This is a genomic window from Nonomuraea purpurea, from assembly GCF_042650645.1.
Classification (GTDB): domain Bacteria; phylum Actinomycetota; class Actinomycetes; order Streptosporangiales; family Streptosporangiaceae; genus Nonomuraea; species Nonomuraea purpurea.
In genome coordinates this window covers 110,583-168,253 of the sequence record NZ_JBHSBI010000018.1, presented here as the reverse complement: position 1 = coordinate 168,253, position 57,671 = coordinate 110,583, and the positions used below count along the sequence as shown (strand labels likewise).

Annotated in this window: 50 protein-coding genes (2 of these 50 cut by a window edge); 23 read left to right on the top strand and 27 right to left on the bottom strand. The window is 70.0% G+C overall.

Features of this window, described 5'->3' with window-relative positions:
- A protein-coding gene (locus ACFOY2_RS32310) for an ATP-binding protein (RefSeq protein WP_379531879.1) crosses the window boundary here: on the top strand, positions 1-591 show its end. Its footprint begins 2,316 nt before the window's first position; the window shows 591 of its 2,907 coding nt (coding positions 2,317-2,907); the start codon falls outside the window, past its left edge; the stop codon is at positions 589-591.
- 16 nt (positions 592-607) lie between these two features.
- On the opposite strand, the gene ACFOY2_RS32305 is transcribed toward ACFOY2_RS32310, so the two are convergent.
- Together ACFOY2_RS32305 and ACFOY2_RS32300 are read right to left on the bottom strand one after the other, a co-directional pair.
- The gene (locus ACFOY2_RS32305) at positions 608-2,176 is read right to left on the bottom strand and encodes a M4 family metallopeptidase (RefSeq protein WP_379531878.1); all 1,569 of its coding nucleotides are present in this window, start codon (positions 2,174-2,176) and stop codon (positions 608-610) included.
- Positions 2,177-2,413: 237 nt separating this feature from the next.
- Positions 2,414-3,238 (bottom strand): SAM-dependent methyltransferase, encoded by an 825-nt coding sequence (locus tag ACFOY2_RS32300; RefSeq protein WP_379531877.1) that lies wholly within the window; start codon positions 3,236-3,238, stop codon positions 2,414-2,416.
- Between the two features lie 260 nt (positions 3,239-3,498).
- Here ACFOY2_RS32300 and ACFOY2_RS32295 point away from each other — a divergent pair, with 260 nt between their 5' ends.
- Entirely contained in the window at positions 3,499-3,684 is a 186-nt protein-coding gene (locus tag ACFOY2_RS32295; protein WP_357807050.1) for a hypothetical protein, read from the top strand.
- 22 nt (positions 3,685-3,706) lie between these two features.
- On the opposite strand, the gene ACFOY2_RS32290 is transcribed toward ACFOY2_RS32295, so the two are convergent.
- Positions 3,707-4,495, bottom strand: coding sequence for an N-acetylmuramoyl-L-alanine amidase (locus ACFOY2_RS32290; protein WP_379531876.1), 789 nt, complete (start codon positions 4,493-4,495; stop codon positions 3,707-3,709).
- Positions 4,496-4,607: 112 nt separating this feature from the next.
- Here ACFOY2_RS32290 and ACFOY2_RS32285 point away from each other — a divergent pair, with 112 nt between their 5' ends.
- The 8 genes from ACFOY2_RS32285 to ACFOY2_RS32250 are packed head-to-tail and all read left to right on the top strand — an operon-like array spanning position 4,608 to position 11,809.
- Positions 4,608-4,931, top strand: coding sequence for a PadR family transcriptional regulator (locus ACFOY2_RS32285; RefSeq protein ID WP_379531875.1), 324 nt, complete (start codon positions 4,608-4,610; stop codon positions 4,929-4,931).
- Positions 4,928-5,887 carry a hypothetical protein gene (locus ACFOY2_RS32280; RefSeq protein ID WP_379531874.1) on the top strand — a complete coding sequence of 320 codons (960 nt, stop codon included), beginning with the start codon at positions 4,928-4,930 and terminating at the stop codon, positions 5,885-5,887. The genes ACFOY2_RS32285 and ACFOY2_RS32280 overlap by 4 nt, the downstream gene beginning before the upstream one ends.
- 34 nt (positions 5,888-5,921) lie before the next feature.
- Positions 5,922-6,815 carry a hypothetical protein gene (locus ACFOY2_RS32275; RefSeq protein ID WP_379531873.1) on the top strand — a complete coding sequence of 298 codons (894 nt, stop codon included), beginning with the start codon at positions 5,922-5,924 and terminating at the stop codon, positions 6,813-6,815.
- A gap of 51 nt (positions 6,816-6,866) precedes the next feature.
- The gene (locus ACFOY2_RS32270; protein WP_379531872.1) at positions 6,867-7,766 is read left to right on the top strand and encodes a hypothetical protein; all 900 of its coding nucleotides are present in this window, start codon (positions 6,867-6,869) and stop codon (positions 7,764-7,766) included.
- 7 nt (positions 7,767-7,773) lie between these two features.
- Positions 7,774-9,513: a peptidoglycan-binding protein gene (locus tag ACFOY2_RS32265; RefSeq protein ID WP_379531871.1), complete on the top strand. Its 1,740-nt coding sequence runs from the start codon at positions 7,774-7,776 to the stop codon at positions 9,511-9,513.
- Entirely contained in the window at positions 9,506-10,180 is a 675-nt protein-coding gene (locus ACFOY2_RS32260; RefSeq protein WP_379531870.1) for an ABC transporter ATP-binding protein, read from the top strand. Before ACFOY2_RS32265 ends, ACFOY2_RS32260 begins: the two co-directional genes overlap by 8 nt.
- A complete protein-coding gene (locus tag ACFOY2_RS32255; RefSeq protein WP_379531869.1) occupies positions 10,180-11,358 on the top strand; it encodes an ABC transporter permease in 1,179 nt (392 codons plus the stop codon). Before ACFOY2_RS32260 ends, ACFOY2_RS32255 begins: the two co-directional genes overlap by 1 nt.
- Before the next feature lie 31 nt (positions 11,359-11,389).
- The gene (locus ACFOY2_RS32250) at positions 11,390-11,809 is read left to right on the top strand and encodes a hypothetical protein (protein WP_379531868.1); all 420 of its coding nucleotides are present in this window, start codon (positions 11,390-11,392) and stop codon (positions 11,807-11,809) included.
- A gap of 27 nt (positions 11,810-11,836) precedes the next feature.
- On the opposite strand, the gene ACFOY2_RS32245 is transcribed toward ACFOY2_RS32250, so the two are convergent.
- On the bottom strand, positions 11,837-12,151 hold the full coding sequence (locus ACFOY2_RS32245; protein ID WP_379531867.1) for a hypothetical protein: 315 nt from the start codon (positions 12,149-12,151) through the stop codon (positions 11,837-11,839).
- Positions 12,152-12,214: 63 nt separating this feature from the next.
- Between ACFOY2_RS32245 and ACFOY2_RS32240 the strand changes: the two genes are divergently transcribed.
- Positions 12,215-12,343 (top strand): hypothetical protein, encoded by a 129-nt coding sequence (locus ACFOY2_RS32240; protein ID WP_379531866.1) that lies wholly within the window; start codon positions 12,215-12,217, stop codon positions 12,341-12,343.
- 1 nt (position 12,344) lies between these two features.
- Here the strand turns inward: ACFOY2_RS32240 and ACFOY2_RS32235 are convergent, their stop codons facing one another.
- Both ACFOY2_RS32235 and ACFOY2_RS32230 read right to left on the bottom strand, forming a co-directional pair.
- A complete protein-coding gene (locus ACFOY2_RS32235; RefSeq protein WP_379531865.1) occupies positions 12,345-13,421 on the bottom strand; it encodes a sensor histidine kinase in 1,077 nt (358 codons plus the stop codon).
- Positions 13,422-13,607: 186 nt separating this feature from the next.
- Positions 13,608-15,572 (bottom strand): family 10 glycosylhydrolase, encoded by a 1,965-nt coding sequence (locus ACFOY2_RS32230; protein ID WP_379531864.1) that lies wholly within the window; start codon positions 15,570-15,572, stop codon positions 13,608-13,610.
- Positions 15,573-15,750: 178 nt separating this feature from the next.
- Between ACFOY2_RS32230 and ACFOY2_RS32225 the strand changes: the two genes are divergently transcribed.
- Positions 15,751-17,271: a golvesin C-terminal-like domain-containing protein gene (locus ACFOY2_RS32225; RefSeq protein WP_379531863.1), complete on the top strand. Its 1,521-nt coding sequence runs from the start codon at positions 15,751-15,753 to the stop codon at positions 17,269-17,271.
- Between the two features lie 61 nt (positions 17,272-17,332).
- Here the strand turns inward: ACFOY2_RS32225 and ACFOY2_RS32220 are convergent, their stop codons facing one another.
- Positions 17,333-20,593: a BTAD domain-containing putative transcriptional regulator gene (locus ACFOY2_RS32220; protein WP_379531862.1), complete on the bottom strand. Its 3,261-nt coding sequence runs from the start codon at positions 20,591-20,593 to the stop codon at positions 17,333-17,335.
- A gap of 63 nt (positions 20,594-20,656) precedes the next feature.
- Here ACFOY2_RS32220 and ACFOY2_RS32215 point away from each other — a divergent pair, with 63 nt between their 5' ends.
- Entirely contained in the window at positions 20,657-22,165 is a 1,509-nt protein-coding gene (locus ACFOY2_RS32215; RefSeq protein WP_379531861.1) for an MFS transporter, read from the top strand.
- Positions 22,166-22,202: 37 nt separating this feature from the next.
- Here the strand turns inward: ACFOY2_RS32215 and ACFOY2_RS32210 are convergent, their stop codons facing one another.
- Together ACFOY2_RS32210 and ACFOY2_RS32205 are read right to left on the bottom strand one after the other, a co-directional pair.
- Positions 22,203-22,427, bottom strand: coding sequence for a DUF397 domain-containing protein (locus tag ACFOY2_RS32210; protein WP_379531860.1), 225 nt, complete (start codon positions 22,425-22,427; stop codon positions 22,203-22,205).
- Entirely contained in the window at positions 22,411-23,214 is an 804-nt protein-coding gene (locus tag ACFOY2_RS32205) for a helix-turn-helix domain-containing protein (protein WP_379531859.1), read from the bottom strand. The genes ACFOY2_RS32210 and ACFOY2_RS32205 overlap by 17 nt, the downstream gene beginning before the upstream one ends.
- 179 nt (positions 23,215-23,393) lie before the next feature.
- On the opposite strand from ACFOY2_RS32205, the gene ACFOY2_RS32200 reads away from it, so the two are divergent.
- Positions 23,394-23,849 carry an ATP-binding protein gene (locus ACFOY2_RS32200; protein ID WP_379531858.1) on the top strand — a complete coding sequence of 152 codons (456 nt, stop codon included), beginning with the start codon at positions 23,394-23,396 and terminating at the stop codon, positions 23,847-23,849.
- Between the two features lie 166 nt (positions 23,850-24,015).
- On the opposite strand, the gene ACFOY2_RS32195 is transcribed toward ACFOY2_RS32200, so the two are convergent.
- The 7 genes from ACFOY2_RS32195 to ACFOY2_RS32165 form a co-directional block, all read right to left on the bottom strand.
- A complete protein-coding gene (locus ACFOY2_RS32195; protein ID WP_379531857.1) occupies positions 24,016-25,533 on the bottom strand; it encodes an AAA family ATPase in 1,518 nt (505 codons plus the stop codon).
- Between the two features lie 272 nt (positions 25,534-25,805).
- Positions 25,806-26,567, bottom strand: a complete 762-nt coding sequence (locus ACFOY2_RS32190) for an SDR family NAD(P)-dependent oxidoreductase (protein ID WP_379531856.1) — start codon at positions 26,565-26,567, stop codon at positions 25,806-25,808.
- Positions 26,568-26,580: 13 nt separating this feature from the next.
- Positions 26,581-27,165 (bottom strand): TetR/AcrR family transcriptional regulator, encoded by a 585-nt coding sequence (locus ACFOY2_RS32185; RefSeq protein ID WP_379531855.1) that lies wholly within the window; start codon positions 27,163-27,165, stop codon positions 26,581-26,583.
- Between the two features lie 41 nt (positions 27,166-27,206).
- On the bottom strand, positions 27,207-28,382 hold the full coding sequence (locus ACFOY2_RS32180; RefSeq protein WP_379531854.1) for a hypothetical protein: 1,176 nt from the start codon (positions 28,380-28,382) through the stop codon (positions 27,207-27,209).
- Positions 28,379-28,888, bottom strand: coding sequence for a SigE family RNA polymerase sigma factor (locus tag ACFOY2_RS32175; protein ID WP_379531853.1), 510 nt, complete (start codon positions 28,886-28,888; stop codon positions 28,379-28,381). The genes ACFOY2_RS32180 and ACFOY2_RS32175 overlap by 4 nt, the downstream gene beginning before the upstream one ends.
- Positions 28,889-28,941: 53 nt before the next feature.
- Positions 28,942-29,244: a hypothetical protein gene (locus tag ACFOY2_RS32170; protein ID WP_379531852.1), complete on the bottom strand. Its 303-nt coding sequence runs from the start codon at positions 29,242-29,244 to the stop codon at positions 28,942-28,944.
- 128 nt (positions 29,245-29,372) lie between these two features.
- Positions 29,373-30,209, bottom strand: a complete 837-nt coding sequence (locus tag ACFOY2_RS32165) for an alpha/beta fold hydrolase (protein WP_379531851.1) — start codon at positions 30,207-30,209, stop codon at positions 29,373-29,375.
- A gap of 159 nt (positions 30,210-30,368) precedes the next feature.
- Between ACFOY2_RS32165 and ACFOY2_RS32160 the strand changes: the two genes are divergently transcribed.
- Together ACFOY2_RS32160 and ACFOY2_RS32155 are read left to right on the top strand one after the other, a co-directional pair.
- On the top strand, positions 30,369-31,076 hold the full coding sequence (locus ACFOY2_RS32160) for an STAS domain-containing protein (RefSeq protein WP_379531906.1): 708 nt from the start codon (positions 30,369-30,371) through the stop codon (positions 31,074-31,076).
- A 17-nt stretch (positions 31,077-31,093) separates the two neighbouring features.
- Entirely contained in the window at positions 31,094-32,935 is a 1,842-nt protein-coding gene (locus ACFOY2_RS32155; protein ID WP_379531850.1) for a CheR family methyltransferase, read from the top strand.
- Here ACFOY2_RS32155 and ACFOY2_RS32150 read toward each other — a convergent pair.
- A complete protein-coding gene (locus tag ACFOY2_RS32150; protein WP_379531849.1) occupies positions 32,922-34,025 on the bottom strand; it encodes a sialidase family protein in 1,104 nt (367 codons plus the stop codon). The two genes, ACFOY2_RS32155 and ACFOY2_RS32150, sit on opposite strands and share 14 nt — an antisense overlap.
- Before the next feature lie 131 nt (positions 34,026-34,156).
- Between ACFOY2_RS32150 and ACFOY2_RS32145 the strand changes: the two genes are divergently transcribed.
- Entirely contained in the window at positions 34,157-35,563 is a 1,407-nt protein-coding gene (locus tag ACFOY2_RS32145; RefSeq protein ID WP_379531848.1) for a dihydrolipoyl dehydrogenase family protein, read from the top strand.
- Positions 35,564-35,587: 24 nt separating this feature from the next.
- On the opposite strand, the gene ACFOY2_RS32140 is transcribed toward ACFOY2_RS32145, so the two are convergent.
- The 3 genes from ACFOY2_RS32140 to ACFOY2_RS32130 all read right to left on the bottom strand — a co-directional run bounded on the left by ACFOY2_RS32140 (position 35,588) and on the right by ACFOY2_RS32130 (position 38,250).
- The gene (locus tag ACFOY2_RS32140; RefSeq protein ID WP_379531847.1) at positions 35,588-35,965 is read right to left on the bottom strand and encodes an STAS domain-containing protein; all 378 of its coding nucleotides are present in this window, start codon (positions 35,963-35,965) and stop codon (positions 35,588-35,590) included.
- Between the two features lie 117 nt (positions 35,966-36,082).
- Positions 36,083-37,081 (bottom strand): hypothetical protein, encoded by a 999-nt coding sequence (locus tag ACFOY2_RS32135; protein WP_379531846.1) that lies wholly within the window; start codon positions 37,079-37,081, stop codon positions 36,083-36,085.
- Positions 37,078-38,250, bottom strand: coding sequence for a hypothetical protein (locus ACFOY2_RS32130; RefSeq protein WP_379531845.1), 1,173 nt, complete (start codon positions 38,248-38,250; stop codon positions 37,078-37,080). The genes ACFOY2_RS32135 and ACFOY2_RS32130 overlap by 4 nt, the downstream gene beginning before the upstream one ends.
- 252 nt (positions 38,251-38,502) lie before the next feature.
- Here ACFOY2_RS32130 and ACFOY2_RS32125 point away from each other — a divergent pair, with 252 nt between their 5' ends.
- From ACFOY2_RS32125 to ACFOY2_RS32105, 5 genes are all read left to right on the top strand, one after another.
- Entirely contained in the window at positions 38,503-40,662 is a 2,160-nt protein-coding gene (locus tag ACFOY2_RS32125) for a transglycosylase domain-containing protein (RefSeq protein WP_379531844.1), read from the top strand.
- A 192-nt stretch (positions 40,663-40,854) separates the two neighbouring features.
- Positions 40,855-41,826 carry a LacI family DNA-binding transcriptional regulator gene (locus ACFOY2_RS32120; RefSeq protein ID WP_379531843.1) on the top strand — a complete coding sequence of 324 codons (972 nt, stop codon included), beginning with the start codon at positions 40,855-40,857 and terminating at the stop codon, positions 41,824-41,826.
- Positions 41,813-43,063: a serine/threonine-protein kinase gene (locus tag ACFOY2_RS32115; RefSeq protein WP_379531842.1), complete on the top strand. Its 1,251-nt coding sequence runs from the start codon at positions 41,813-41,815 to the stop codon at positions 43,061-43,063. The genes ACFOY2_RS32120 and ACFOY2_RS32115 overlap by 14 nt, the downstream gene beginning before the upstream one ends.
- A 230-nt stretch (positions 43,064-43,293) precedes the next feature.
- Positions 43,294-44,358, top strand: coding sequence for a lytic polysaccharide monooxygenase (locus ACFOY2_RS32110; RefSeq protein WP_379531841.1), 1,065 nt, complete (start codon positions 43,294-43,296; stop codon positions 44,356-44,358).
- Positions 44,355-44,885, top strand: a complete 531-nt coding sequence (locus ACFOY2_RS32105; protein ID WP_379531840.1) for a hypothetical protein — start codon at positions 44,355-44,357, stop codon at positions 44,883-44,885. Before ACFOY2_RS32110 ends, ACFOY2_RS32105 begins: the two co-directional genes overlap by 4 nt.
- Positions 44,886-45,000: 115 nt before the next feature.
- On the opposite strand, the gene ACFOY2_RS32100 is transcribed toward ACFOY2_RS32105, so the two are convergent.
- The 3 genes from ACFOY2_RS32100 to ACFOY2_RS32090 all read right to left on the bottom strand — a co-directional run bounded on the left by ACFOY2_RS32100 (position 45,001) and on the right by ACFOY2_RS32090 (position 52,105).
- The gene (locus tag ACFOY2_RS32100; protein WP_379531839.1) at positions 45,001-46,581 is read right to left on the bottom strand and encodes a cellulase family glycosylhydrolase; all 1,581 of its coding nucleotides are present in this window, start codon (positions 46,579-46,581) and stop codon (positions 45,001-45,003) included.
- Between the two features lie 65 nt (positions 46,582-46,646).
- The gene (locus tag ACFOY2_RS32095) at positions 46,647-49,271 is read right to left on the bottom strand and encodes a glycoside hydrolase family 9 protein (RefSeq protein WP_379531905.1); all 2,625 of its coding nucleotides are present in this window, start codon (positions 49,269-49,271) and stop codon (positions 46,647-46,649) included.
- Complete coding sequence (locus ACFOY2_RS32090; RefSeq protein ID WP_379531838.1) at positions 49,214-52,105, bottom strand: glycoside hydrolase family 48 protein; 2,892 nt, start codon at positions 52,103-52,105, stop codon at positions 49,214-49,216. The genes ACFOY2_RS32095 and ACFOY2_RS32090 overlap by 58 nt, the downstream gene beginning before the upstream one ends.
- A gap of 319 nt (positions 52,106-52,424) precedes the next feature.
- Here ACFOY2_RS32090 and ACFOY2_RS32085 point away from each other — a divergent pair, with 319 nt between their 5' ends.
- The gene (locus tag ACFOY2_RS32085; RefSeq protein ID WP_379531837.1) at positions 52,425-54,779 is read left to right on the top strand and encodes a glycoside hydrolase family 6 protein; all 2,355 of its coding nucleotides are present in this window, start codon (positions 52,425-52,427) and stop codon (positions 54,777-54,779) included.
- 125 nt (positions 54,780-54,904) lie between these two features.
- On the opposite strand, the gene ACFOY2_RS32080 is transcribed toward ACFOY2_RS32085, so the two are convergent.
- The 4 genes from ACFOY2_RS32080 to ACFOY2_RS32065 all read right to left on the bottom strand — a co-directional run.
- Positions 54,905-55,306 carry a DnaJ family domain-containing protein gene (locus ACFOY2_RS32080; protein ID WP_379531836.1) on the bottom strand — a complete coding sequence of 134 codons (402 nt, stop codon included), beginning with the start codon at positions 55,304-55,306 and terminating at the stop codon, positions 54,905-54,907.
- A 10-nt stretch (positions 55,307-55,316) separates the two neighbouring features.
- Positions 55,317-56,216, bottom strand: coding sequence for a dihydropteroate synthase (gene folP / locus ACFOY2_RS32075; RefSeq protein WP_379531835.1), 900 nt, complete (start codon positions 56,214-56,216; stop codon positions 55,317-55,319).
- Positions 56,217-56,278: 62 nt separating this feature from the next.
- On the bottom strand, positions 56,279-56,737 hold the full coding sequence (locus tag ACFOY2_RS32070; RefSeq protein WP_379531834.1) for an ATP-binding protein: 459 nt from the start codon (positions 56,735-56,737) through the stop codon (positions 56,279-56,281).
- Positions 56,738-56,946: 209 nt separating this feature from the next.
- On the bottom strand, positions 56,947-57,671 hold the 3' portion of the coding sequence (locus tag ACFOY2_RS32065; protein WP_379531833.1) for an NAD-dependent epimerase/dehydratase family protein. Its footprint extends 325 nt past the window's final position; only the last 725 of its 1,050 coding nucleotides appear in the window; the start codon falls outside the window, past its right edge; its stop codon occupies positions 56,947-56,949.

The window sequence follows — 57,671 nt, the reverse complement described above, 5'->3', positions numbered from 1 at the left end:
ATCGAGGGCAGGAACGCGCCGTCCGCGCACGCGGGGCTGCACACGGCCAGGGGCGCGCTGGCGGCGGACGCGGGCCGCTTCGACGAGTCGGCCGCCTGCCACGCCAGGGCGCGCGGGGCGTACGAGGCGATGCCCCGGCCGTACGGGGCGGCGCGGGCGGCGGAGTCGGAGGCGGGCGCGCGGCTCGCGCTCGGCGACCGGGACAGCGCCGCCGACCTGGTGGCCGAGGCGGGCGAACGGTACGCGGCGCTCGGCGCCACCCACGACGCGGCCCGCTGCCGGCGCCTGCTGCGCGAGATCGGGCCGGACCGGGGCAGGGCGGGCACGCCGCGCAGGGGCAGGAAGGGCGAGGGCGGCGTGTTGTCGCCGAGGGAGAGCGAGGTGGCCAGGCTGGTCGCGCTCGGGCGGACCAACCGCGAGATCGCCGAGGTGCTGTTCCTGTCGCCCAGGACGGTGGACACGCACGTGGCGCGGGTGCTGCACAAGCTGGGCGTGCGCACCAGGGCGGAGGTGCGCCGGCTGCTGCCGGAGCCCCGGCCGGATGACCGACCGGGGCCCCAGGTACCAGTTCGCGGATCAGGCGTGGTCTAACAGCGCGTGTGGGAGATCATGCGCACGCGGGCTCGTTCGACGCCGCCACCACGTTGATCCCGCTCCAGGCCGCCTTGGTGGAGCGGCACTGGGCGCTGTTGGCGCCGTACAGCTCGATCGCGGCCGCGACGGAGGCGGCGCGGACGTTGGTGTAACGCCAGGACGAGGTCTTGCGGTTGAGCGCGCCCATGAAGATCTTGGCGGCCGTCTGGATGCCGACGCCGGTCACCGACGAAGGGCCGCCGGAGCAGATCGGGCTGGACGGCTTGCCGCCGCCGGGGTTGTTGCCCTCGGCCAGCAGGTAGAACCAGTGGTTCAGCGGCCCTGCCGCCGCGTGCACCTCGGTGCTGGGGATCGAGGAGGACCAGCAGTTCGGGTCACCGAGTGCGCTCGGGTTGTACATGTTCCTGATCGGGCCCTGGCCGACCAGGTTGACCTCTTCCCCGACCAGGTAGTCCGCCGGGTCGTTGGAGTTGGCGGCGTATGCTTCGGTGATCGCGCCGAAGATGTCGCCGGTCGCCTCGTTGAGCCCGCCGTTCTCGTTGCCCGAGCCTGCGCCGCCAGGCGTGGTCTGGAAGATCGCGTGCCCGAACTCGTGGGCCACGACGTCGATCGGCGTCGCCTGCTGGGTGTTGGCCTGGTTGTGGCCGAAGTTGGTGTAGCTGCCGGTCCAGTAGGCGTTGACGGCGTTGAGTCCGACCCTGGCGGGGAAGCCGCGGCCGTTGCCGTTGATGCCGTTGCGGCCCAGCCAGTCGCGCAGCATGTCCCACTCGCGCTGAACGCTGTACAGGGCGTCCACGCAGGCGGTCTCCAGGTTGGTGCCGGAGCTGTTGCCCCACGTGTCATCGGTGCCGGTGTACGCGCTGCCGTTCTGGCCGCCGCACTGGATGCCGGGCCTGCTGGTGTCGGTCATCGAGTACGAGCTGCCAGAACCGCTGGTCCCGATGGTGACCTGGCCGTAGTAGTAGCTGTTGCCGGTGCCGGCGCGGACGAGGTCGTAGGAGTCGGCGATCTTCCCGGTGCCGGCGTCCACGAACACGTGCTGGATGCTCGGCCGGCCGTCCACGATGCCGCTGACCACGGCCTCCCAGGTCAGCACGGGCTGCTCGCCCCAGGCCAGCACGACCAGGCGCGGTGCTGCGGTGTCGTCCACCCGCGACAGCCTGGTCCTGGCCGTCTCGGTGGCCTGCTCGGCGCTGATCGTCGCCGTGGTCGCCACCCCGCGCGGGCTCGGGCCCGTCGCCGCGACGGTGTCCCTGACCTTCCCCGCGCCGTCGACGACCACGACGGCGTCGCCGCCGACCATGGGCAGGCCCTTGTACGTGCGCTCGTAGGAGACGTAGTACATCTCACTCGCGCCCGGCGTGACCGCCACCCGGTTGTAGGACTCGTCGGGGCCCCGGGTGAGCTCGTCGACCTGACTGGAGACGGCCTTGTCGGCGGCCGCCGCCGCTTGGGCGGGATCGCCGGCGGCGACCTGCTGGGGCCGTGCCGCGCCGGGAGGGGCGGCGTCCGCGGGTAACGCCAGGGTCGTCGTGGCCGTGGTGATGCCCACGACAGCCGCGAGTAAGGCTCTGAATTTCACGCCTGGTGCTCCTTTCGGCCTTTCCCTGTGCCGTCGGGCGCTTGTGAGCACGCGACGGCCGCCGCACGTCCCGGGATCGCCCGTGGTGCGGGGTTGTCAGGGAAATCGGGGGGATGGAGGTAGCGAGAAAGCGGGCGGAGAATTTCGCCTTGTTCGCTGCCAGACGTTAAGCGCTTTCCGGCGGACGGAAAATACGTAGGTGCATCGGTAGCCCATACCGATAATTGCATTCGCGGGTCAGGACGTGGCTGCCACGCGGCCCACGCCGCCCTCGATGAGCAGGCCGGGCGTCCCGTCCAGCAGGGGGATCTCGGCGTCGTCCTGGGCGAGGCTCCAGTCCTGGATCGGCACCAGCCCGGGGTCGATCAGCTCGAACCCGTCGAACAGCGCCAGCACCTCCGGCCGCGTACGGAACCTGGGCTGCGCGGACGTGCCCATCGTCGCCTTGGTGAGCTGGGCGATGACCTCCGGCGCGCTCTCGGCCATCCCGTGGGTCAGCACCAGGTGGCTGCCGGGCGCCATGCGCCGCCGGAAGGCCGCGATGATGCCGGCCGGGTCCTCCTCGTCCATCACGTAGTGCAGCACCCCGACCATCAGCACGCACAGCGGCCGGTCGAAGTCGATCAGATCGCCGACCCGCGGGTCGGCCAGCACCTCGGCGGGGCGGCGCAGGTCGGCGTGGATGCCGACGACGCCGGGCGAGTCGGCGAGCAGCACCTCGACGTGCAGGCGCACCACCGGATCGTTGTCCACGTAGACCACCCGGCAGGCGGGGTCGACCTCGCGGACGGTCCCGTGGATGCTCGGCGCGGTCGGGATGCCGGTGCCCAGGTCGATGAACTGGCGGACGCCCTGCTCGGCCAGATGACGTACGGCCGAGACCTGGAAACGCCGGTTGGCCCTGGCCACCAGGCGGGTGTCGGGGGCGACGGCGAGGAGCCTGTCGGCGACCTCGCGGTCGACGGCGACGTTGTCCTTACCGCCGAGCAGGTAATCGTATACCCGTGCCGAACTTGGCACGCTCGGGTCCACACCGGGCGGAACGCGTTCTAGCTCGGTCACCGGGGGCTGTCTCCTTCGCCACATTCAAATGTGGTCGTCATCCTACTCCGGCGGGGCCATTCCTTACTTTTACACATCCGAAAAGCACATTAGAACACGTTCTCATTCGACGACCTGCCGCCGCCGTGGCCGTCGTCCTTCCTGAGCAGGACAGGAAATACCACCGCATGACCGATGCGCCGGAGGCCGTCTCATGTGCATTCTGGTGAGAGCGGGTCCGGGGCCGGACCCGCCCGGGAGCGGAGAGGAGTCACGAGGGCATGGACAGAACGGCGACCCGCCCGACCGTGATCTTGGATAATGGCGTCGTCGGCAGGGTCATGCTGGCGCATCCGCCCAGGCGCGACCTCCTGCTCGTGCTCGGCATGGACGGCACCCTGCTCAGTTGCGACGTCGACGACATCGCCTGCGTGGTGGGCGGCAAGCCGCTGTGCCGCGACGGGTGAGCCCAGCGCGATTCCCGTTCGGTCAGTCCAGATACCTCCTGATCCCGGCGGCCAGCGCGACCGCCATGCGCTGGCGGAAGGCGGGATCGGACATCTTGGCGGCGTCGCCGGCGTTCGCCATGTTGCCGCACTCGATCATGACCACCGGCCGCTTCGACAGGTTCAGCCCGCCGAGGTCGGTGCGGCTCTGCAGCCCCTTCTCGCCGACGTAGTTGGCGTAAGGCAGGCCCGTCCCCTTCCTGTACGCGTCGCGGATCGCCAGCCCGAGCCGCCTGGACGGCTGGACGACGTCGTCGTTGTGGCCGGGCAGCAGCCCCGGCAGGATCACATGGAACCCGTGATCGCTCGTCCGCGCGCCGTCACCGTGGATGGACAGAACCGCGTCGGCCCCGGCCTCGTTGCCGATGGCGGCCCGCTCGGTCACGCAGGGTCCGACCCCCTTGTCATCGGGCCTGGTCAACACCACCTTGGCACCCATCCGCTGCAAAATGGGCCGGAGCCGGCCGGCGACGTCCCAGGTGAAAGCGTGCTCCGGGTAGCCGGAGGCGGTCTGCGTGCCCGTCGTGTTGCAGGCTTTGGTCCCGGTGATGATGTCGACCTTGCGGTTGATCTCCGCGGGGTGGGCGGCGTTGCCGCCGTTGTGCCCCGGGTCGATCACGACGGTCTTGCCGGACAACGCGCGCGGCGTGGGCGACTGCGCGGTCGCCGGGGCGGCGGGCACCGCCGCCTCCTTCGCGGCAGGCACGGCACCACCGCCGCACGCGGTGCACAGTGCGGCCAGCGCGACGAGTGCCATGGGGTAAGCGCGCATGATCCCGACCGTACCGGCCGTGGGGCCCCAATACCACTCTGACCTGCGATTTCGTGTCGCAGGTCAGCGTCGGGCGTTGCGGACGCTCCGTTGAACGGAATAATGTCTGCGCATGCCCAGGGGAACCTCAGAAGTCAGCGAGCCGATGTATTTCGTGCTCACCGCGCTACGCGCGGGCCCGCTGCACGGTCACGCGATCAGCAAGTCGATCAAGGAGTTGTCGGGCGGGCGGGTCCAGCCCTCCGTCGGCACCCTCTACGGAATCCTGGAACGGCTGAACGAGCGCGGCGTGATCGCCGTGGACCGTGAGGAGACGGTCAACGGCCGCAACAGGCGCTACTTCAGGATCACCGACGAAGGCCAGGCCCTCGTGGAGGCCGAGGCCAGACGGATGCAGGCGGCCGCCTCCCTCGTCCTGCGGCCGTCGAATACATGACGGCCGTCGGGAGGGCCCGTGCGACGAGGGCCGCGAAAGCGGCGCCCCCTTCCCCGACGCCCACGGGGCCGGCGACCGTGCTGGAGCGGCGCTATCGGCGGCTGATGCTGGCCTATCCCAGGCCGTACCGCACGGCGCACGGTGACGAGCTGATCGACGTCCTGCTGGAGTCGGCCGACCCGGGCAGGACGGTTCCCGTGCCGCGCGAGGCGTGGGGCCTGCTCCTGGGCGGGGTCCGCAGCCGCGTCGTCCATCAGGCGCGGGGCAATCCGTGGGCGGACGGCCTCCACCTGGCCGTCACCGCCGTCGCGGCGGCGAACCTGGCCACGCTGCTGCCGTACGCGGGCGCGTTGCCGCTCTGGACGCTGTTATCGGCGCTGGCGCTGCTGGCCATCCAGCGCGGACGGGTACGGGCGGCGCTCCCGCTCACTCTCCTCACCGGCGCCAAGGCGGTCGCGATCGCGTCCGGCCGGCTGCTCTTCGATCTCACCCTGGTGCCCGTCTACCCGTCGGCGCTGAGCGACCAGGCGCTGTTCGAGTTCAGTGACCCGCTCGTGGTGGCCTCCGGTTACCTGGTCACGCTGGCCGGCCTGCTCGCGTTGAGCACGCGGCCGTCACCGCGGCGGGCCAGGTCCTGGTGGTGGTGGGCGGCGGTGCCGGTCGCGGCGTGGGCCGGGCCCCACTGGCTGGCGGACGACTCGCAGTTGCCGCTCAGCCTGAGCCGCATGGCCGTCGAGATGGCGGTGTTCGGGCTGGCCGTGGCGTTCGCGGCTCTGGCCCGCGACCATCGGTGGGCGTTGGCGTCGGGCATCTATCTGGCGGTGACGTCCGGCTGGCTGATCAGCCGCGTCGAGAGCCTGACCGACCAGCACCTGGCCTATTGGGCGCTGCTCGCGCTGCTGGCCCTGGGAGCGGCTGCCGCGCCCTTCCGCCAGCGGCGACACTGTCTGGATTGACCATACTTCGTTTAACGGACTATGGTCAATCGCCATGAACCGAACGACGCTGCCCACCGCACTGCTGGCGCTGGTCGTCCTGAGCGGCTGCGGGGGCGCCGCCGAGAACGCCGCCACACCCTCGCCGAGCGGCAGTCCGACCGCGGCCAAGGACAAGAAGCATCAGTTCGAGGCCGCCAAGGCCGACTGCATGAAGCAGAAGGGATTCAAGTACGTCCCGTACGTAAAGCCGGACAGGCAACTGACCGAGGAACAGCGACAGGCCGAGTCGGGCGACTACCAAGCGATGCTGAAACATCGCAAAAAATACGGATTCGAGATCTTCGCCCAGTTCGTCTACCCCAAGGAACCGGGAAGCCCCGAGGCTCAAGCCGCCGCAGGCTCACCGAACCCCAACCTCGCGATCCGGGAAAAACTCTCCGACACTCAGCACACGGCCTACCTGAAAGTCATGGACTCCTGCATGAGCGCGGCGGGCAAGCAGGTGCTCGGCATCGAGATCAAGTCGGTCATGGACTGGTACAACCAGACGTTCACAGCCTCGAAGCAGACGATCAAGAGCGAGCTCGACAGCGACCCCAAGCTCATCGAGCTCGGCGGTGCCATGGCCACCTGCCTGAAGAGCAAGGGCTACACGGTCACGAACGCCGCGCCGACCGCACTGTCGGTCCGCGGCCGGGAAGAGTTCATGGCCCTGGAGGACAAACTGGGCAGGGAACAACGCGGCGACGTGCCGGACAAGCCGACGGGCGGAGGCGAGAAGGAGTACGCCAGAGCGGACCTCACCCCCGCGCAGGCCAAGCCTCACCTGGCCAAGGAGACCAAGTCAGCGGTCGACGACCTCGAGTGCGGCAAGGACTTCTACCTGGCCTACCTGCCGAGGGAGACGGCGATCAGGCAGCGGGTCCACGAGCGCTACGCGATGTGACGTCCGCGCCGGATTGACCATGCTTCGTTGAACAGAGTATTGTCTCCCGCCATGATCCCCTCATCCCGTCCGGCGCTTGCCGCGCTCTCCCTTCTCGGGGTGGCCGTCCTCAGTGGTTGCGGGGGCACCACCGAGAACGCCGCACCGGCGCCGGCGCAGAGCCGGGCCGCCGACAAGAAGCACCAGCTCGAAGCCGCCAAGGCGGACTGCATGAAGCAGAAGGGCTTCAAGTACGTCCCCTATGTGTCGCCCGAGAGGGAAGCCACCGACGACGAGCGCAGACGCGACTCCGGCGATTACCAAGCGATGCGGAAATATCGCGAAAAGTATGGGTTCGGGGTCTTCGCCATGCATGTCTACCCCAAGGAAATGGGCAATCCGGCGATCAAGCCCGACGATCCGGAGATCAATCCCAACATGAAGATCCAGTCTGATCTGTCCAAGCCGCAGATGCAGGCGTACAGGAAGGCCACGGACGCCTGCACGATCACGGCGGTCCAGCAGGTGCTCGGGCTGAAGGTGAAGTCCCAGAAGGATTACTACAACGAGCAGTACAGGGCCATGAAACGGGCTTCCACCGCCGAAGTCGACAGCGATCCGCAACTTGTGGAGCTGGCCACCGCCATGGCCACGTGCCTGAAGGGCAAGGGCTACGCGATCAGCAAGGCCGTACCGTCCGCCATGGATAACCGCGGTCAGACGGAGTTCCTGGTCCAGGAGGACAAGCTCGGCCGGCAGCAGCGAAACGTGCCCGACGCGCCGCCCGCCAAGGAGGACGGGCCCCCGATGATCTACACACCGACGCTCACCCCCGCGGAGGCCAGGCCGTACCTGGACAAGGAGATCAAGGCCGCGCTCGACGACATCGACTGCGGCAAGGACTTCTACCCCGCCTACTTCCCGAAATCATCGGCGGTCTCCCGGAAGATCAGCGAACAGTTCGGCATGTGACCCCCCGATGAAGAAGTCACCGCGCAAACTCCTCACCGGCGTCATCGCCGGCGTCGTGCTCGTCGCCGGCGCCGGCTGGGCGGTGAGCACCCGGCTGCGTTCGCCCGCCGACGAGGCGGCCCGCCGGGCGGCCCCGAAGGCCTCGCTCATCACCGCCGCCGTCGAACGCCGCAAGCTCACCAGCACGGTCGTGCTCAGCGGCACCCTGGAGTACGGCTCGCCGCTGCCCATCAGCCTCGCCGGCGCCGTCGGCGGGGCCGCCGAACTGCAGCGTGTCACCCGGCCGCCGCGCAAGGGCCGGATCAAGGAGGGCGCGGTGCTGATGGAGGTGAACGGCCGCCCGGTGTTCGCGCTGCGCGGGTCCGTGCCGATGCACCGCACGATCGCCCCCGGCACCAAGGGCGACGACGTCGAGCAGTTGCAGCGGGCGCTGCGCAGGCTCGGGTACGGCGGCCCGACGTCGGGCGTGTTCGACCGGGCCACGATCGCCGCCGTCACCAGGATGTACGCCAAGAAGGGCTATGAGGCCCAGCAGCCGACCCTGACCGACAAGCAGGCGCACGACACGTTGCGCAAGGCCGTACAGACCGCGCAGGAGACGCTCGCGACCGAGAAGCAGGCCCTCGACCAGGGCAGGGACGTGCGGCCCCTGAAGATCAAGCTCGACAACGCCAAGGTGGAGCTGAAGACGGCCAAGCGCGCGCTGCAGTCCGCCCAGTCGCGGGAGCTCACCTCCGAGGACGAGGGCAAGCTGGCGACGGCCGACGCGGCCGTGCGCGCGGCGCAGGAGAAACTGCTGGAGGCCCAGCAGGCGCTCCAGGCGGCCAGGAACCCGCCGGCGAGCCCGCCGACAAGCACCGCCACGCCCGCCCCGACACCCGCCCCCGCGCCCTCCGCGCCCGACACCTCGCTGCTGGAGATGCGGGTGGCCAACGCCGAGGCGGACCTGACGCAGGCGTACGAGGCCCGCGACCGGGCCTTGGCGGAGGCGGGCGAGTCCAAGGACGCCAAGGTGGAGGAGCTGCGCAAGGCCGTACGAACCGCGCAGGACGCGCTGGCCACGGCCGAGCAGGCGCTACGCCAGGCCAGGCAGCTCTCCCCCACCAGGCTCAAGGTGTCCAACGCCGAGAAGGACGTGGCGGCGGCCAGGTCGATGCTGGCCGAGTTCGCGCGTACGTACGGCGCGTCCGTCCCGCCCGGCGAGGTGGTGTTCCTGCCGAAGTTACCGGCCCGGGTGCAGAAGACGGAGACGAAGGCAGGCCAGCAGATCAAGGACGAGGTCGCCACGGTGACGAGCTCCACGTTCGCGGTGACGGGCTCCGTCGAGGCGGCCGAGGCCGACCTGGTGCGCAAGGGCATGGAGGCGACCATCGAGCTCGACTCGGGCAAGTCGTCCCCGGCGCGGCTCACAGCGGTCGGCGAGGCGGCCAGGCTGCCCGGTTCGGAACCGCCCGCGGACGGGGCGCAGCCGGTCCTGCTCACGCCGGACACGATGAAGGGGCTCAAGGGCCTGGCGGGCAACGCGGTGACGGTGCGGGTGACGGTCGGCGCGACCAAGGATCCCGTCCTGGTCGTGCCCGTGGCCGCGGTCATCACCGCGGCGGACGGCAGGCCGCGCGTGCAGGTCGAGTACGCCACCGACCAGACCAAGGAGGTCGAGGTCCGCACGGGCCTGACCGCCGACGGGAACGTCGAGGTCACCGGCGCGCTCAAGGAGGGCGACCGGGTGGTGGTCAGCGGTGCCTGAGCCGGTCATCGAGCTCGACGGGATCTGCAGGGACTTCCCCTCGCAGCCGCCGGTGCGGGCGCTGGACACGGTCTCCCTGCGCGTGGGCCGGGGCGACTACCTGGCGATCATCGGGCCGTCGGGCTCGGGCAAGTCGACCCTGCTCAACGTGCTGGGCCTGCTGGACCGGCCCACCTCCGGCGGCTACCGTCTGGACGGCATCGACACGACCACGATGCGTGACGGGGCCAGGACCAGGCTGCGCGGCGACCGGATCGGCTTCGTCTTCCAGTCCTTCCACCTGCTCTCCCACCGCAGCGTGGTCGAGAACGTCATGCTCGCCGAGATCTACGGCAGGCAGAGCCGCAAGGGCAGGCGCGAACGGGCGCTGGCGGCGCTCGAACGCGTCGGCCTGGCACACCGGACGGAGTTCCCGCCCGACCGGCTGTCAGGCGGCGAACGCCAGCGCGCGGCCATCGCCAGGGCGCTGCTGGGCGAGCCGTCCCTGCTGCTGTGCGACGAGCCCACGGGCAACCTGGACAGCCGCAACACCGAAGCGGTCCTCGACCTGTTCGACGAGCTGCGCGAACAGGGGCTGACGATCGTCGTGATCACACACGAGCAGGAGGTCAGCGCACGGGCGGGACGCCGGGTCAGGATCACCGACGGCGCGCTGACGGAGCTGTGATGCACATACGTGACCTGATCGGCGAGTCCGTCGCCGGCATGCTCGCCAGGCCGGTGCGCTCGGCCCTGACCACGCTCGGCACCGTGCTCGGCATCACCACCCTGGTCGTCACACTCGGCGTGGCCGCGACCGCGGGCAACCAGATCGTCGGCCGATTCGACGAGTTGGTGGCCACGGCCATCACGGTCGAGGTGCCCGAGTCGCCGAACAAGCCGCTGGTGACCTGGGACGCGGTCGACCGCCTGACCCGGCTGCGCGGCGTGGAGTCGGCCGCCGCCGTGGCCGAGTCGAAGGAGAGCACGAACCTGTCCGTGCGTTCCAACGACATCGTCGACCCCACCCGGGTCACCACGCAGAACCTGTCCGTGCTGGCCACGACTCCGGGGTTGCCCGAGGCGGCGCGCGGCCGCATCGTCCAGGGCCGGTTCTTCGACACCGGCCACATCCAGCGGGGCGACCGGGTCGCGGTGATCGGCGACCAGGCGGCCAAGATGCTCGGCGTCACCCGGCTCGACAGGGCGCCGGCGATCTTCATCGGCAAGCACGCGTACACGGTCATCGGCATCCTCGGCGACCTGCGCCGCGAGCGGAACCTGAGCACCGCCGTGCTCGTGCCGCCCACCGTGGGCAGCCAGTTCGGGCTGCGCGACGTCACCAGAGTGCTGGTCAACACCACCCTGGGCGCCGCAGGGCTGATCGCCGGCCAGGCCCCGACCGCGCTCAGCCCAGGCAACGCCGACATGCTGCAGGTCGTCTCCCCGCCCAGCCCCACCAGGGCGCGGGACCAGGCGCAGGACGACGTCAACGCGCTCTTCCTGATCCTCGGCCTGGTCTCGCTCGTCGTCGGCGCCATCGGCATCGCGAACGTCACGCTCGTCACCGTGATGGAGCGCGTGCCCGAGATCGGCCTGCGGCGCGCGCTCGGCGCGGCCAGGCGGCACATCGCCGCCCAGTTCCTGCTGGAGTCGACGCTGATCGGGCTGACCGGCGGGGTGATCGGCGCCAGCGTGGGCTTGGTCGTGGTCGTCGCCGTCTCGGCCGCCAAACAGTGGACGCCGCTCCTGGACGCGCGCCTGGCCATCGCGGCCCCCGTCGCGGGGGCCGTGGTCGGGCTGCTGGCGGGGCTCTACCCGGCGCTGCGGGCGGCCAGGATGGAACCGGTGGACGCGCTCAGGTGAGCCGTTTCCGCCTCCGCTGCGTCATAGAGGTATGAGGAATTGGCGAATCGTGCTCCTGCCGGCGCTGCTGCTGGCCACGACCGCGTCCATGCCGCCGGCCCAGGCCGACGCGGCGTCCAGGAAGGTCCTGGTCGACTTCCGCAAGGAGGGCGGGTTCGCGGGGCTCAATGACCGGGTGCTCGTCTACGGCAACGGTTGCGTCCGGCTCAGCCGGCGTACGGGGCCGGCCGTGGACAAGTGCCTGACGGCCAAGGAGAACCGCACGCTCAGGACGTACCTGAAGAAACTGCGGATCGGCGGGTCGGAGCCTCGGCCGCAGGGGGCCGACTTCATCAAGTACACGCTCGCCTACGACCAGCGGCGGGCCAGCCGCTACACGCTGCCGGACGGCTGGCAGCCGGTGGTGCGGCACCTGGAGAAGATCATGGAGAAGTACTGGGCGCCCGACTGAGCGATCGGCCCCGCTGCCGGGTGCTCATCAGTTCCTCTTGTTGGGGTTCGGCGGGATGTTCCGCCGGCCACCGTGGGCACCGGCGTTCTCGTGCTTGTCCTTGGTGGAGCTGCTCTCGCTCGAGGTGTGCTCTTTCCTGTTCTTCTGGTTGAGCCCCCAGTCATCGTCCTCGTTGTTGTTGCCCCTCTTCCTGCCCAAGAACATCGTCAGGGGGCCGCCGGGGGTGGTGGGCTGCGACGGCACGCGCGCGCCGCCGGCGCCGACCGGCAGCGGACGGTTCAGGTTCTGCGCGATCTGGCGGAGCGGGGCGTTGACCCGGCTGCTCAGCGCGGGCGCCAGCACCTTGCCGACGCCCTGCCCGGCTACGACCCCGTCGAGGCCGACGCCCAGCTCACTGGCCTGACTGTGCCCCGGTCGGCTTCGGCGCGACCGGGCACCGCCGCACCGGGCAGGCCCGTACGCGAGAGTGAGCGGATGCCGGCCCAGATGGAGGTGGTCGCCGACCTCCAGCGCGTCCCCGACGACTGGCGCTGACTCACGACGTGGGCAGGGTGGCCTCCACGAGGAAACCGCCGTCGTCGTCCTCGCGTGTCTCCAGGGTGCCGCCGGCGACCTCCACCCGCTGCCGCAGGTCGAGCAGGCCCATGCCCGGGGCGGTGGCGGCGACCCAGGCGTCCGGCAGGCCGGGGCTGTTGTGGATGCCGATCCGCACGACGCCGCGAAGGTAGCGGACCCGCACCCGCACGTCGGCTCCCGGCGCGTGCTTGCGCACGTTGGTGAGGGTCTCCTGGACGACCAGGTACGCGGTCCGCCCGACGACCCCCGACATCGGCACAGGCGTGCCGATCACCACCAGCTCGGCGGGAACGCCCGCGCGGGCCGACTCGGTGATCAGCGGACGCAGGTCGGGCAGCGGCAGCCCCAGGTCGAACCCCTCCCCTGTGCCGCGTCGCAGCAGCGCCACCATGTGACGCAGTTCGTCCAGCGCCTCGCATCCCGTCGCGCGTAACTCCTCGGCCGCGGCCCTGGCGCGTTCGTCGCCCGCGGCCCCTGCCAGCACCCCTGCCTGGAGCACCATCCGGCTCACCCGGTGGGTGACCACGTCGTGCATCTCGCCCGCCAGCCGTTCGCGCTCGACCCGCTCCGACCGTTCGTCGAGCTCGCGCCGGAGGCGGTCGCGGACGGCCGTGTATCTGCCGTACAGGGCCGCGAACGCGATGGCCGTCTCGGTGCGCAGAACCAGCGGCAGCCAGTCGGCGAGGAACAGCGCGGCCAGGGCCAGGACGATCACCGGCAGCCATTGGAGCACCCCGCGCTCGGCCGCGAACGCCATCGCGCCGTAGGCGGCGAAGGCGCAGGTGGGCGGCCAGACGAGCACGTCGCTCGGGAGCGGGACCACCGTAGGGGCGAGCACGTACAGCACCAGCATCAGGATGGCCGTGCCTGCGCTGATCCAGGCGACGGCGAGCGGTGCCCTGCGCATCCAGAGCACCGGCAGCGCGGCCGCCAGCAGGATCACCAGGACCGGGCCAGAGTAGCCGGTCGCCAGCGTCAAGCCTCCCGCGACCAGGACCGCAACCGCGTCAACCGGTCGCGGACGGACACCGTCCACACACTCATCGTACGATCACCCGACCGGCCTGCCCAGCCTCCGCCGGCCGGGTTCAGCACCGCGAAACCCGCCCGGCGCCGACGACGCCGGACGGGTTCAGACCTTCGTGACGCGCATGGCGCAGGCCGCCGGGGTTCAGACCTTCGTGATGCGCACGATGCCGACGACGCGGGCCGCCGGGGTGGTTCAGATCTTTGTGATGCGCACGGCGTCGGCGATGACGTAGCCGGTCGCGGAGGTCCAGCGGCTCACGCCGACCACGTTGTACGTCCCGGCGGCCAGCGTGTACGTGCCCAGCACCCGCCACTGCCCGCCGCCGGTCCGCTGGTCGACCGCGACGGTCTGGTTGCCGCCCGAGGCCGCCACGATGTACGGCGTCGCGCTGTTGTAACCGGCGTTGGCCGGATACCAGACCTCGACCCGGTAGTCGCCCGCGCTCGGGATGGCCGCCCGATACCAGGCGGGGTCGCTGGCGGCGACCGGGTCGGCGAAGCGGTAGTCGGTGCCGTGGAGCTGGGTGGAGTAGGTGGAGGTGCCCCAGGCCGAGCCGGCGGTGAAGCCGGCTTCGGCGTTGTCGACCACGACGCTGAACGGCCCGCCGCCGCCCGAGCCGACGGCCTTGCCCGCGCTCGGCGCGCTCTCCTGGTGGGTCCTGTTGAGCGCGCTCACGTAGTAGGTGTAGGCGGATCCGGTGGCCGTCGTGTCGGTGAACGTCTTCTGCGTGGTCGTCTTGACCAGGTTGCGGGCGTCGGCGAAGAAGCACGGGTCGGCGGCCTGCGGTGTGCCGTCCACCCGGTAGACCGCGTACGACGTGGCCGAGCCCGTCCAGGCGAGCTGCACGCCGTTCGCGCCCTTGGTGGCCGAGGTGATCGCGGGGGCGGCGGGCGCGCTCGCGGAGCCGCGGGCGGGCAGGAGCGCGGGCTTGGTGTAGTGGGTGTTGACGAGCCTGGTCATGGCGCCGATCCGGTCGGCTTTGACGTCCTTGGCGCTGAAGAACACGTCCCCGACGACTTCGGGATGTTTCCTGTTGTCGGTCAGGTGGTCGCTGAGCTCGGCCGGGTCCTGCCAGGCCGCCTCCTGCCCCGAGGCGCCGGCGCGGTAGGCGGCCTGCCCGACGACGAGTTGTACGTCGGTGCCGCTGACCGCGTCGGACCACCAGGCGGTGAGCACCTCGTAGGCGGCGGTGGAGAACCCGATGTGCCAGTAGATCTGCGGCGCCAGGTAGTCGACCCAGCCCTGTTTCACCCACTTGCGGCTGTCGGCGTAGATCGCGTCGTACGACTGCAGCCCCGAGGTGCGCGAGCCGAGCGGGTCGGTGCCGGAGTTGCGCCAGATGCCGAACGGGCTGATGCCGAACGACACGTGCGGCTTGGCCGCGTGGATGCGCTGGTCCAGCTCGCGGACGAGCAGGTTGACGTTCTCGCGCCGCCAGTCGGCGACGTTGCCGAACGAGCCCCCGTACTTGGCGTAGGCGGCCGAGTCGGGGATGGACTGGCCGCTGACCGGATAGGGGTAGAAGTAGTCGTCGAGGTGCACGCCGTCCACGTCGTAGCGGGAGACGGCGTCCATGATCGCGTCCTCGATGAAGGCGCGGACCTCGGGGATGCCCGGGTTGTAGTAGAGCTTGCCGCCGTAGGCGAAGCGCCAGTCGGGGTTCTTGCGCGCGGGATGCGTGGAGACCAGCTTGGACGGGTCGTCGTGGTTGGCGATCCGGTACGGGTTGAACCAGGCGTGGAACTCCAGGTTGCGGGCGTGGGCCTCGCTGACCATGAACGCCAGCGGGTCGTACCCGGGGTTGCCGCCCTGGGTGCCGGTCAGCCACTGTGACCACGGCTCGTACGGCGAGGGCCAGAACGCGTCGGCTGTCGGCCTGACCTGCACGATCACGGCGTTCATGCGCTTGGCCACGGCCAGGTCCAGCCACGCGCGGAACTCGGCCTGCTGCGCCGAGACGCTCAGCCCCGTGCGGCTCGGCCAGTCGATGTTGGCCACTGAGGAGATCCACATGGCCCTGAGCTGGCGCTTGGGGGTGGCGGGGTTGGTCGTGCAGGCGAGTGAGGCGGTTTCGGCGGCTGAGGCGGGTGCCGGGGCCACGATGCCGACGAGTGCGGCGGTGAGCACGGCCAGGGCAGTACGCAGGAGCGCGGTCACGAAGGAAATCTTCAGCGAACGGCGAAAAAAGCGCAATGCTTTTCAGGGGCCCAATCTTTGCACCCGGTCAGCGAGGGCGAAAAGTTTCCTTCAACTCGGGAGTAATGTCAATTATCGACATATGTCAGGGCTTTCAGTACGGTGCACCCTGTCCCCTTGTGAACGAGGAGCACCCCTGATGACTCTCGCCCGCACGCGATTAGTAGCCCTCGCCACCCCTGTCCTCGCCGCCCTCCTCATCGCCGCAGGCCAACCGGCCACGGCAGAGGTCAAGGACGCGCCCCTCGCCACCGCCTTCGACAAGGCCGCGGCAGAGCAGGACGTACCCCGTGACCTGCTGGTCGCGCTCGCCTACTCCGAGACCCACCTCGACGGCCACAGCGGCGAGCCCAGCGCCAGCAACGGCTACGGCGTGATGCACCTGGTCAGCAACCCCACCAACCACTCGCTGGAGAAGGCCGCCGAGCTCACCAAGCTCCCGGTCGACAAGCTCCGCAAGGACGACGACGCCAACATCCTCGGCGGCGCCGCCGTACTGCGCTCCCACGCCGACGCCCTGGGCCTCGACGAGGCCGCCAGGGACGACACGGGACGCTGGTACCAGGCCGTGGCCAAGTACTCCGCCGCCGCCTCGCCCGAGACCGCCCGCCTGTACGCCGACGCGGTGTACGAGCAGCTCGGCCTCGGCCTCGACACCCGCGGCGTGCAGGTCAAGCCACAGGAGGTCACCGCCGACCGCGGCTCATACGCCAAGGTCCGCGACCTGAACGAGCGCGCCGTCGAGGCCGCCAGCCCCGACTACCCGCCGGCCGCCTGGGTCGCCGCCAGCTCCAGCAACTACCGGGTCTCCAACCGTGAGACCAGCTACAACATCGACCGCATCGTCATCCACGTGACCCAGGGCTCGTACGCGGGCACCATCTCCTGGTTCCAGAACCCCGCCGCGCAGGTCTCGGCCCACTACGTGGTCAAGTCCTCCAACGGCGCCATCACCCAGATGGTGCGCGACAAGGACGTCGCCTGGCACGCGGGGAACTCCTCCTTCAACAACCGGTCCATCGGGATCGAGCACGAGGGCTTCGTCAACGACGCCTCCTGGTTCACCGACGCCATGTACCGGTCATCGGCGGCACTGACCCGCGCCCTGGCCGACAAGTACGGCATCCCCAAGAACCGGACCGGCATCGTCGGGCACAACGAGGTTCCCGGCGCGACCCACACCGACCCGGGGTCGAACTGGAACTGGACCACGTACATGAACTACGTGACCGGTGGCACCACCCCCCCGTCGTGGACGACGACCGTCGACAACACCACGTCCGGCCAGTTCAGCGCCAGCGCCAACTGGGGCACCTCCACCTACTCCACCCAGCGCTACGGGGCCGACTACCGCTTCGCCGACCCGGTCGCATCCAGCGACCCGGCGTGGTACTCGGCCGCGATCCCGAGCGCGGGGACGTACCGGGTCGAGGTCTGGTATCCGGACGATCCCGGATACAACAGCTCGGCTCCGTACATCGTGGCGACCTCGGGCGGCAACCAGACCGTCTACGTCGACCAACGCTCCGGCGGCGGAGTGTGGAAGAGCATCGGCACGTTCTCGCTCAACGCCGGCACGTACAACGTGGTCGGTGTGAGCCGGTGGACGTCCGGCACGGGCCTCGTCATCGCCGACGCCGTGCGCATCAGCCGAGTCTGAGCAACCCCTGTACAGCCCGCTCCCGCTCCGGCGGGGGCGGGCCGTACGCCCTCCTCGGCCCTCAACCCGACACCCGCCGTACGACCTCCTCTGCCGTCAACCGGGCACCACGCCGGAATGCCGCCGCGAATTCCGCCTCCCCCAGCCCACGCAGCGCCGCACCCTCGATGCGATCGACATCCCCGCGCTCGCCCGCCGGCAGCGGGGCCCCGACCGTGCGACGGGCGGCGTCGGCCGCGCCGAGCAGCAGGGCCGCCCCCGTCCCATCGCCCTCCAAGGCGCGCGCCCCGGCCAGCCCCTCCAGCGCGAACGCGTACGCACGGGGATCGCCGAACGTGTGCGCCGCCGAAAACCCCTCCAAATGGAGCTTCCCGGCCAAGGCGGCGTCACCCCGCAACTCGGCCACGAACCCGAGCTCGCCCAGCACCAGCGCGACCGCCCCGCAGTTGCCCCATTCCCTGAACCGGTCGAGCACCTCACGCAGGTGCCGTTCGGCCTCGTCGAGGCGGCCCTGCCTGCGGGCGCCGAGGCCGAGCCCGATCATCGCGAACCACTGACCCGGCAGGAACGCCTGCTCGGCGGCGACCCGCGCGGCCCGCTCGTGCAGGGCCCGCCCGCCCTCGAAGTCGCCCCGCAGCAGGGCGAGCCTGCCCAGGGCCACCGTACGATCCACGACCGCCTGCCACAGACACAACTCCTCGGCCATGCGCAGACCGCCGCTCAGCAGCCTGGCGGCCTCCTCGTAGTCGCCGCGGATCTCGGCGAGGGCAGCCAGCGCGAAGATCGTCTCCGATTCGCCCCAGCGGTCGCCCAGCTCACGGAAGATCGCCGCGCTCCGCTCGGCCCGCTCGGCCGCCAGCCGGAGGTCGCCGTGGCCGAGCGCGGTGTTGGCCAGCGCGAACAGCGCCGCCGCCCGTCCCCAGCGATCATCCTCCGCCTCGGATCCGGCCAGGGCGTGCTCCAAGAGGACCTCGCTCGCCTCCAACTCGGCCACGCCGTACATCGCGAAGCCGAGGAACCAGCGGGCCCGCGCCATCACCTGGGGGTTCGTGGTGGCGGGATAGGCGTCGACGGCCGCCCGCACCCTCGCGACGGAATCGTGCCCCATGCCCTGAAGCAACTCCACCCCGGTCTGCAACATCCCCGCCTCCGCCACCAGCCCGACCGGCACACCCGCTTCACCACCCGCCGCGGTCTCCCGGGCTCGGGCCAGGGCGCGTCTGGCCTCGTCGAGTCGGCCGCGCAGGACCCAGTACCAGGTCAGCGCCGTAACAAGGGTGAGGGCGCGGTGGCCGGAGGCGTGGTCGAGGGCGCGGCGCAGGTTCGCGGCCTCGGCGTCCAGGCGGTCCAGCCAGTGGCGCTGGTCGTGGCCGCGTAGCCGCGCCTGCTCCACCAGGCGGGTGTAGTAACGGGCGTGACGAGTCCGTACGAGGTCCGTCTCCCCGGCCTCCCGCAGCCGCTCGGCGCTGTATTCCGCGACGGACTCCAGCAACCGGTAGCGAGGCCCCTCGGTGACCACGGCCAGCGACTGGTCGACCAGGCGGCCGAGGGCGTCGAGCACGTCGATCCCGTCACCGCCGCACACCTGCTCGGCCGCCTCCAGGGTGCAGCCGCCGGCGTGGACGGACAGGCGGCGCAGGACCGTACGTCCTGGTTCGTCCAGCAACTCCCAGCTCCAGTCGATCACCGCCTTGAGCGTGCGCTGCCGGGCGGGCACTCCACGCTGCCCGGCTCCCAGCAGCCGGAACCGGTCGTCCAGCCGGGCCGCCAGCTCCCGCACACCCAGCGCACGCACCCGGGTAGCGGCCAGCTCCAACGCCAGCGGCAACCCGTCCAGCCTGCGGCAGATCTCCACAACGGCGGGCAACTCCACCGGACCGGCCACGAACCCGGGCACCGCATCCGCCACCCGCGCCAAGAACAACCGCACCGCCCCCGCCTCCAGAACCCCGCCACCCGCCTGCGATGCCCCGTCCGGCAGTTCGGACGCGAGTGTCGAGGCCGTGGCGGGCAGCGGGGCATTGGGGTGCGGGGGCAGGGAGGACGGCACGGGGAGGGGCTCGACGGGGAGGAGGACCTCGCCGGGCAGGCCCAGTCGTTCCCGGCTGGTGGTCAGCAGGCGCAGCTCGGGAGCCGACCGCAGCAGCCGCGCCACCAGCTCGGCCACGTCCGCCACCAGGTGCTCGCAGTTGTCGAGCACCAGCAGCATCCGCCTGGGAGCCAACGCGGCGGCAAGCCGCTCACCCTGGTCAAGCGCCCGCGCCCGACCCTGAACGGCGTCGCGGATGCCGAGAACCGTCATGACGTGCTCGGCCACCGCCGGTCCCGAGCTGCCCCGATCGAGCGTCCCCAACTCCACCAGCCACACCCCGTCGGCGAAGTCGTCGGAGAGCAGGGTCGCGGTCTCGATGGCGAGCCGGGTCTTGCCCACCCCTCCCGGCCCGGTAAACGTGACCAGCCGGTGAGCGGCCAGCGACGACCGGGCCGCAGCCAGCTCCGCCTCCCGCCCCACGAGCGGCGTCACCTGAGCAGGCAGCGCGGCCCGCAGCGGCACGTCGACAGCAGCAGTGGCGGCGGAAGTGGCGGCGGTGAGGTTGGGGTTTTGGCGGAGGATGGCCTGGTGGAGGGCCATCAGTTCGGGGCCGGGGTCGGCCCCGAGGTCCCGTGCCAGCCGTTCCCGCAGGTCCTGGTAGCTCGCCAGGGCCTCGCCCTGGCGTCCGGCCCGGTAGAGGGCGCGCAGGTGGACGGCGCGCAGGCGTTCGCGTAGCGGGTGGCGTTCGACGAGTTCGGCCAGTTCCACGGCCAGGGGTCCGTGTTCGCCGAGTTCGATCCTGGCCAGCGCGTGTTCCTCCAGCGCCAGCAGCCGTTCCTCTTCCAGTCTGGACGCCGCCGCAAGCGCGAACGGCTCTTCGGCGAACTCCTCGAATGCCGCCCCGCGCCAGAGCGCGAGCGCCTCGCCGAGCAGCGCCGCGCGTCCCCGGGGATCGGGGTTCTGCCTGGCGCGGGCCGCCATCGCGGCGAACCGGCCGGCGTCCACCGCCTCGGTCTCGACCCGCAGCAGGTAGCCGGACGAGCGCCGGACGACCAGTTCCGCCGAGCCCAGCGCCCCGCGCAGCCGCGACACCTTCGTCTGGAGCGCGGAGGCGGGGTTGGCGGGCAGTTCCGCGCCCCACAGCGCGTCCACCAGCCGATGGACGGGCACGGGGGTGCCGGGGTGCGCGAGCAGGTCGGCGAGCAGGGTGCGGACCTTGGCCTCGCCGATCGGAACCGGCTCTCCCTCCTCGGTCCACACCCGTAGCGGGCCGAGCACCCCGAAACGCATGCCGCCACGTTACCGACAGCCGACCGACCGTGAACCGAAAGCCCGCCCCCGCAAGATCGCCCTATGACGACTGTGGAGAACACCGCGCGAGCGGGCATGCGGGAATGGGCCGGGCTGGCCGTCCTCGCGCTGCCCACCGTTCTGCTCGCCCTCGATATCAGCGTTTTGCACCTGGCGGTCCCGCACCTGGCGGCGGAGCTGGCGCCGAGCGGCACCCAGCTTCTGTGGATCATGGACGTGTACGGCTTCATGATCGCCGGCTTCCTGGTCACCATGGGCTCGATCGGCGACCGGATCGGCCGCCGCAGGTTGCTGATGATCGGGGCGGCCGCGTTCGGCCTGGCCTCGGTGCTGGCGGCCTACTCCACCAGCCCCGCCATGTTGATCGTCACCAGGGCGCTGCTCGGCGTCGCGGGGGCCACGCTGATGCCGTCCACGCTGGCGCTGCTGGGCACCATGTTCAAGGATCCGCGTCAGCGAGCTGTCGCGATAAGCGTGTGGATGACGGCGTTCACGGGCGGCACCGCCATCGGGCCGCTGGTCGGCGGGGTGCTGCTGGAGCGGTTCTGGTGGGGTTCGGCGTTCCTGATCGGGGTGCCGGTGATGGTGGTGCTGCTGGTGGTGGCTCCCGTGCTGCTGCCCGAGTCCAAGGACCCTCGGCCCGGCCGGGTCGACCTGGTGAGCGTTGCGCTGTCACTGGCCACGGTGCTTCCCGTGGTCTACGGGGTCAAGGAGCTGGCCAAGAACGGCCTGTCGGTGCCGCCCCTGCTCGTGATGGCCGTGGGGGCCGCGATCGGGGTCTGGTTCGTCCGGCGCCAGCGCACGCTCGCGGTGCCCCTGGTGGACCTGCGCCTGTTCCGGGAGCGCGGATTCACGGCGGCGCTGATGATCATGATGCTGGCGGTCACCACGTCGGGCGGCATGCTGATGATGGCCGCCCAGTACCTGCAGCTCGTCAGCGGGCTGTCCCCCCTGACGAGCGGGCTCTGGCTGCTGCCGCCCACGCTGGCGATGATCGTCGGAACCCTGCTCACCCCCGTGCTGGCCCGCTGGATGCCGCCCGGCCACCTGATCGGCGCCGGGCTGGTGCTGGCGGCGGCGGGCTACGTGTCGCTGATGGCGGCCGACGGGACGCCGATGGTCGCGGTCGTGGGGCTCGGGATGGGCTTCCTCGGCCTGGCGCCGATGATGGTGCTCGGCACCGACCTGGTCATCGGACTGGCGCCGCCCGAGCGGGCGGGGTCCGCCTCCGCCATGACGGAGACCAGCGGCGAGTTGGGCAACGCGCTGGGCATCGCGCTGTTCGGCAGCCTCGGTACGGCCATCTACCAGGCGTTCGCCACCGTTCCCGAGGCAACACCCGGCCCGGCCGCCGCCGCGGCCACCGAATCCCTGCCCGCCGCCGCGGCCGCCGCGCAAACGCTGCCGGGGCAGGCGGGCGCGGAGTTGCTGGAGGCGGCCAGGCAGGCGTTCATGACCGGGTTCAGCGTGGCGGGGGCGGTCGGGGCGGGTATCGCGCTGGCGCTGGCAGCACTGGCCTTCACCGCGTTGCGGCACCTGACCAGGCAGTAAAGATCCCGCCCCTCCCCCATGTCTTCGTGGACGACGCTCAGAAGTCGAATTCACCGAGCTTCGCGCCGCCCACGAAGGCACGGAAGACGCCGCCTCGCAGGATGATCGGCGGGACGTCGGGCTGCTCGGAGTCTCGAACCGCGTATCTGTCACCGCTCAACTTGGCCGCGTAGAGGCAGTCCCCTCCGTCCGGGCCGGAGAGCGTCGACTTCGTCCACTGTGCCGTCTCTAGTTCAGCTCGCAACTCATCGCCGATCTTCATACCGTGCCGCCACCTCACGTACTAGACGCTGGCTTACATGTGTGGGATGTGCCCATTTGTGAATTGCGTCATATATGACGTTAGCGCGTCGTACCGTGTCCTCGCGAGCGGATATGGAACCATGCGCAGCGGAATCGACACTGACATGGTCCGGCATACCGTCGCCCTGAGCGATGGAGAAGCCTCCGAGCACACCTGCTGTGGCACCCACCTCCAGCGGCACGATCTGGAACGAGATGTTGGGCCGCTCGACCATCCGCAGCAGATGCTCAAGCTGCTCGCACATGACGTCCTCCCCGCCAACCGGCCGGAGGAGGACGCATTCGTCGAACAGCGCCCAGTACAGGGGCGGATCCTCACGCTCGAATATCTCCTGCCGCCGACGACGCGTCTCGACGGCATCTTCGACCCACCGCTCGGTGGCCCAGGGTGCGACAGAGAGGAGGGCCCGCGCATAGCGAACCGTCTGGAGGAGTCCCGGGACCACGAGTGGTTGCCAGGTCCGGATGGTGTGCGCCCTTTCTTCCGCTTTCGGCCACTCGCTGAACCACTTCGGCACCGACATGACCGTTGTATTGGGCAGCAGTTCGAGGAGATCCCCGTAAAGGCCCAAGACTGCTTCGGCCATGAGCGTGAACTTCTTGGTCGGTCTGCGCTTTCCGCGCTCAATCAGCCCGACCAGGCTCTCACTGCATGAAAGCAGCTCCCCGAGCGCCGTTTGCGACAGGCCCGTCGCGTTGCGGGCCTTCTTCAACACTTCGCCGTATGTCCGCGTGTCATCGGTCATGGATATCCACGCCCTTCCGAAGCACTCCGACAGCACCGCCACATCCGTCTGGATACAGACGGTGACATGACGATTACAAAATAGCGAGGAAGCGCCACTCTGGTAAGTGCCTCCGGACGCTGAGTTACGCCTCTTGTCTGGATCAAATGACGGCACAACACACCAAAGTCGGTGATTCTATGCGTGCGGCAACCACACCAGAGGTCGCTCTATGGCGGGATACGACCCTGCGCCGGAACGACAAAACGTCGTGGCAGGCGCGGCAGGCGACCGGGCTGTGGCTGGCGGACAGCCATCCCGTGGTCCGGGCCGACGCCCTCCAGATCGTCGCCGAACTGGTGGCGAACGTCATCCAGCACGTGCCGGGAGGGCCGCAGCGCAACTGGGTCGCGCTACGACTGGGCTTCGGCGACGAATTCATCCGCCTGGAAGTGACCGACCCGGGCACTCACGACACAGAGCCTCGTTTCGCCGCCCTCCAGGTGGAATCCGAGGAGGAGTCAGGCCGTGGACTCGGCATCGTGGCGGCACTGAGCATCCGGTACGGGACAGCCGTCGGCGCGAACGGTCACCGTGTCGTATGGGCCGACCTCGCGCACACTCACGACGGCGCGCCGGGGACGAGCTCGCTGTGACCGTGACCAGGAGGTATCCGGGTTGGCAGATCATGGAAGGCGCCGGGGGCGGCTACATCGCGTTCCGTAAGGAAGTCGCGCTTTCGTGTGCCGGTCAGCGTCGATCCCGCCCCGGTCGGCCACCAGGATCGGGCCCTGGCGCCCCCGTGAGTCACGCGACCCCGGCTCATGTCAGGCCGTGGATGGGTCCGTCACCGTACAGCGCGGCGACGTCGACCAGGAGGACATCGCGGCGGTGTCCGGCGGCGTCGATGACATCGGGATGGAAACCGTGCAGAGAGAACAGGGCGAGGGTCGCGTCATCGGGCCGGTGCCCCTGGTCGGCGAGCAGGGTCCGGATACGCTCGAGGCGCTCGAGGTCCTTGAGTCCTCGGGGCTGGACGGTGGCCTTGGCCTCACCGATCAGAGCGATGGCGGCTCGGGGATTTTGAGGGCGCTCGCCAGGGGCCATGGCGAGCAGATCGACCTCGTGCTTGGTCCGGGCGGTCGGGTCGGCGATCTCCGCCGTACCCACCGCGCCGAGCGACAGCCCCGTCTCGTCGATGGCGAAGGAGCGGACCCATTCGCGCGCGGTCTCCTCGAAATGCGGGCCAAGGATCTTCGAGTGGTACGTCGGTCGGGAAGACTGCCACACCTGTGCACCGCGCCGCCGTTCCACCAGGTCCACCATGGGCAGTGTGATCAGCTGGTTGAAGCGGATCACCGGGTCCGTCACGGTGATGGCAGGGTGCCGCGCCTTGAGCAGGTCCTGCTCCTTGCGCACGTAGCCGGTGGACTCGAGCAACTCCAGCGGGGCAACCATGGCGGAGCGGGACCGTTCCAGCATCGAGCCGACCTTCGCCGGGGTCGAGGCGCCCCGGGCGACCGCGGACAGTACGTCGTAGTACAGCGTGCGGTGGGTGATCCGCGGGTCCTCGCGCAGCAGGAATTCCGCCTCCACCCGGGAGTAGAGGGCCCGTCCCGGGTCCAGCAGGGTGCGTTCCACCCAGGGTGCGAACTCGGCCTCACTCTGCGGGGCCCGCCCCGCGGCCAGCGGCCGATAGCCGGGGGCGCCGCCCAGCACGGAGTCGACCTGCAGTGCTACTGCCGGGTCTGCGATTCCCCAGTGGGTGCGGGCGGTGCGGTAGTCGAAGGCAGGCAGGCGCAAGTCCAGAACGGCTCGGCCGCGTAGCGGCTTGGTCCCGGACAGCAATTCGGACATCACGCTCATCGCCGAGCCGCACAGCACGATTCGGCCGCCGGGCGCCTTGCCAGACTGCGACTGGTCGTACAGCAGTTGCAGAAACCCGGGAATCTCCGGGGAGTGCTGCAGCAGGTACGGCAACTCGTCGATGACGATCAGTGGCGCCCCGGAGGCCCGGTTCACCACCTCCAGCGCGGCGCTGAGCGCATCCCGCCAGTCGTCCAGCCGCATCGCCCCGGGGCGCACACCCGCGTGTGCGGCGATCGTCTCGGTGAACCGGTGCAGTGCGGGCACCCGGCCTTCCTCCTGTACAGCGGTCAGGTACAGCCCGCCCACTGCTTCGGTGAGTGGCTCCAGCAGGAACGACTTCCCGTTTCTCCGGCGCCCCGAGACAATGGCCAGCCGCAGCTCGGTGGCGGGATCGGCGAGAAAATCGTTCAGGAGGGCCCACTCGTGATCGCGGTCCAGCAGCCGCCCCGGCTTGTCGACCTGTCCAGCCACAGCTTCCCCGATTCTGTTTAGGTACACCTATACAAGAACGGTACGGGCTGAGTTTACTCTTAAACCCGCCGACAGTGCCATGCTGCATCGAGAGGCGCTGGCCTGCCGCCTGCCGCCGAGACCGGAGTGCCGCTGGCGCGCTGGTCCTGCCCAGAACTGGCCGCCGAACTGGCCTTGCCGCCACGCCGTTCTGACCGGTCGCTGCGCACGTCGGACGCGCCTACAGTCGGTGGCCTTGGGCATGCGGCTGGGTGGGACGCCGGGGTAACTGGTCAGGCGGTTGCGCCGCCGTCGATCACGTGGTCCGTTCCGACGACGAAGCTCGACTCCGGTGACGACAACCACAGCACCGCCGCGGCCACCTCCTCGGGTGTGGCGACCCGGCCGATCGGCAGCGCGTCCTTCATTCGGGTGTCGCGGTCCTCGCGCGTCTCACCGGGCCGCGTCGACATCGGCGAGTCGATGGGGCCGGGGCTGACGGAGTTGATCCGCACATTGTCGGCGATGTGGTCGCGGGCGGCGTTGCGGGTCAGGAAGCTCACACCCGCTTTGGAGGCCGCGTACGCGCCCGCTCCGGCCAGCCGCCAGTGCGCCCCCAGGTTGGAGGAGACGTTGACGATGACACCGCCCCCGTGGGCCCGCATGTGGGCGATCTCGTGCTTCATCGACAGGAACACGCCCTTGAGGTTCACGGCGAGCACGTCGTCCCATACGTCCTCGTCGTAGTCGGCCAGCGGCGCGATGGTGCCGAAGATCCCGGCCGCGTTGCAGGCGACATGGAGCCCGCCGTACCGGGAGACGGCGGCCTCGACCATGGCGGCGACCTGCGCGGAGTCGGTGAGGTCGGCGGCGAACGCGCCGGCCCGCCCGCCTTCCTCCTCGATCGACTTGACCACCTCGGCGAGCTTGGCGGCGTCACGTCCGGCCACCAGCACGGCCGCGCCCTCCTTGGCGTACGCGAGCGCCACGGCCCGCCCCAGCACCCCGGTCGCGCCGGTGACGAGGGCGACCTTTCCCGCAAAACGACCCGTCATAATTCCATACCAATCATTCTTGAATTTCGATGGTTTTCATGGCCTGATCGACCGCGTCACGCAACCGGCGCGGATCGGGGTCGGCCCTGCCGAGCACCCTGACGCCCTGCAGCAGCACGAGCAGGAACCTGGCCAGCGCGTACGGGTCCTTGCCCGCCGGGATCTCCCCCTGGGCACGCGCCCTGACGAGCGCGCCGGCCAGCACGGCCTCCAGCCCGGCCCAGCTCTCGGCGACCTTCCTGGCCACGGCCGCGTCGCGCATCCCGAACTCCACGGCCGTGTTGACCACCATGCAGCCACGCCGCAGCTCGTCGGCCAGGCATTCGGCCACGTAGGACTCGAGGAAGGTCCGGATGGCGGGCAGCGCGGGCCCCGGCTGGGCCAGCGGCTCGACCACGTTGCGGTCGGCCACGTAGAGCTCCAGCGCCTTCAGGTAGAGCTCGCGCTTGCCGCCGAAGGTGCCGTAGATGCTCGCCCGCGCGACGCCGAGGCGGGCCACGAGGTCGGCCATCGAGGTCGCCTCGTAGCCGCGCTCCCAGAACAGCTCCAGCGCCTCGCGCAACGCGACGTCAGGATCGAACTCCTTGCTCCTTGCCACACCGGGACGCTAACATATTCAAGAACGATCAGTCTAATTAGTCACCTGGGGGTCAGTACCGCCCGCCAGTCGCCCGTCCTGGTGTTGCGATTGGCCGCGAGCTGCGTCATCCGCTTGCCGTCCACGCTCACGAGCACCAGCCCGTTGGTGAACTCGTCATCGCACTTGCCCGCGCAGCCCAGCGCGATGACGTTGTCGTCGTCGGCCCAGGCGTGCAGTTGCAGCACCCGCTGCCGACCGGCGATCTGCCCCGTCTGGACATCAGTGATCTCCGTCGGCAGCCCGTCCGGGCCCAGGAGCAGCCGACCGTTGGGCGATACGGCCGAGAGCGGCGAGTAGCCGACGTACCGCTGGTCCGCCGGGGCGTCACGCCGCCGGCCGTCGAGGCTGTAGAAGACGCGGTCCGGCCTGGTGTTGGTGGGCGCCCAGAGCATGGTGCCATCCAGGGACCAGCCAAGGTCCTGCCGGCTGTTGCCGTTGGAGATCGGCTCCCCGGTGATCCCGTCAGGCAGCGGGGCCAGCTCATGGTGCTCGGCCTCGCCCGTCCGGGCGTCCACGATGTAGTAGCCGGTCCGCGGGCTGGGCTGCTCCGCCCGGTCCCTCTGTACGACGTCCGGTCTGCTGGAGTAGGTGGTGGCGAGGATCTTCGTGCCGTCGGGGGACCAGGCGACGGAGGCCGCCGGATGCTCCAGCTCGATCCACGACAGGATCTGGCGGGTGTTCATGTCCAGGATCCCGAGCCGCCTGCCGATCAGGTCGCCTTCGAGCACGGCCGCCACCTGCAGCCCCGGGGCCACGTCCACCCAGGCCCAGGAGGTCCGCTCGTAGCCGCCCGTGCGCGGGTCGTACAGCGACCATGTCCGCCGGAAGAGCTCCCGGTTCTCCGGGAGGGGCTCCAGGCTGTGGGTGTAGAAGGCCGACACGGCCATGCGGCCCGCCGCGATCAGCTTGGTCGGCGGGCTGTTCTCCGTGTCGGTGCGCACGTCCGTCGGCGCGGGCGCGGGCCGGACCGGGAGTTCGATGGCCGGGCGCACGGGGTCCGGCGGCTCGTTCTGGCCGGTCACGAAGACGGCGATCGCCGCCACCAGCCCGACGACCAGCGCCGCCGCGCCCGCGGGCTTCCAGGCGCGCCTCCGTAGCGCCCGGTCGGCCAGGTCGTGCGGGACCACGCTCTCGTCGGCCCACTCGTGCAGGGTGTCGCGAAGCAGGCGGGTCACGTGACGGCCTCCAGTTCGTCGGCGAGTTCGGGGGCGACTTCGCGCAGGCGGGCCAGCGATCTGTGCGTCGTGCTCCTGACCGTGCCGACCGAGCAGCCCAGCACCTGCGCGACCTCCCGCTCCGGCAGGTCCTCGAAGTAGCGCAGCACCAGGACCGTGCGCTGACGCGCGGTGAGCCTGGACAGGGCGGCGCGCAGCACCAGGCGCAGCTCGCTCTGATGGTGGCGGTCGCGCTCCTCCGGCTCGGGCGCCTGCGTCCGCACCAACTCGACGCGCCGCCGTCCGGCCCGCCACCAGCTGATCTGCTGCCGGTACATGATCTGCTTGGCGTACGCCTCAGGCGCGTCGACCGTCCGCCACTTGGTCACCAGCTTCGCCAGTGCCGTCTGCACCAGGTCTTCGGCCGCGTGCTGGTCACCGCCGGTGAGCAGGAAGCCGAGCCGCATCAGCGCGGGAGACCGGTCGGTGACGAATTCGCGGAAACGCTGCTCTTCCGCGGCGTCCACGATCACCTCCAGGGGATAGGTATCACCCTCTCAGACGCCCGCGGCCCGGCCCGCTATGCGCCGGGCCGGGAAGAATCCCCGCTTCCGTCCACCGGCCGGACCTGCCTGGGCAACCGCAGCAGTCCCAGGGAGTCCTGTTCGCCCCTGCGCCGGATGACGTCGTTGATCGCCTGGGTGATCTCCGCCTTGTCGTAGTCGCCCTCGGGCACCTCGTTGAGGTAGGCGAGCATGTCGGCGGGCACGCGCACGTGCTCGGAGACCCGCGCGTACACCTCCCGCACCGGCACCCGTTCCCGCCCGCGGAACGCCTCGTCAATGGCCTGCTGGAACTCGTCAAGCACGGCTCGGTCGGTCATCTGTCATCCCCCCGAAAGATCTCCCGCCTGCTACCCACATACGGGGCGCCCGTAACGTGGCGCAGCGGCTTTGAGCTGGGCTTTCGCAGGTACTCGCTCCTCATGGGTGAGAGCGTCAACGCCGCTCACTACCGTGAGTGCGCGCGCAGGAGCCACGGCCGCAGGACCGGCAGCACGTTGGCCGGCTGCATGGCGCTCATGTGGTCGAGCTCGTCGAGGATCTGGACGTCCCAGCCGAGCGCTTCGAGCTCGGCCCTGTGCCGGATCAGCGGCCCGCCGAGGCTGACGCGCACCCCGCCCCACCGCTCGTCGTAGTCGATCTCGTCGGCGGATCCGGCGAAGCACAGCCGGGGGCAGGAGAGCCGGACGGCCCGGTCGTCGAAGTCCGTCAAACCTTGGTAAAGAGTGACGAACTGCCGGCTCTGCTCCTCGGTCGTGCTCACCTCGACCGAGGACCAGTCGTACTCCCCTGCGGCGCTCTTGGGGGCCGCCGGCTTGGGGTTGACGGCCAGCTCGTAGGTGGCCGTCGTGACCCGCAGCATCTCCGCGTACGGCCCGTCGTAGGCGGGGAACCCGCCCATCGCCAGCGCCGACAGCCGGTCGGTTCTGATCGCGAGCTGCAGCCCGCTGAGCGCCAGCCACGAGTACCCGTAGTACGCGAACCGCTCCGCCTCCGCCGCGTCGGCCACCGCCAGCAGGTCGGCCGCGATGTTGGCGGGCGTGAGCGTGTCGGGCTTGGGCGTGCTCATGACGTGGCCCTGGTAGTCGAAGGCCACGACCCGGAAGGCGTCGCTGAGCCCGTCGATCAGCGAGCGGCCCAGTGCCGGGTCCATGCCCCACTTGCGCTGCTCCTCGGCCTGCTCGCCTTCGGCCGGCCGTGGATCGACGGGCAGCAGCACGGCCGGCCCCGAGCCGTGCACCTCCACCTCGATCGTGGCCCCGTCGTGCAGTTTCGCCTCGGCCATTAGACTTCCCCTATCTCATTACGCCGTAAAGTGATGACCTGAAGAGAATAGCTTATGCCGTAAAGAGTCTCAACAGCCCGGTGATGCGAGAAGCGCCTGGCTCTTTGCCCCATCCGGGAGGAAGATGAGCGCAGGTGCGAGGAAGGGGGGCCTCCGGTGATGCGGCTGTCCGTACGGCTCGTTCCAGTCGGTGCCAGCACCCTGGTCATCGCCCTGACGGGAGAACTCGACTCGACAACCGGGCCCGTGCTGGCCGCCTTCCTCGACCCGCTGCCGGCCTCGGCGGTGAAGTACGTGATCGTGGCCGCGGGCGACCTGCGGTTCTGCGACCTCAACGGGCTCGCGCAGTTCGCGGAAACCCACCGGGCCATGCAGGCCAAGGGCGGCTACCTGGCCGTGGCCGAGCCGCAGCCGCCGCTGCGCCGTCTCATCGCGCTGGTGACCGAGCAGGCCCCCGGCTCCATCCCGGTGTACACCAGCATGCCCGAGGCCCTCGTGGGCACCGACGTCGAGATCTACGAAACGACCGGCCCGCCCACCCCCGTGGGCCGCCACTTACCGCGCCTGCGCCCCCCTGCGGGGGGCCGTACCCGGCGCCGCCCGCCCCCGCGCGCCGAACGGGAAGAGGCCGAGCTGCCGCCGATCATCCACCAGGCGCGCACGCTCCGCGCCCAGATCGCCCAGCAGCAGCAGACGATGGCGCTCCGGCTCGACACCGCCCACCAGGCCCGCACGGCGCTCGACTCCACCCGCAGGCGCTGCGGCGACAGCCTGCAGGCCATGCGCGTCAACCTGGTGCGGGCGCGCTCGGCCATGGACGGCAGGCCGACGCGCCCGCAACAAGTCGCCGAGCTGGACGAGCCGTGACGGCGTAGTCTGCTTCTGTGACGTCAGAGGAAGAGCGTGAGTTCGATGACCTCCTCCTCCTGCTGAAGGAGACACGCGGATTCGACTTCACGGGCTACAAGCGCAACACGCTCGTACGACGCATCTCGCGCCGGCTCGAAGCGCTGAAGCTGCACGACTACGGCGAATACCGCGACCTGCTGGAGCTGGAACCCGACGAGTTCACGCGGCTCTTCGACAGCCTGCTGATCAACGTCACCGGTTTCTTCAGGGACGCGGCGGCCTGGCAGCGGCTGCGCGAGCTGGTGATCCCCGCCCTGCTCGGCCAGAAGACCGCCGGCCGGCCCATCCGGGTGTGGAGCGCGGGCTGCGCCACGGGCGAGGAGGCCTACACCGTGGCCATGGTGCTGGCCGAGGAGATGGGCGTCGACGCCTTCCGCGAGCGCGTGAAGATCTACGGCACCGATCTCGACGAGAAGGCCCTCCAGGTGGCCAGGATGGGCGTCTACGGCGAACGAGCGCTCTCCGACGTGCCCATCGACCTGCGCGAGACCTACTTCGAGCAGGTGGAGAACGGCTACGCCTTCCGCCGCGACCTGCGCCGCCAGTTGATCTTCGGGCGTAACGACCTCACCCACGACGCGCCGATCTCCCGCGTCGACCTGCTGGTGGCCCGCAACACGTTGATGTACTTCAACACCGACATGCAGCTCAACATCATCAGGCGCTTCCACTTCGCACTGGCCGACCCGGGCTTCCTCTTCCTCGGCAAGGCCGAGATGCTACTCAACCACAGCGACACGTTCGAGCCCGTGGATCTGCGCATGCGCCTGTTCAGGAAGATCAGTACGGCGGGGCCGGCCTACCGGGCGGCCTGGCCGGCCACGGGGGCCGCCTCCGACTTCGCCTCCCGCCTGCCCACGCTGGCGTCCGTGGCGCTGGCCTCCGGGCCGGTGGCCCAGATCGTCGTCGACTCCTCGGGCAACCTGGCGCTGGCCACGTCCAAGGCCGAGACCCTGTTCAACCTCGATCCGCGCGACGTCGGACGGCCGTTCCAGGACCTGGAGGTCTCCTACCGGCCCGTCGAGCTGCGTTCCGTCATCGAGCAGGCCCGCCACGACCTGCGTCCGATCGAGCTGCGGGAGGTGGTCTGGCATCGCGCGGGCACGTCCGAGAGCCGCGTCTTCGACGTGTCCGTGGTCCCGCTGGTGTCGTCGGGCGAGCTGGTGGGCACGGGCATCCACTTCTACGACGTCACCCGCTACCGCAGGCTCAGAGACGATCTGGCCCAGGCCAACAGGCAGCTCGAACAGGCCTACGAGGAGCTTCAGTCGCTCAACGAGGAGCTGGAGACCACCAACGAGGAGCTCCAGTCCACGAATGAGGAGCTGGAGACGACCAACGAGGAGCTCCAGTCGACCAACGAAGAGCTCGAAACCATGAACGAGGAGCTGCAGTCCACCAACGACGAACTGCAGCAGATCAACGACGCCCTGACGGCCCGCACGATCGAGCTCGACGAGGTCAACACGTTCGTCTCCTCGGTGGTGCGCAGCCTCGGCGACGCCGTCGTGGTGCTCGACGGCGACCTGCGGGTGGTCGTCTGGAGCCCGGGGGCCGAGGAGCTGTGGGGCGTGCGCGCCGACGAGGCCGAGGGCCGCGTGTTCACGGCCCTCGACATCGGCCTGCCGCTGGAACGGCTCGCGCCCCGCCTGCAGGCCGCGGCGGCCGGCCGGGCCGAGGCGGAGGGGATGACGCTGGAGGCGGTCAACCGCCGGGGCCGCCCCACGCCGCTCGACATGCGGCTGTCATACCTGCGTTCCGAGGACGGCGACGCGCACGGCCTGATCGTCGTGATGAACGTGATCAGCGAGGGGTGAGCTCCGCGACAGGGATGCGGCGCAAGGCGATGCTCTCGTAGGCGCTGAAGTTCCCGGTCTCGAAGAGCAGCCCGACAGTGTCGGCGTCCAGCCTGACCAGGTCGGAGTAGGCCGCGGGCAGCCCCGACACCGTGTGCGCGACGCGCCAGGTGACGCCGAGGTCGTCACTGGCCCGCACGGTCATCAGCGCCCGCGCGTCGGGCAGCGCGGGACCGGAGAACAGCAGCACGTCCGGCGCCTCGCACCACAACACGCTGCCCTCGACCACCGGCCCGCTCAGCCCGGCCTGCGGGCGGAACGGCAGCTCCAGCGTCGCGCCGCCGTCGGAGGAGTAGGCGTCGGCCCTGGTGCCCGGCGCGGTGGACTCGGTGCGGGTGTTGAGGTAGAGGCGTCCGCCGGGCAGTTCAGTGCCGGTGGTCTCGTTGACGTTGACGTAGCCGTCGGGGTTGTCGTCGACGTAGCCGATGCGCCAGTTCTGGCCGCCGTCGTCGCTCAGCAGGCTGTGGCCGCCGTTGTAGGTGCCCTCGGTCCCGTTGTCGCCGCCCGACGGGGGCAGCGAGTGGTTGGCGGGCACCACGATGCGCCCGGCGTTGGGCCCCTGGCGCAGCTCGATCGCGTGGCCGGGGGTGGTGGCGTACCAGCGCCATTCGGGACGCTTCGCGCTGCCGGTGATCTCGTGCGGCGGCGACCAGGTGACCCCGTCGTCCGTGCTGACCGTCACGAACACCCGCCGCCCGTCGGCCGCCGCCACCTGGCCGCGCCTGATCTTCTCCTCGGTCGCCGACGGCCCCTGCCGCACGAACACCAGGACGATCCGGCCGTCGCCGAGCACGACGGGCGCCGGGTTGCCCGCGGTGCCGCGGCGCGGCTCCGTCGCGACCACCTGCAGGGCGCCCCATGTCGCGCCGCCGTCGGTGGAGCGCTTGAGCACCAGGTCGATGTGGCCGGAGTCGCCGGCCGACCCGCGCCGCCCCTCCGCGAACGCCAGCACCGTTCCTGCCCTGGTCAGCACCACAGCGGGGATTCGGAATGTGTGGTAACCCTCGGTCGACTGCCGGTACGGGACCGACGTGGGGTAACGATCCGCCATACGGGCACGCTACGACTCCAGGGTTAACACGGTCTGAGCCCGACGTGAAAACGAATGTGGAAGCAGGGACGCGGGCGACCCGTGTGACGCCGTGAAAGAGTGCAATCAAACGACGACTGCTGGAGGCAGTGGTGGCTGACGAGTTCGACGTCATCGTGATCGGTGCCGGCCCGGCCGGCGAGAACGTGATTGAGCGGGCCGTACGCGGCGGGCTGAGCGCAGCGATCGTCGAGGATCGCCTGGCGGGCGGCGAGTGCGCCTACTGGGCCTGCGTGCCGAGCAAGGCGCTGCTGCGGCCGGTCGACCTGGCCGGCGAGGTGTCCAGGGTCCCCGGCCTCTCGCTCGGCCCGATCGACGCGGCCGCCGTGCTGGCCAGGCGCGACGAGACCGTCTCGCACTTCGACGACTCCGGCCAGGTGCGCTGGATCGAGGGCGTGCCCGCCGAGTTCTTCCGCGGGCGCGGCAGGATCGACGGCCCCAAGCGGGTCGTGGTCAGCGGCGAGGACGGCGGCGAGCGGGTGCTGACGGCCAGGCAGGCCGTGGTGCTGGCCACCGGCAGCACGGCGGTCGTGCCGCCCGTGCCCGGCCTGGCCGAGGCCGACCCGTGGACCAGCCACGAGGTGACCGCCACCGACGCCATCCCCGAGCGGCTGGCCGTGATCGGCGGCGGCGTGGTCGCCTGCGAGATGGCCCAGGCCATGCACGGGCTCGGCGCGCGCCAGACCACCGTGCTGGTGCGTGGCGGGCGGCTGCTGGGCAGGATGGAGCCGTTCGCCGGCGACCTGCTCGCCGAGTCGTTCGCGGAGGCCGGCATCGACGTGCGCACCCACACCGACGTCACCCGGGTCGAGCGGCCTGAGCCGGGCGGGAAGGTGACCGTGCACCTGGCGGAAGGGCCGCCGCTGGAGGCCGACGAACTGCTGGTGGCCACCGGCCGCCGGCCCGCGACGCGCGACCTGGGGCTCGGCACGGTGGGCCTGAAGGACGGCGACTACGTCGAGGTCGACGACAGCATGCGGGCGACCGGGGTGTCCGAAGGCTGGCTGTATGCCGTGGGCGACGTCAACGGGCGCGCGCTGCTGACGCACATGGGTAAATACCAGGCCAGGATCTGCGGCGACGTGATCGCCGCGCGGGCCCGCGGCGACGAACTGTCCAGGATGCGCGACCTCGCCGACGGTTACGGCGCGCCCCAGGTGGTCTTCACCGACCCGCAGATCTGCGCGGTCGGCCGCACCGAGGCGGCGGCGCGCCAGGCCGGCTTCCGGGTGCGCGTGGTCGAGTACGACCTGGCCTCGGTGACCGGGGCCTACCTGATGGGCGACGGCTACCGGGGCCGGGCCAACGCCGTCGTGGACGAGGACAGGAAGGTGCTGCTCGGCGTGACCTTCGCCGGGCCCGGCACGGCCGATCTGCTGCACTCGGCCTCGATCGCCGTGACGGCCGAGGTGCCGATCGACCGGCTCTGGCACGCGGTGCCGTCGTTCCCGACGGTCAGCGAGGTGTGGCTGCGGCTGCTGGAGGCGTACGGACTGTGAGGCGCGCCCGGGGTCGGGGGATGATCAGCGGGGCCGGATCCCGGCTGACTCCCCCGACTCCAGCGTCAGCTCCGCCACCGTTTTCTCGATGCTTTCGCGCAGCTCCACGTGTGACAGCAGGTCCGTCAGCCGCAGCACCGTCAGCAGGTGCTCGGAGGGCCGGACCAGGATGATCCTGCCGCTGCCCTCCTCCTCCATCCGCTGCATGACCATGGCCAGCACCCCGATGACCGACGAGTCGTAGAATTCGAGGTCTGCCAGGTCGAACACGAGAACAGGCCCGGGCGTCCAGCCCCATGCGGCATCGATGCAGGCGCTGAACCGGACCCGGCCCGCGTGGTCGAGCTCGCCGCCGGCGCGCAAGACCGTGCAGTGGAGATGCCGGATCGTCTCGATTCGCAAGTCGCTCCTGCCCACCCTTTTCCACTGCCCGCTGTACGCCACTTTCACGATCAGCCGCTAATTTTTCCTTTCCTGTGACATTTCGTTGTCCTCGTGGTGACCGAGCGGCCCGGCCGGCTAACGCGAGATGGCCGACTCCAGCGTCGGCAGGACGCCGGAGCGCGGCGTCATGATCACCAGGAGGGGCGCGGTCACGGGCCCCGCCAGCGTCAGCTCGGTCACGTTGCCCTGCACGCGCTGATCGGGCGCGCCCAGCTCACCGTCATGGACGCCGAGCACCCGCGCGACGGACGGTGCCGCCGTGCCCAGGAGTTTCCTCGTGGCGTGACGCAGCCAGCGCAGCTCGCTGTTGACCCGCCGCCACGTCGCCGGCAGGGAGCTCGCCGGCTCCGCCCTGGTGCCCAGCCTGAGCGTGAGCTGCTCGCCCGACCCGAAGGTGTCCTTGAGCACCGGGTTGACCACGAACATGCCCGGGCGCAGCAGGCGCACGCCCTGCCTGTTGAGGTTCACCAGGCCGCCCGAGCTGATCAGCGCGGACAGCTCGCAGCGGGAGCCGTCGAGCGTGTCGGGGTCGAAGTCCACCGCGGGCGGCTCCTCGAACACGACCTTGTTCAGCCGCAGCCCCGCCACCCCGTCTGGCGCGACGCGGCCCGAGACCGCCTGGCGGAGCTCCTCGCACACGTCGTCGCCCTCGGTGATGTCGAGCACCTCGACGCAGATCAGGCCGTCGTCGGGGATCTCCTCCGGCGTCAGGTCGAACGACGCCTGGGCGTGCGTTTTCTTGCCCCGCAGCAGCAGGCACTGGCGCAGCCGCCCCTGGGAGCGGACCTGCACGAACCGCGTCGCGGTCCCGGCCGGCTGCGCCTGCCCGGTGTTCCAGCCGCTCACGGACTGCTCGTCGGTCGACAACGACACCCGCACCCGCAGCGGACGCCCCTGCGCGGCCACCTTGAACCCCACCAGCCCCGAGGTCTCGAACCTGCCCACGATCTGGGCCCCCCGGAGCAGGCCGTCGGTCACCTGCAGCGCCGACACCTCGCCGCTGCGCAGGTGGACGGGCGGGATGGCGGGAAGGATGACCCGGTCGAAGTCGGTGGCTGATCCTGCGCTGGTCATGACGTGCTCCTCGCGGAGGTGAAGAAGGCGGCCGGATCCTGGAAGTCGAAGCGGGTGAGCAGCGGCTCACGCCGGTGCCACATGCGGCTCACGGCGCTGAAGAGGGGGTCGCCGTCGTACTCGGCGTGCCGGAGGGTGACGGCGAGCGTGCCCGCGTAGTCGTCGTCGTGCTCCCAGTGCGGCAGCAGCGCGGTGGGCACGTCGGCGCCGCAGCGGCGCAGCCACAACCACAGGCGGGCGCGTTCGCGCTGCTCGGGGCCGAGGATGGACTCGCCCTTGGCGTGCCGCGCGAGCGCCTCTTCCAGCAGCAGGCGGTGCTCGGTGGGTGTGCGCACGACGTGCGTGGCGCCGCAGGCGCCGCCCTCCGACCAGCCGGCCTGGATGACGGGGATGCCGAAGGCGGGCAGTTCGCTGTCGCCGAACGCGACGCCGACGTCCGCCATGCTCCACAGCAGGTTGCGCTCGCCCGTCACCTGCCTGATGCGCGGTCCCGGCTCGACGGGGTCGAGGAAGAGCCAGTTCGCCGACTCGTCGGCCGCGGCGAAGCGCCGCGTGGCCTCGAACAGCTCGGTGTCGCGCCCCGGCACGTGGTCGAACACCGCGATCCCCGGTTTGTCGGCGTCGAGGCCCAGGCGGGCGCAGCCGTAGTGGCGAAGCTGGCGGCGTTCGGTGTCCGTACGGACCTGGAAGTCGCTTTTCGCCCGCCAGGCGACGCGCTCGGCGCTGGTCCTGATCAGGTCCCTGCGCTGCCACACGTGTCGTTCGAAGAACGCGCCGACCCTGTCGGGCAGGTCCTCGTGCAGGGAGCACGGGCCGTCGCCGGGGAACAGCGCGTACGCCCGCAGCGTCCCCGTGCCGTGGACGTGCACGACAGGGACCTCCCTGCGCACGTCCCCGTCGGCCCTGCCGGTGACCAGGGCGACGGGCGGCACGTCGGGCCGGCCGTCCACGTCGGCGCCGAACGCCTCGGCCAGCCCTCGCCATTCCGGGTCGGCCAGCGCGACCAGCCGCGCCGAGGTCTGGGCGCACACGGCGGCGGCGACCATCATCGTCCGCACCACGGTCCTGAGGTCCTGGTCGAACACCTCCGCCACGACGCAGCCCGCTTCGCCCGACCGCCACGCCCCGTGCGTCCTTGCGGCCGACAGCAGCCGATTGAGACCCTCCACCAGGTGAACGTTGCCAGAACGACGAACGCGTTCCCTCCGGTCAACACGCTTCTTTGCCCGTGCCTGGCGGAAATCCGGCCGGAGCACCACACACCCCACGCGACACGAAGTGGGCCAAGAGCCCAGATGTGATGAAAATCCCCGCCCACAGACTGAACCAACTCGGTCTGGGCAGGGTCTCACTTTTACATAGAGCACGTCATGCCGGGGTTTAGGATGCACCCTATTACCGCAAGGGGGAGGAATTTCCGCATGGGTTCCAGTATGTCGGGCATCGTGCGCCTGACCGGGGCGGCGATGGCGGCCGGAGTTCTGGCCGCGGCCATCGCGCTGCCGGCTGTGGGAGGCACCGGAGCGATGTTCGTCTCGGCGTCAGAGGACCTCGGCATCAAAGCGGAGGAACTCAAGGAACCTCCCCTCGCGGAACGGACTACGGTGGTCGACGCCAAGGGCAACCAGATCGCGCAGTTCTACGAGGTGTACCGCGAGACCATCACGCTCGACCAGGTGGCCCCGGTCATGAAGGACGCCATTCTGTCCATCGAGGACTACCGCTTCTACGAGCACGGCCCGATCGACATCGAGGGCACCATCCGCGCCCTGGCCAAGAACCTCACCTCCGGCGGCATCGCGCAGGGCGGCTCGTCCATCACCCAGCAGTACGTCAAGCAGGTGCTGCTCACCTCTGCGAATACCGAAAAAGAGCGGAATGCGGCGCTCGAAGCCAGCTACGCGCGCAAGCTCAAGGAACTGCGCTACGCGATGGCGGTGGAAGAGAAGTACTCCAAGGACCAGATCCTGGAGAAGTACCTCAACATCGCCTATTTCGGCGCCAGCGCCAACGGGGTGGAGGCGGCGGCCAAGCGTTTCTTCAATGTGAAGGCGTCCGAGCTGACCCTCGCCCAGGCCGCCACCCTGGCCGGCGCCGTGCAGGACCCCAACGCGACGGACCCCAACCTGGGCAAGCCCCAGCGGGACCGGCTGCTGAAGCGGCGCAACCTCGTGCTCGACACGATGGTTCTCCGCGGCAAGATCAACAAGCAGCAGGCCGATGAGGCCAAGGCGAAGAAGCTCGGGTTCAAGAACATCGCGCTGCCGGGCGGCTGCGGGGACAGCAAGTATCCGTACTTCTGCATGTACGTCCGCAACGAGGTCCTCACCAACAAGGTCTTCGCGAAGTCGGCCAAGGCCAGGAGCCAGTACCTCAACCGGGGCGGCCTGGAGATCCGGACCACGCTGGACCCGAAGATGCAGGCGGCCGCCGAGAAGGCCATCAAGAAGCACGTGTTCGCCTCCGACTACCCGGTCGCCTCCGAGGCGCTGGTGAAGCCGGGCACGGGCGAGATCAAGGCCATGGCGGCCAGCCGTAAGTACGGCAACAACAAGCGCAAGAAGGAGATGTCGTACAACATCGTGGCCGACGCGGTCCACGGCGGCGGCACCGGCTTCCAGGCCGGCTCGACGTTCAAGACGTTCACCCTGCTCACCGCCCTCAAGGAGGGCATGAAGATCAACGACGGGTTCACCGTCGGCCAGGGCTACCGGGCCCCCTACTACTCCTCGTTCAAGAACTGCAAGGGCGAGAACATCGGCGACCCCAGCCACACCGTCACCAACGACGAGGGCGGCGGCGGCTTCAAGTCGCTGGCGACCGGCACCTGGGGATCGGTGAACACCTTCTTCATGATGCTGGAGCAGAAGGTCGGCCTCTGCGACACCATCAAGACCGCCAAGTCTCTGGGCATCAAGCGCTCCGACGGCCTGGATCTGCTGGAGTTCTCGACGTTCACGCTCGGCACCAACGAGATGGACCCGGTGACCGTCGCCAACGCCTACGCCTCGATCGGCGCGCGCGGCAAGTACTGCAAGCCCATGGCCATCACCTCGATCAAGGAGCGTGACGGCAAGGTCAGGACCTTCAAGCCCCAGTGCCAGCAGGCGATCGACCCCGAGGTCACGGACGCCGCCGCGAACATCCTGTCCGGCGTGTTCACCAAGGGCACCATGCGCAGCGTCGGCGGCATCGGACGCCCGGCGGCCGGCAAGACCGGCACCACGGACGCGCAGGCCACCGCCTGGTTCGCCGGCTTCACCCCCGACCTGGCGGGCGCGGTCAGCATCGGCGACACCCGCGGTGCGCAGAAGTACAAGCTCAACGGCGTCACCATCGGCGGTCAGTACTACGGCTCGGTCTTCGGCGCCTCGATCCCCGGCCCGATCTGGAAGGACACCATGATCGGCGCGCTGCAGGGCATCCCGGCCACGGACTTCACCCCGGTGAACTCCTCCCGCTTCGGCGGCTGCGGCTCCGGCTGCCAACCGCAGCCCCAGCGGGTGCAGCCCGACAACGGCGGCGACGAAGAGCCCGGCACTCTGGACGAAGCGAGCGTGGACATGGCCGGAGATAACTGATCAAAATTAGCCGTATATGGCGGGCAAATATGGGGCGATCTCCATTACCTCAGATGCCCGCCAACGCCTCTAGCTGAGCAGATAAGGAGTGCGTCTCTACAGCAGGGACGCACTCCTTGCAAAGGCCCTATTAACAGCGGCGAAACATTGGTAACGTGGGAGCGCTCCCAGGATCTTCCCGCGAGGTGCTCCATGACCGAGCAGCCCACACTGGCACAGGTGGCGGCCGCTGCAGGGGTTTCCCCCGCGACCGCATCTCGAGTCCTCACAGGCTCGGTGCGGGTCAGTACCTCGACCCGCCGACAAGTCTACGACGCCGTGTCCCGCATGGGATACGTCCGGCAGCGCGCCCCCAGAGGGGCCGCCGCCAAGACGATGGCCGACGGCGTCACGGCTGTCATCTGTGACCACCTGCCCCGGCTCTTCTCCGAGCCCTACTACGCCAGACTCCTGTCCTCCGCAGGCGCCGTGATCGCCGAACACGGCACCCACCTCATGGTGACCACCGTCACCCCGACCTCCTCCACCCTGCCCGCCCTGTCCGGCGCGGTGCTCATCGTCGGCGCAAGAGAGCGCCATCCGCTGGCGATCAAGTTATCCACCTCGGGCGTACCGGTCCGCAACATCGGCCGCCCGCCCCACGACCTCAAACTCCCCTACGCCGACGTCGACAACCTCGACGGCGGCCGGCAGGCGGCGGAACACTTCCTGCTGACCGGCCGCCGCAACGTCGCCGCGATCGGCGGACCACCGTCCCTGCCCGGAGCCCGAGATCGTCTGGAGGGCCTGATACGCACCCTGCAGGCGGCGGGCGCACCCGACGTGCCCGTGGCCTACGGCGACTTCACCGCCGCCTCCGGCACCCACGCCATGCAGTGGTTGTTACGCCACGCACCAGGGCTGGACGCCGTCTTCGTCGCCTCCGACCTGATGGCCGCGGGCGCGATCCAAGCACTGCGCAGAGCCGGGCGCAAGGTGCCCGCCGACGTCGCGGTGATCGGATTCGACGACGCGCCGGTCGCCAGGCACACCGTTCCCGCACTGACCACCGTCCGCCAGCCCGTGGAGGAGCTCGCCACCGTCGCCACCCGGCTGCTCCTGACGGGGGCCGCGGGGATCGACCCCGTCCTCCCCACGGAACTGGTCATCCGTGAGTCGGCTTGAGCCTGGGGATGTGCTGGCCCGCCGGTATCTGCTCCTGGATCCGCTGGCCCGCGGGGGCATGTCGGTCATCTGGCGTGCCTTCGACCAGTCTCTGCACCGGATGATCGCGGTCAAAGTGCTCACCGCCTCACTCCACACCGACCACGGCGAGCGCACCAACGTACGCAGCGAGGCCCGCGCCGCCGCCAGGTTCACCCACCCCGACACCATCGAGATCTACGACTACGGCGAGACCGTCACCACGAGCGGCGGCGTCGCGGCCTACGTCGTGATGCCGCTGCTCGACGGCACGCCACTGGCCGAGCGCCTCGAACAGCAGGGGCCGCTGCCCTGGACGGAGGCGGCGGCCATCGCGCTGCGGCTGGCCAGGGTGCTGATGGCCGGACACGCCCGCGGCCTGGTCCACCGGGACGTCACTGCCGAGAACGTGCTGCTCACCGCAGACGGCCCCAAACTGCTCGACTTCGGCATCGCGGCCTGGGCGGGAGACCCGGAAGACGACCGGGGCACCCCTCCCTACGTCGCCCCGGAACGCCTGCTGGGCGCTGCGACCCATCCCGCGGTCGACGTGTACGCCTTCGGCGTGCTGCTGCACTTCATGCTCACCGGGCGGACACCGTACCCGGAGACCACATGGGAGGAGATCGAGGCGGCCCGCAGGACGGACCCCCCACCCAGGGTTCCCGGCGTGCCGCACGCGATCGCCTCGCTCTGCCAGCGCTGCCTGGCGCACCGGCCGAGGGACCGTCCGACGGCGGCGGAGATCGTCTCCGCGCTGACCTCGGCGCTCGGCACGGCGACGCTGGGCCGCCACGTCAGGCGGGGCCTCACCGTGGCGGGCTCGGCGGCCGTCGCGCTGTCGGCCCTGCTGTGGTTCCAGCAGACGGGGCTGCCGCACCCGCCGGAGCGGGCGGCGTTGAAGCCGTCGCCGACCACGTCGTCCAGGCTGCTGGAGAGCTCGCCGTCCACGGCGGTCACCGTGGAGCAGGCCGTGACCGATTTCAGGACCGCGCTGGAGGCCAAGACGCCGTGCGGCGCGACCGACGCCGACGTCGTGCTCGACCTCCAGCAGGTGCTGCGCGGCGCCGTCTCGCCGCACGGCCCGTCCGGTTCCGGCACGGACAACCTCCGCCAGAAGCTCTCCGACCGCTGGCGGGAGGGCCGGTTGGAGCCTGCCTGCCTCAGTGAGCTGGAGGCCAGGCTCGACGACATCGACAGCGCGCTGGGCGGGGATTGAGGAGGGGTACGGCAGTAGCACCGGCCGTACCCCTCGAAACCGCACGGCCCGGACCCCTCGCAAAGCGCGACCGCGCGGGGTCTCTCAACCCTACATGGGAGCGCTCCCAGGCGGGTGCGTGAAAGTTTCAGCCGACTTTGTCCGGACGCCATCCGGCGTGATTCAATGCGCCTGCCGGGCGGGCTGATTCGTGGGGCAGGTTCCTCTGTCGTCAGCGCAAGGGAATCCCCATGAAGGTATTCAAGTCGGCGGCGATCACCGCCGTCATGGTTCTCCTCACTACTGTCCTCGCGGTCGTCACAGTGCCCACGCAGGCCCAGGCGCACGGGGTGTCGATGTTCCCCGGCGCCCGCACCTTCCTGTGCTGGCAGGACGGCCTGCGGGAAAACGGCCAGATCATCCCCTACAACCCGGCCTGCGGCGCGGCCGTCGCGCAGAGCGGCGCGACCCCGCTGTACAACTGGTTCGCGGTGCTGCGCTCCGACGGCGCGGGCCGGACCACCGGGTTCATCCCCGACGGGCAGATCTGCAGCGGCGGCACGGGCGGTCCCTACGACTTCTCGGCCTACAACGCGGTCCGCTCCGACTGGCCGCTGACCCACCTGACCTCGGGCGCCAACATCCAGATGCGGCACAGCAACTGGGCCGCGCACCCGGGTTCGTTCAAGTACTACGTCACCAAGAACGGCTGGAACCCCAACGGGCCGCTCAAGTGGTCCGACCTGGAGCTGTTCGGCAGCGTCACCGACCCGCCCGCCAGCGGCGGCGCCGGTGGGCTGAACTACTACTACTGGAACGCCCAGCTCCCGTCCGGCAAGAGCGGCCGGCACATCATCTTCACGCACTGGATCCGCTCCGACAGTGCCGAGAACTTCTACAGCTGCTCCGACGTCACCTTCGACGGCGGCAACGGCCAGGTCACCGGTGTGGGCCCCGGCGGCAGCACACCCGACCCGACGAATCCGCCGACGAACCCGCCGCCCACGGGCGCCTGCACGGCCACGTGGAAGGCCACCGACACCGGCTGGGCCGGGCACTTCCAGGGCGAGGTGACCGTGCGCAACACGGGCTCCTCGACGATGAACGGCTGGACGGTCAAGTGGACCTACGGCGGCGGGCAGGGCTTCGACGGCTCGCCGTGGAACGGTGTGCTGTCCGGGCAACCGCCGAACGTGACGGTCAAGAACGCCTCCCACAACGGACAACTGTCGCCGAACGGCACCACCTCGTTCGGCTTCAACGCCACCGGCTCGATCCCGAGCCCCGCACCCACTCTGACCTGCACCAGCCCGTGATCAGAACACGTCGCGGGCTTGTCGCGGCGATCATCACCCTGGCCGGCCTGACCCTGGCCGGGGTGATGTTCTTCTCCGCCCGGCAGCCGTCGTCACAGTTGAACCAAGAGCTCGCCGCCCAGGTGACCCTGATACTCGAACAGGCCTCACCCGGCGAGCACCACGCCCACGGCCACTCCTTCGACTCGCGGGTCGTCTGCGCCGTGGAGCCTTTCGGAACCGAGCCGGCCGACGCCACCTCCCTTGTGCAGGTGCGCTGGGTCTATGCCAGGCACATGTGCGCGGTGACCGGCCAGAGCACCGACTGGGCCGAGTCCGTCCGGGCCTCGGGCCCGATCGCCGTCAAGATCAGCATCCCTCCCGAGGTCAGGGTTCCGGCACCGGGAGCCGGCTATCCGGACCGGGTCAGGCAGCTCATCCCCGCGCGCTACCACGAGCAGGCCCTCGCCGAGTTCTCCGACGACGCGGCCATCGACGCGGCACGCGAGCGGTTCGGTCAGGCCATCGCCGAGCAGCCCAAGAAATGACAAACGGACGCGGCCGATGATCGGCCGCGTCCGTCCCATCCGGGCGGGATGGTGTTCGTCAGGCAGGGATGATGGTTAGCCTCACCTCCTCATACGCACCCGACGACTGGGCGGTTCAGTTGGCGCACGCGTAGCCGGAGGGCAGCGAGGTGTTGCCGCTGGGCCGGCTGGCCTGCACGCCGAAGCTGGTGCTGGCGTTCGGTCCGAGCGTGCCGTTGTAGGCCAGGTTCTTCGCCGTCACGCTCTGGCCGCTGACCGTCACCGTGGCACCCCAGGAGCCGGTGACCGCGTGTCCCGCGGGCAGCGTGAACGTCACCGTCCAGCTCGTCTTGCTCGACGTGCTGGTGTTGGTCACGGTCACGGGCTGCACCACGTAGCCGGTGGCCCACTGGCTCTGGACGGTGCCCACGGCCGTGCAGCCGCCCCCGGTGCCGCCGCCCAGCGTGGTGAAGGAGGCCGTCGGCGACGGGTTCGACTGGTTGCCCGCGGCGTCCCTGGCCCGCACGTACACCTGGTACGCGGTCGACGGCGAGAGCCCGCTCAGCGTGATCGAGTTCGTGGCCGTGGCGCCGAGCGACGTGCCGCCCGAGGTGTAGACGTCGTAGCCGGTGACGCCGACGTTGTCCGTGGCGGCCGTCCAGGTCAGCGTGGCGCCCGAGGAGGTGACGTTCGACGCAGACGGGGCGCCCGGGGTGCTCGGCGGGGTCGAGTCGCCGGTGCCGCCGCCGTAGATCGCGGCCTGCTTGGCGGTCGCCGCGATGCCGTTGGCGCCGTTGAACAGCCGCCGGCCCCAGTCCGTGAGCTGGTTGACGTCGAAGTTGGTGACCTGGTCGAGGTACTCGACGCCGCCGCCGTTGCCGCTCCACGACCAGCCCAGGTAGCCGATGCCGCGGCTGACGGCCTGCGCCATGATCGTGTCCTCGTCCGGGTTGCCGTCGGAGTGGTTGAACCCGAACTCGCCGACGACCAGCGGGAGCCCGGCGGTCCTGAACGCGTCCATGTAGGCGTTGATCTCCGCGGCGGTGTCGAAGACGCCGTACATGTGGATCGAGAAGATCGTGTTCTTGTCGGGGTCGCTGTCGAAGACGGCCCGCGCGTTGTCCCGCATGCCGAACTGCCAGTCCTGGCCCCAGTTGGGCGCGTCCACCATCAGCGCGTGGTCGAAGCCGTTGTCGCGCAGCTTGCGGATCGCGGCGGTGGTGGCGGCGGCCCAGCCGGGCGTGACGGCGTTGTTGCCGATGGGCTCGTTGCCGATGTTGACGATGACGTAGTCCTCCTGGCCGACCAGGGCGGACTTGACGCTGATCCAGTAGTTGGCGGCCTGGTCCAGGGTGTAGGCGCCGCTCTGCTCGCCGTACCCGGTGGTGTCGTGGTTCTCCAGCACGCAGATGAGCCTGTTCTGCTTGCACAGGGAGACGACGTTGGCCACGTCGGAGACGGAGTTGGGAGTCCAGCGTCCGCCGCTGAGCACGACGCGCACGGTGTTGGCCTTGAGCGACTTGATGTCGGCGAACGCCTTGGTCTGGCCGGCGAACCAGGTGTGCGCGTGGCTGGTGCCGCGCATGACGAACTCCTGGCCGCCCTTCTCCAGGATTTTGGTGCCGCTGACGTGCAGCCCGACGGCCGCGTCGGCCGGTGCGGCGGGGACGACGAGCAGGGCGAGGAGAGCGGCCAGCGCGGTTAGCAGTGATCTCATGAGCTGCCTTTCACTGAGCTGTGGAACCGCCCCCGCCGCTCCTGCGACGGGGGCGGGGTCTTCACTCAGGCGGTGGTGCAGGTGATGGGGTCGGGGGTGGTGGAGGTGCCGTTGGCGATGAAGCCGAACGTGGTCGTGGCGCCCGGGGCGAGCGCGCCGTTCCACGCCTCGTTCCTGACGGTGACGGCGGCGCCCGACACCGTGTGCCTGCCGCCCCAGAGCTGGGTGATCAGGTTCTGGGACGTCCAGCCGGCCGTCCAGCCGGCGATGGCCGCCGTGCCGGTGTTCTTCACTGTCACCTCGGCCTGGAACCCGCCGCCCCACGTGCTCGTCACCTTGTACGCCGCCGTGCATCCGCCCGAGGGCGCCGGGGTGTCCTCAGTAGTGAAGAGCGTGCCGTCCGACTGCGTCGAGGTGTTGCCTGCCGCGTCCCGCGCCACCACTGAGGCGGTGTAGGACGTGGCAGGGGTGAGCCCGCTCAGCTCGAAGGATGTGCCCGCGGCCGTGCCTGCCTTGGTGGACCCCAGGTAGACGTCATAGCCGCTCACCCCCACGTTGTCCGTGGAGGCGGTCCAGCTCAGCCTCGCGGTGGAGCCCGTGATCGCGGATACCGCGGGCTTACCTGGCTTGCTGGGCGCAGTACGATCCACTTCCTCCGGACCCGGGGGCTCACCCCAGATCTTGGTCGCGCCGCTGTAGAGGGTGATGTTCTGGGTCCGCACCGGCGTCGCCCCCGGCGTGGTGGGGATGGCCCGGTACGACCAGTCGTTGGCCGGGTCCCACGTGCCCGTGCTGGAGATCCTGAACTGCACCTCCCTGCGGTGCTGCGACTGTCCCGCCGGGGCGATGGCCTGGCCGGAGCAGTCGATGTTCACGTAGTACGTGCTGCCGCTCGCGGTTCGATGGTCGCGCTCACTTGGCCCTCGCTGGTCACGCAAGCTACCGCTCTCGGGCCTGAGCGTTCGCTGCTCCGCGTTCAGCGTGGGCGCCTTGCACTGCGTGTAGGCCGACGACACGCTGATCTGCGCGGCGGTCGTGCCGCCGTCGAGCGTGAAGTAGTAGCGGAACGAGCCGTCGGACAGGACTCTGGCGGGCCAGGCCGACTGGTTGCGGACGATGGCCTTGATCTCCGTGAAGTTCGTGCCGGAGGCGTTCACCCCGGCCTCGACGAACAGCTCGGGGCCGTCCGGGCTCTCCTGAACGGGGAAGTTCGCCGCCGGGGCGCCGCCGTACTCCTTGTAGAGCCGGGCCAGCGCGCTGGTGAAGCCGGCGTTGTAGTCGGTGGCGACCTCGTTCATGACGTAGTCGTCGCGCTTGTCGGTGTAGGCGTCGTTCGGGTCCGGCGGGCCGCCGACGAGCGCGCCGTACAGGGTGTGGCGGGTCTGCTCGGGGTTGGTGATCTGATCGGTCCACGAGCCGTGCGCCGTCCGGTGATGCGGGTTCCTCGGCGGGTTGGCGCCGAACCCGATGAGGTAGGAGGAGTTGCGCGGGTTGTCGCCGAGCGCGTAGTTGATCTGCCGTACCGCGAAGTCGTGGTAGCGGGCCTTGCGCGTGGCGTCGATGATCGTGTCGCTGTGCACGAGCGCCGCGAAGGCGGTGTTGGCCGCGTACCGCAGCGAACCCCACCGGTCCAGCACGGCCTGGCCACCCGGCGAGTAGGCGACCTTGGCTCCGTTCACGCCGACCGTCCACCAGTCGAGCCAGCGGTTGGCGTCGTCGAGGTAGCGCTGCTTGCCGGTCAGCTTGTGCAGCAGCACGTACGCGCCGTACGACTTGTCGTCCCAGGCGATCGTCCACTTGTACGACTTGGTCGTCGTCTGCGGCTCGTTGCCCAGGCTGTCGTAGCCGGTCTCGGCCTTGGCCAGGTAGGAGGCGTCGTTCGTGGCCCGGTAGAGCCAGATCGCGCCCCACACCAGTTCGTCGTTGTAGCCGCTCCAGGAGTTGTAGTAGCCCTGGGCGTCGGTGACGCACTCGGTGTACTTCTTCCTGACCGTGTCGGCGAAGGAGTAGAGCTGTTTGGCGTGCGTCACCAGCGTGTCGGCATACGACGGATTTGTCGGGCGGAACACCATCGACGAGGCCGCCATCGCCGCCGCCGTCTCACCGGCCAGGTCCGACCCGCCGCACGACGCGTCGATCTTGTACGCCGGCCGCGCCATCGCCATCGCCTCGGCGGGCCCCCACCAGGCGTGGTCGGTGCCGCCGTTGCCGACCTGCCCGTAGAGCACGTTCGGCGACGGATGGGCCTTGACGAAGTAGTCGTTGACGAACTTGAGGTTGTCGAGCAGGTGGGTGAGCTGGCCAGAAGAGGCGTAGGCGTCGCGGTACTCGACCGCGCCCCAGGCCAGCATGGTGGCGGAGAACGCCATCGGGAAACCGAACTTGACGTGGTCGCCCGCGTCGTACCAGCCGCCCGTGAGGTCCACGCCGACGTCCTTGCCGTCGTTCATCCCCGAGTCGCCGCGCCAGGAGACGCGGTTCCACGCGGGCTTGGGTCCCGACTGCTGGGCCTCGTAGAACCACAACGACTTCTGCAGCGCCTCGCCGTAAGCGAAGGCCGGTGCGGCGTGGGCCGCGGGCCCCGCCCACAACAGGGGCAGGACCAGCGACGCCACGGCGATCAGTGCTTTTCTCACGGGAAGAGCCGCCCGTACTCGGCCAGGGCGACGGCGACGTCCACCTGCGCCCAGAACCGGTGGTAGTTGAAGACCGGCGCGGGTCCTGTGCCCTTGAGGAAGGCGTCGACCTTCGGCCAGTCCGGGTCGTTGCGGTAGAACGACCTGATCGAGATGAAGGTCGAGCTGGAGTTGATCGTGTCGCCGTTCGGCATCTTGCCGCTCCAGCCGGAGGGCACGTAGACCGGGTCGTCGACACGGTTGTAGTCGGTCTTGGTCTCCGGCACCGAGACGCCCTTGGCATCGCGGTTGCGCCAGACGCCGTCCAGCAGCGCCTTGGCCGTGTCACGGGCCTGGGTGTGGTTGGCCCTGGCCGCGTAGTACATCAGCGCCTTGGCGTACGCGCCGGCCACACCCACGTCCTGGGTGTAGTCGACGACCGACACGTGCAGGCCGGGGTTGGCCGGCGGCATGCCCGAGGTGGCGCTGAAGTCGCCCGCGGGCTGGCCGGTCCACCGCAGCGTGGACGGGATCTGGTAGCTGGTCGCGCTGACCGTGGTGTTGGCCAGCGCCCACGTCACCCACTTGTCGAGGATGGCCTTGGCGTCGGCGTTGCCGGTGACGTTGTAGAGCTCGGCCACCCGCTCCATCGTCCACGCCTGGAAGCCGAACCACTGGTTCGACGGCGGGTCGTGGTAGACGGGCTGCCAGTCGTAGGTCATGCCGTGGAACTTGGGCAGGCCGCTCGGCGGCGTGCCGTAGTGGCCCTCCCAGCTGTTGGTCGCGCCGCCGGCGACGGCGCCCTCGGCCGACTGCAGCCACTTGTAGAACTGCAGCTGCCTGGTCAGGCTGGTGCCCCAGTCGCCCGCGCCGGTCGCGCTCTTGGGCTTGAGCTCGGCCACGTTGGCCAGCGCCCAGGCCGCGAACGGGTTCTGGTAGCCGGAGTGGTTGTGGCTGGAGCCGATGCGCCAGGCCCATCCGGCGCTGGCGTCGGTCGCGCCGCCCCAGGCGTAGTACCAGTTGAGCAGGTACGCCGAGGCGTCCTTGCCGGTGCCCGGTGCGCACGAGGGGCTCGTGCAGCCCGGCTTCTTGAAGTACTTGTCGTACATCGCGTAGCGCAGGTAGTCGCCCATCTTGGCGGCCTTGGTCACGGTCGCGGAGATGTCCGAGCCCTTGTTCTGCGCCTTGGCCCAGGTCAGCGCCCAGTAGGCGGCCTGCACCGCGCGCGCGTCGGCGTCGGGGGCGTTGGTGTACTTCCACTGCTTGGCGTAGGAGCTGTCCTTGATGAACAGGTCCAGGTAGCCGTTGGTGCCGCCGTACTTGAAGGTGTCGCAGGACGGCTGCGGGATCGTCTCGAAGACCGACTCCTCCGGGCCGCGCTGGTAGGTGTTGATGTAGGCGGGCTTGGTGGTGCCGTCGCCGCAGCGGCCGAAGCCGTAGGTGTTGTCCACGTCCAGCAGCCAGTGCATGCCGTAGATGTCGCGGGTGCCGTACGCGGACTGCAGCTCGCCGGCCAGCGGGTCGGTCCCCGGTGTCACGCCGGTGTCCATCTGGGTCGGGTAGTTGCTGATCTGCAGGGACTCCGGCGCGTACGTGGCCGGTTTCGAGGCGTTGTAGAAGGAGTTCGTCGGCTGGTCGGCGGTCGAGGGGATGATGTACTTCTCCATCGAGGCCCACGCGTTGTTGAACTTCGACCAGTCGCCGGTGACCTGCCCGTAGGCCGCCTCCAGCCACAGGTAGTAGCTGTAGGCCTCGGACGTGGTCTCGTGCCCGTGGTCCGGCGCCTCGACCATGAACGTCTCGACCGAGTGGTACGGCACGCCCTCGGGCGAGAAGTAGCCGTTGGCCGGGTCGTGCAGCTCGTTGTAGAGCTCGACGAAGCGCTGGACGTACTGGTTGTTGCCGCCCACGTCGTCGTCGGCCTCGCTGGCCGCGACGTCCACCGCCGCGTAGCCGCTCGCGCTCACCCTGATGACGGCCGTGCCGCTGGTGGTGTCGGAGTCATTGGCCGCGGCCAGCGTCACGTTCTGCGCGGTGTTCCAGTTGGACGGCGTGAAGGTCAGGCTTGCGCCACTGGCGACCGTGATGTCGGCGTCACCGCTGACGCGGGCCGAGGTGACGGTCACGTTGGCCGAGGGCGCCTGCGACAGTTTCACGCTGAAGGAGGCGGTCCCAGACTCGGGCACGGACAGGGTCGTGGGGCTCACCACGAGCGCCGGGCCGGTGTTCTGGGAGACCGTGATCCCGACAGGGGACGAGGTCGTGGTCGCGCCGCCGTTGTCGGTGGCGCGGGCGGTGATCGAGTAGCTGCCCGCCGCCACGTTGGTCCAGTTGTAGCTGTAGGGCGCCGAGGTGTCGGTGCCGAGCAGCGTGTTGCCCTGGTAGAAGTCGACCTTGGAGACCGTGCCGTCGCTGTCGGCCGCGTTCGCCGCGATCGCGACGGTGGCGGGGGCGGTGTAGGTCTGGCCGGCGGTCGGCGAGGTCAGCGACACGGTGGGGGCGGCGTTCGCCCCGCCGCAGCTGACGCCGTTGACGCTGAACGAGGTCGGACTGGGGTTGCTGCCCGTCCAGGTGCCGTTGAACCCGATGGAGACCGAGGCACCCGTGGCCAGGCTGCCGTTGTAGGGCAGGTTCGTGCCGGTCACGCGGGTGTTGTTCTGGCTCCAGTTCGCGCCCCAGCCTGTGGGGGTGTACTTCTGGCCCGTGGTCGGGTAGTCGAAGGCCAGCGTCCAGGACGTGATGGGGTCGCCGGTGTTCTTCAGCGAGATGCTCGCGGTGAAGCCACCCTGGCCGGGGCTACTCGTCCACTGGTTGGCGGTGTAGGTCACGTCGCAGGCCACCGCCGCCTGGGCGGGAGCCGCCGCCACAGCCGTGGTCGCGCCGGCGACGAGGACGAGGGTCGTGGCCACGGCGAGCCGCCTCGATAAGCGCGATAGAAGGAGGGGAGGTCTGTACTTCACGGGATCTCCATCGGAGTAGGGGGTGTGGGAGCGCTCCCAAAATGGATTGTCTGTTCCGTCCGGCGTATGTCAACGAAATGGCGGTGCGGTAACCCCGGCGTTTCCTCTCACCAGGCTGGCCGGGATGAAAGTTTCATCCGCGTTCCGGGGCATTCAACGAGCATGCGGGGCGGCGGACAGCTCCGCGACAGGTGCCCTCTGTACATGGCTTCGAGTCCGGCAGACCATGGGAGCGCTCCCAGCCATCTAACACTGGAGATGATCGCTCGTGAGACTCCTACGCGGCCTCCGCAAATGGGCCGTGACCGTGACCGCCGCGAGTGTCGCGGCCTTGGGCCTCGTCGTGGGCCAGGGCACGGCCGCGAACGCCGCCGCCGCCTGCGACGTGACCTACTCAGCCAATTCGTGGACGAGCAGCCCTGGTCAGGGCGGTTTCACCGCGAGCATCACATTGAAGAACACCGGCGACCCGCTGACCTCATGGACGCTGGCCTTCGACTACCCGACCACGGGCCAGAAGTACACCCCCACAGGCTGGGGCGCGAACTGGAGCCAGAACAACACCCGCGTGACCGGCACGAACCTGCCCTACAACGGCAGCCTGGCCACGGGAGCCTCGGTCTCCATCGGGTTCAACGGCACCTGGACCGGCAGCAACCCGAACCCGACCTCGTTCAGCGTCAACGGCGTCACCTGTGGCGGCGGCGGCAACCCGACCGCCCCGTCGGTGGTCACCTCCGCCAGCTCGGTCGCGGTCAACGAGGGCGGCACGGCTTCGTTCACGGTCAGGCTCTCCTCGGCCCCCAGCTCCAACGTGACCGTCACCACCACGCGGACCAGCGGTGACACGGACCTGTCCGTCAGCTCGGGCGGCAGCCTGACCTTCACCCCGTCCAACTGGAACACCGCCCAGACGGTCACCCTGGCCGCCGCCCAGGACAGCGACACCACCGCGGGCACGGCCGTGTTCACCGTCGGCGGCACCGGCGTGACCCCCACCACGGTCAACGCGACCGAGATCGACGACGACGCCACCGTCGAGCAGTCGATCATCGTGACGCCGACCTCGGTGACCGTGCCGGAGGGCTCGACCGCCTCGTACACGGTGCGCCTGGCCGCGCAGCCCACCTCCAACGTGGTCGTCACCTCGACGGCGGGCAGCGGCGACACGGACATCACCGTCTCCTCCGGCGCCAGCCTCACCTTCACGCCCTCCAACTGGAACACCCCGCAGACGGTCACCCTGGCCGCCGCGCAGGACTCCGACCAGGCCAACGGCAGCCGCACCATCACCGTCGCCTCGACCGGGCTGACCTCCAGGACGGTCACCGCCACCGAGGCCGACGACGACGGCACCGGCAACCCCGGCGGCCACGTCGAGAACCCGTACGCCGGCGCCTCCGGCTACGTCAACCCCGACTGGCGCGCCAAGGCCGCGGCCGAGCCCGGCGGCTCCGCGGTGGCCAACACCTCCACGGCCGTGTGGATGGACCGCATCGCCGCCATCGCCGGCTCCTCCTCCGTCATGGGCCTGCGCGCCCACCTGGACGAGGCCGTCAGGCAGGACGCCGCCAACGGCTCCACCCCGCTGACCTTCCAGGTCGTCATCTACAACCTGCCCAACCGCGACTGCTCGGCGCTGGCCTCCAACGGCGAGCTGCTCATCGCCGAGAACGGGCTCAACCGCTACAAGACCGAGTACATCGACCCGATCACCGCGATCCTCAGCGAGCCTGCCTACAACAACCTGCGGATCGTCACGATCATCGAGCCCGACTCACTGCCGAACCTGATCACCAACCTCAGCTTCGCCAAGTGCGCCGAGGCCAACTCGACCGGCGCCTACGTCCAGGGCGTCCAGTACGCGCTGAACAAGCTGCACGCCAGGAGCAACATCTACACCTACGTCGACGCCGCCCACCACGCCTGGCTCGGCTGGGACTCGAACTTCAACCCGTCGGTCAACCTCTTCTACAACACGGTCGCCGGCACCACGGCGGGCGTGGACAGCGTGGACGGCTTCATCGTCAACACCGCCAACTACTCGGTCACCACCGAGCCCTACTTCACCGTCAACTCCACGGTGAACGGCCAGCAGGTCCGGCAGTCCAACTGGGTGGACTGGAACTACTACATCGACGAGCAGACCTTCGCCGTCGCCCTGCGCAACGCGCTGATCGGCAAGGGCTTCCGTCAGGGGCTCGGCATGCTGATCGACACCTCGCGCAACGGCTGGGGCGGCAGCGCCCGTCCGAGCGGGCCGAGCACCTCGACCGTCCTGAACGACTTCGTCGACCAGTCACGCGTCGACCGCCGCATCCACGCCGGCAACTGGTGCAACCAGAGCGGCGCGGGCCTGGGCGCGCGGCCGACCGCCAACCCGGCCGCCGGGTTCGACGCCTACGTCTGGATCAAGCCGCCCGGCGAGTCGGACGGCGCCAGCAGGGACATCCCGAACAACGAGGGCAAGAAGTTCGACCGGATGTGCGACCCGACCTACCACGGCAACGACCTCAACAAGAACAATCTGACCGGCGCGCTGCCCGACTCGCCGCTGTCGGGCCAGTGGTTCTCGGCGCAGTTCCGTCAACTGCTCCAGAACGCCTACCCGCCCGTCAACTGAGGACCCGGCCGGCTGGAGACCCTCCAGCCGGGGACCCGCCTGACCCGGGTCCCCATCGGCCGGAGGGGCCCGCCTGACCCGGGTCCCTCACCCATCGAAGGGGTCCGGGCATCGCCCGGGCCCCTTCACCGCCGGGATCTGCGCCACTCCGAGACGATCTCTTCGACGTCGAAGGGCATCAGGTTGAGCGGCGGCCCTGACATCCCCGTCCTGATCGCCTTGCGGATCTTGTCGTTGATGTCCTCGACGATCTGGCGCGCCTGGGTCTCCGACCGTGCTCCGCGCGCCTCGGCCAGGGCCTCCTCGGCCTCCTTGCGCAGGGCCAGCGTGGGCGGCAGGGGCATCTTCAGCCCCTCTCTCTCGACCTTCTGCTTGATCCACCACATGTCGTCCTGCGGCCGGTCGAGCCCGGGCAGCGGCTTGCCCTTCCCTGGCAGGTCGTCGAACTCGCCGCGCTCCTCGGCCTCGCGGATCTGCCTGTCGACCCAGCTCTCGAAGGGCATCCCCATGGGTTTGCGCTCGGTCACATCATCTCCTTCACGCCAGGTTGTGCCTCGGGGACAACGGGCCACGCCAGCCGAGCATGGCCTCGGTCATGCGGACGGACGCGACCGTCGCGGCCACGTCGTGGACACGCAGGATGCGCGCGCCCTTGAGGATGGAGAAGACGTTGGCGGCGATCGTGCCCTCTGCCCGCTCCCCCTGGGGCCGGTCGAGCGTCTCGCCGATGAAGTCCTTGTTCGACAGCGCCACCAGCGTCGGATAACCGATGGAGGTGATCTCCTCAAGGCGGCGGGTCAGCTCAAGTGAGTGGTAGGTGTTCTTGTTCAGATCGTGCCCGGGATCGATGATGATCCTGTCGGGGGCGATCCCGGCCTCCAGCGCGTACGCGACCCGCTCCCGCAGGAAGCCGGCCACCTCGGCGACCACGTCGGTGTAGCCGGGCCGGAAGACGCGGCGCCCCGGGCCGCCGATGCTGTGGGTGACGACCACGCAGGCCCCGCTCGCGGCGGCGACCTCGGCCATGCCCGGCTCGCGCAGGCCGTTGGTGTCGTTGATGACGTCGGCCCCGGCCTCGAGGGCGGCCCGCGCCACCTCGGCGCGATGGGTGTCGATCGAGATGACGGCGTCGGTCGCGGCCCTGATCTCGGCGATGACGGGGGCGACCCGGTCGATCTCCTCCTCCGGGCTGATCGGCGCCTGGGCGGCGCTGAAGGCGAACCCGCCGATGTCCACCCAGTCGGCGCCCTCGTCCACGGCCCTGCGCGCGGCCTTCACGGCGCTGTCCAGCGCGAACGTACGGCCCTGGTCGTGGAAGGAGTTGGGCGTCCTGTTGACGATCGCCATGATGGCGACCTGGCGCTCGAAATCGAACTCCCGCCGCCCGATACGCCGGACGGGAGAGCCGATCCCGGAGGAGACGATGTCGCCGCTCACCTGCTGATCCCTTTCCGTCCCCTTGAGAGTACCTGGCCTCTCGGCAGGTCACAGGGGCGGGATCAGGTGGTGAAACGCCTGGGTGAGCGCCCGTCGGCGGAGACCCGGATGCGTCTCATGCGCTGGTGGGAGTCGCGCGGCAGGCGCATGGTGAGCTGGACCGTGGTGCCGCCAGGACCGGTGCGGAAGTCGGTCTCGTCGCACAGCCGCCTCATCAGGAAGATCCCTCTGCCGGTGCTGGACAGGTCCGGCGGTCTGCGACTGCCGTCGACGTAGCGGTCCGGGATGCCGGGACCGTCGTCCGATGTCTCGGCTCTGATGACGCCGTCGACCGTCCACAGCTTGAAGTGCCCGTGCCCGCCGGCGTGCTGGACGGCGTTGACGACGCTCTCGTGCACCGCGAGCACGAAGTCATCCAGCCGGGGACCGCTCAATCCGCAGCTCCCGGCCTGTTCGGTGACCGCGCGGCGCAGCTTCGTCACGTCATGGACGGCGAAGAACTGAGTCAGTAACGTGCGCACGACAGGCTCCTCCGACTTCGCCTGGATACGCATGGGCTCGCGCGGCCTCCGGACGCGGAGGGGCCGAAGCGGAAGGATCGCCCGAAAATAAGAGTCCACGCCTCGCCTCCGCATCGCTCCGACACGTGCAGGCCGCGCTTCTGGACCTCTCTGGTGTCCTCCTTCCCCAATAACGGGCCCCAATAACGGGGAAATACCCTATTTATCGTTTACGGATGCCCGCCCACGCCCAAGGCGAGCTCCCTGATGCGCCCGACCACCCCTCGGTCGGGCGCCGGCGGCGGAGTGTCCATGCCGGCGCCCTCGCGCAGGCCGTCGAACAGCTCCCCCAATGCCTCCCACGACGAGCGCCGCGCCGTCCAGCCCAGCACCTGCCTGGCCCGCTCCACCTTCATGACCGGAACCCGCAGAGCCGGCTCCAGCATCCCGGACGAGGCGGGCAGCAGGTGCAGATGCCAGCCCGCGGACATGGCCGCCCTGGCCAGCCCGCGAGAGACCGGCACCGTACGGGCGTCGAGCAGCCTGGCCAGGTCGTGCGGATCGAGCACCGGCTCGGCCGCCAGGTTGAACGCGCCCCGCGCCGGCTTGGTGATCGCCAGCCGGTAGGCCTCGGCGGCGTCCTGCGCGTGCAGCACCTGCAGCCGCAGCCCCGGAATGTCCGGCACGAACGGGATGCGCCCCGCCTTGATCAGCCGCCGCGGCACCAACGGCCCGCCGAACAGCCTGCGCTGCTCGGTCGCCGCCGCCCGCTGGAAGATGAACGCGGGCCGCATGCGCACCACCCGAATCATCGGGTGATCGTGCTCGAAGACGTCGAGGACCCGCTCGACGTAGGCCTTCTCCCGCGCGTACACCGACCCCGGCCAGCCGTGCGTCGGCCAGCTCTCGTCCACGGGCCGGTCCTTCGGCCCCGGCGAGTACGCCCCCACGGACG

Bases quoted from the DNA above. Each gene is read 5' to 3' on its own strand.
- ACFOY2_RS32285 (WP_379531875.1), top strand. From the start codon at position 4,608: ATGCCCAGGGGAACCTCAGAAGTCAGCGAGCCGATGTATTTCGTGCTC.
- ACFOY2_RS32100 (WP_379531839.1), bottom strand. From the start codon at position 46,581: ATGAGATCACTGCTAACCGCGCTGGCCGCTCTCCTCGCCCTGCTCGTC.
- ACFOY2_RS32265 (WP_379531871.1), top strand. From the start codon at position 7,774: ATGAAGAAGTCACCGCGCAAACTCCTCACCGGCGTCATCGCCGGCGTC.
- ACFOY2_RS32150 (WP_379531849.1), bottom strand. From the start codon at position 34,025: ATGGCGGATCGTTACCCCACGTCGGTCCCGTACCGGCAGTCGACCGAG.
- ACFOY2_RS32270 (WP_379531872.1), top strand. From the start codon at position 6,867: ATGATCCCCTCATCCCGTCCGGCGCTTGCCGCGCTCTCCCTTCTCGGG.
- ACFOY2_RS32170 (WP_379531852.1), bottom strand. From the start codon at position 29,244: ATGACCGACCGAGCCGTGCTTGACGAGTTCCAGCAGGCCATTGACGAG.
- ACFOY2_RS32160 (WP_379531906.1), top strand. From the start codon at position 30,369: ATGCGGCTGTCCGTACGGCTCGTTCCAGTCGGTGCCAGCACCCTGGTC.
- ACFOY2_RS32120 (WP_379531843.1), top strand. From the start codon at position 40,855: ATGACCGAGCAGCCCACACTGGCACAGGTGGCGGCCGCTGCAGGGGTT.
- ACFOY2_RS32220 (WP_379531862.1), bottom strand. From the start codon at position 20,593: ATGCGTTTCGGGGTGCTCGGCCCGCTACGGGTGTGGACCGAGGAGGGA.
- ACFOY2_RS32225 (WP_379531863.1), top strand. From the start codon at position 15,751: ATGACTCTCGCCCGCACGCGATTAGTAGCCCTCGCCACCCCTGTCCTC.
- ACFOY2_RS32290 (WP_379531876.1), bottom strand. From the start codon at position 4,495: ATGCGCGCTTACCCCATGGCACTCGTCGCGCTGGCCGCACTGTGCACC.
- ACFOY2_RS32165 (WP_379531851.1), bottom strand. From the start codon at position 30,209: ATGGCCGAGGCGAAACTGCACGACGGGGCCACGATCGAGGTGGAGGTG.
- ACFOY2_RS32110 (WP_379531841.1), top strand. From the start codon at position 43,294: ATGAAGGTATTCAAGTCGGCGGCGATCACCGCCGTCATGGTTCTCCTC.
- ACFOY2_RS32135 (WP_379531846.1), bottom strand. From the start codon at position 37,081: ATGACCAGCGCAGGATCAGCCACCGACTTCGACCGGGTCATCCTTCCC.
- ACFOY2_RS32250 (WP_379531868.1), top strand. From the start codon at position 11,390: ATGAGGAATTGGCGAATCGTGCTCCTGCCGGCGCTGCTGCTGGCCACG.
- ACFOY2_RS32200 (WP_379531858.1), top strand. From the start codon at position 23,394: ATGCGTGCGGCAACCACACCAGAGGTCGCTCTATGGCGGGATACGACC.
- ACFOY2_RS32255 (WP_379531869.1), top strand. From the start codon at position 10,180: ATGCACATACGTGACCTGATCGGCGAGTCCGTCGCCGGCATGCTCGCC.
- ACFOY2_RS32275 (WP_379531873.1), top strand. From the start codon at position 5,922: ATGAACCGAACGACGCTGCCCACCGCACTGCTGGCGCTGGTCGTCCTG.
- ACFOY2_RS32125 (WP_379531844.1), top strand. From the start codon at position 38,503: ATGGGTTCCAGTATGTCGGGCATCGTGCGCCTGACCGGGGCGGCGATG.
- ACFOY2_RS32190 (WP_379531856.1), bottom strand. From the start codon at position 26,567: ATGACGGGTCGTTTTGCGGGAAAGGTCGCCCTCGTCACCGGCGCGACC.
- ACFOY2_RS32215 (WP_379531861.1), top strand. From the start codon at position 20,657: ATGACGACTGTGGAGAACACCGCGCGAGCGGGCATGCGGGAATGGGCC.
- ACFOY2_RS32280 (WP_379531874.1), top strand. From the start codon at position 4,928: ATGACGGCCGTCGGGAGGGCCCGTGCGACGAGGGCCGCGAAAGCGGCG.
- ACFOY2_RS32205 (WP_379531859.1), bottom strand. From the start codon at position 23,214: ATGACCGATGACACGCGGACATACGGCGAAGTGTTGAAGAAGGCCCGC.
- ACFOY2_RS32210 (WP_379531860.1), bottom strand. From the start codon at position 22,427: ATGAAGATCGGCGATGAGTTGCGAGCTGAACTAGAGACGGCACAGTGG.
- ACFOY2_RS32295 (WP_357807050.1), top strand. From the start codon at position 3,499: ATGGACAGAACGGCGACCCGCCCGACCGTGATCTTGGATAATGGCGTC.